Source organism: Polaribacter sp. 20A6 (genome assembly GCF_011378915.1).
In the GTDB taxonomy this organism is placed as follows: Bacteria; Bacteroidota; Bacteroidia; order Flavobacteriales; family Flavobacteriaceae; genus Polaribacter; species Polaribacter sejongensis.
In genome coordinates this window covers 519,045-576,715 of record NZ_WTPZ01000001.1, presented here as the reverse complement: position 1 = coordinate 576,715, position 57,671 = coordinate 519,045, and the positions used below count along the sequence as shown (strand labels likewise).

General features: G+C 31.9%; 28 protein-coding genes (2 of these 28 cut by a window edge). All 28 read right to left on the bottom strand.

The features are described 5' to 3' along the window. Positions 1–1,091 carry the 5' portion of an arylsulfatase gene (locus tag GQS57_RS02280; RefSeq protein ID WP_165730796.1) on the bottom strand. The gene continues 709 nt to the left of window position 1, outside the view, so only the first 1,091 of its 1,800 coding nucleotides appear in the window; its start codon is at positions 1,089–1,091; its stop codon lies off the left edge, out of view. Between the two features lie 279 nt (positions 1,092–1,370). Then, positions 1,371–4,157 (bottom strand): hypothetical protein, encoded by a 2,787-nt coding sequence (locus GQS57_RS02275; protein WP_205860178.1) that lies wholly within the window; start codon positions 4,155–4,157, stop codon positions 1,371–1,373. Between the two features lie 450 nt (positions 4,158–4,607). After that, positions 4,608–7,367, bottom strand: a complete 2,760-nt coding sequence (locus GQS57_RS02270; RefSeq protein WP_165730793.1) for a carbohydrate-binding protein — start codon at positions 7,365–7,367, stop codon at positions 4,608–4,610. Between the two features lie 233 nt (positions 7,368–7,600). Then, entirely contained in the window at positions 7,601–9,397 is a 1,797-nt protein-coding gene (locus tag GQS57_RS02265) for a sulfatase-like hydrolase/transferase (RefSeq protein ID WP_165730791.1), read from the bottom strand. A gap of 171 nt (positions 9,398–9,568) precedes the next feature. Beyond that, a complete protein-coding gene (locus GQS57_RS02260; RefSeq protein ID WP_165730790.1) occupies positions 9,569–10,993 on the bottom strand; it encodes a hypothetical protein in 1,425 nt (474 codons plus the stop codon). Positions 10,994–11,004: 11 nt separating this feature from the next. Beyond that, on the bottom strand, positions 11,005–12,585 hold the full coding sequence (locus GQS57_RS02255; protein ID WP_205860177.1) for a sulfatase-like hydrolase/transferase: 1,581 nt from the start codon (positions 12,583–12,585) through the stop codon (positions 11,005–11,007). A gap of 293 nt (positions 12,586–12,878) precedes the next feature. After that, entirely contained in the window at positions 12,879–14,312 is a 1,434-nt protein-coding gene (locus GQS57_RS02250) for a hypothetical protein (protein WP_165730788.1), read from the bottom strand. Positions 14,313–14,388: 76 nt separating this feature from the next. Then, positions 14,389–16,023, bottom strand: coding sequence for a glycoside hydrolase (locus GQS57_RS02245; RefSeq protein WP_165730786.1), 1,635 nt, complete (start codon positions 16,021–16,023; stop codon positions 14,389–14,391). A 40-nt stretch (positions 16,024–16,063) separates the two neighbouring features. Continuing rightward, positions 16,064–17,422 (bottom strand): family 43 glycosylhydrolase, encoded by a 1,359-nt coding sequence (locus tag GQS57_RS02240; protein WP_165730784.1) that lies wholly within the window; start codon positions 17,420–17,422, stop codon positions 16,064–16,066. A gap of 177 nt (positions 17,423–17,599) precedes the next feature. After that, positions 17,600–20,239 carry a TIM-barrel domain-containing protein gene (locus GQS57_RS02235; protein WP_165730782.1) on the bottom strand — a complete coding sequence of 880 codons (2,640 nt, stop codon included), beginning with the start codon at positions 20,237–20,239 and terminating at the stop codon, positions 17,600–17,602. Between the two features lie 63 nt (positions 20,240–20,302). Then, a complete protein-coding gene (locus tag GQS57_RS02230) occupies positions 20,303–20,449 on the bottom strand; it encodes a hypothetical protein (RefSeq protein ID WP_165730780.1) in 147 nt (48 codons plus the stop codon). Between the two features lie 84 nt (positions 20,450–20,533). Beyond that, positions 20,534–23,215 carry a carbohydrate-binding protein gene (locus GQS57_RS02225; protein ID WP_165730779.1) on the bottom strand — a complete coding sequence of 894 codons (2,682 nt, stop codon included), beginning with the start codon at positions 23,213–23,215 and terminating at the stop codon, positions 20,534–20,536. Positions 23,216–23,327: 112 nt separating this feature from the next. Next, positions 23,328–24,962 (bottom strand): sialate O-acetylesterase, encoded by a 1,635-nt coding sequence (locus GQS57_RS02220; protein WP_205860176.1) that lies wholly within the window; start codon positions 24,960–24,962, stop codon positions 23,328–23,330. 11 nt (positions 24,963–24,973) lie between these two features. Beyond that, positions 24,974–27,814: a discoidin domain-containing protein gene (locus GQS57_RS02215; RefSeq protein ID WP_165730777.1), complete on the bottom strand. Its 2,841-nt coding sequence runs from the start codon at positions 27,812–27,814 to the stop codon at positions 24,974–24,976. A gap of 95 nt (positions 27,815–27,909) precedes the next feature. Further along, on the bottom strand, positions 27,910–29,982 hold the full coding sequence (locus GQS57_RS02210; protein ID WP_165730775.1) for a carbohydrate-binding protein: 2,073 nt from the start codon (positions 29,980–29,982) through the stop codon (positions 27,910–27,912). Positions 29,983–30,691: 709 nt separating this feature from the next. After that, positions 30,692–32,362, bottom strand: a complete 1,671-nt coding sequence (locus GQS57_RS02205) for a hypothetical protein (protein ID WP_205860175.1) — start codon at positions 32,360–32,362, stop codon at positions 30,692–30,694. Between the two features lie 110 nt (positions 32,363–32,472). Beyond that, a complete protein-coding gene (locus tag GQS57_RS02200) occupies positions 32,473–34,974 on the bottom strand; it encodes a glycoside hydrolase N-terminal domain-containing protein (protein ID WP_165730773.1) in 2,502 nt (833 codons plus the stop codon). An 11-nt stretch (positions 34,975–34,985) separates the two neighbouring features. Next, positions 34,986–36,944 (bottom strand): hypothetical protein, encoded by a 1,959-nt coding sequence (locus GQS57_RS02195; protein WP_165730771.1) that lies wholly within the window; start codon positions 36,942–36,944, stop codon positions 34,986–34,988. A 240-nt stretch (positions 36,945–37,184) separates the two neighbouring features. Further along, positions 37,185–38,015, bottom strand: coding sequence for a DUF1080 domain-containing protein (locus GQS57_RS02190; protein WP_165730769.1), 831 nt, complete (start codon positions 38,013–38,015; stop codon positions 37,185–37,187). 21 nt (positions 38,016–38,036) lie between these two features. Further along, on the bottom strand, positions 38,037–40,589 hold the full coding sequence (locus tag GQS57_RS02185) for a glycoside hydrolase family 3 protein (RefSeq protein ID WP_165730767.1): 2,553 nt from the start codon (positions 40,587–40,589) through the stop codon (positions 38,037–38,039). Positions 40,590–40,620: 31 nt separating this feature from the next. Further along, positions 40,621–42,924, bottom strand: coding sequence for a heparinase II/III family protein (locus tag GQS57_RS02180; protein ID WP_165730765.1), 2,304 nt, complete (start codon positions 42,922–42,924; stop codon positions 40,621–40,623). A gap of 480 nt (positions 42,925–43,404) precedes the next feature. Then, on the bottom strand, positions 43,405–47,310 hold the full coding sequence (locus GQS57_RS02175; RefSeq protein ID WP_165730764.1) for a carbohydrate-binding protein: 3,906 nt from the start codon (positions 47,308–47,310) through the stop codon (positions 43,405–43,407). 283 nt (positions 47,311–47,593) lie between these two features. Beyond that, on the bottom strand, positions 47,594–48,619 hold the full coding sequence (locus GQS57_RS02170) for a GDSL-type esterase/lipase family protein (protein ID WP_165730762.1): 1,026 nt from the start codon (positions 48,617–48,619) through the stop codon (positions 47,594–47,596). Between the two features lie 164 nt (positions 48,620–48,783). After that, positions 48,784–50,145 carry an alpha-L-fucosidase gene (locus tag GQS57_RS02165; RefSeq protein WP_165730760.1) on the bottom strand — a complete coding sequence of 454 codons (1,362 nt, stop codon included), beginning with the start codon at positions 50,143–50,145 and terminating at the stop codon, positions 48,784–48,786. 269 nt (positions 50,146–50,414) lie between these two features. Then, positions 50,415–52,778, bottom strand: coding sequence for a PDZ domain-containing protein (locus tag GQS57_RS02160; RefSeq protein WP_165730758.1), 2,364 nt, complete (start codon positions 52,776–52,778; stop codon positions 50,415–50,417). 15 nt (positions 52,779–52,793) lie between these two features. Beyond that, a complete protein-coding gene (locus GQS57_RS02155) occupies positions 52,794–53,657 on the bottom strand; it encodes an alpha/beta hydrolase (RefSeq protein ID WP_165730756.1) in 864 nt (287 codons plus the stop codon). Positions 53,658–53,670: 13 nt separating this feature from the next. After that, positions 53,671–56,472 (bottom strand): heparinase II/III family protein, encoded by a 2,802-nt coding sequence (locus GQS57_RS02150; RefSeq protein WP_205860174.1) that lies wholly within the window; start codon positions 56,470–56,472, stop codon positions 53,671–53,673. Between the two features lie 5 nt (positions 56,473–56,477). Continuing rightward, positions 56,478–57,671 carry the 3' end of a hypothetical protein gene (locus GQS57_RS02145; RefSeq protein WP_165730754.1) on the bottom strand. Its footprint extends 1,482 nt past the window's final position, so only the last 1,194 of its 2,676 coding nucleotides appear in the window; the start codon falls outside the window, past its right edge; it ends in the stop codon at positions 56,478–56,480.

Below are 57,671 nucleotides of genomic sequence, written 5' to 3'. Positions count from 1 at the left end.
CCTTTCATTAAAGGCACTAAACTAGAACCATCAAACTTTAAATCTTCTTTTACTTCTAACTTACATAAATCTATCAAAGTTGGTAAAATATCATAATGAGCCGTTAATGCATTTATATCTTTTCCTACATTTATTTTTCCGTCTTTCCAATGGATAAAGAAAGGGACACGGTGTCCGCCTTCATACATACTTGCTTTTACACCACGCATTCCTGCATTGTTTCCTTTTTCTATAAACCCATCTAATCTGTCTTCTCCTTTTCCCATTTTACTTCCTGCTGAAGAACCATTATCCGCAGTAAAAATTAAAATAGTATTGTCCATTAAATCAATTTCTTTTAAATAAGTTACTAGCTTACCAAGATTTTCATCAATATTAGCAATCATACCGTAAAAGGCAGGATTGGGAATATTTTCATTGTTTTTATATGGATCTGAATATTTATCATCTACCCAATATGGAGAATGTGCAGCATTTGTAGATAAATAACAAAAGAAAGGTTTGTCTTTTTGATTACCTATGTATTTCTTAGCGTTTTCGAACCAAACATCTGTACAGTAACCTTCAAATTGTTCTGGTTTACCATTATGAATATAAGTATCATTAAAATAATCATTATTCCAATAATCCATTGTTTGGCCAACTCCACCTCCGTTATTCATTAAAACCTCATCAAAACCATTGTCTTGCGGACGGAAAGGATAATTATCACCTAAATGCCATTTACCAAACATAGCTGTATTATATCCATTTTCTTTAAAAATTTCGGCCATAGTTTTTTCTCTTTCGAGTAGTAATGAACGTCCTTTTATGGTAAAAAACACACCAGTTCTATAATTATGATGCCCCGTCATCATTGCTGCTCTTGTTGGCGCACAAGTAGGACTTACGTGATAATCTGTAAGTCGTGTACTTTTACTTTGTAAAGCATCTATATTTGGAGTTTTAATTTCTTTATTACCCAAGGCAGCAATATCTCCGTAACCAATATCATCTACCATAATTAAAATTACATTTGGTTTTTTACTCTTTTTTTCTTGTACTTTTTCTTTAGTTGAACAAGATAGAAAAGACAAAATAAAACAATACATTATAATACAATATGAAATATTTTTTATCGGTTTTGAACACGTCATTATTAACAATTTTTATTTAAAATTAAAAATACTAATTCGCTAAAATAAAAGCTTACCACAAATTTAAAAATACTCTTTTTTAATCTTTATATACTATACTCAATATTGTTAACTTATAGCCCATTTTGGGTTTTAAGCCTTGTATATAATATAAAAAACAAAAAGACTGTCTATGTCAAGACAGTCTTTTTTCTTATTCAGTTTTCACTGAATTCCCAACAAATAACTAATACTTTATTTTAAATTTATAACTCTAAAATCTCCTGCACTAAATTTCTTTTCTATGTTATTTTGAGTAATTACTACAGGTACTTCATTGTGCAAAAATACTTGTCCGTTTTTCACTTCTAAAACAACATTACCTAAAGTACTTGTACTAATTGTGTAACCTTTTGCTTTTAAAATATTTCCTTTTCCCATAAAAAGGATTACATCTCCGTTTTTTTCTTCTCCAACCAAAGCATAAGAAGCATCAGAAACCATCCCTTTATAGTTTGCTTTATATTGATTTTTAGATGAAAAAATAAAATCTTCTCTTTCTGATTTACTAGTGATATGTAAACCTACAAATTCTTTATTATTCTTTTCGTCCTCAAAACTTTCAATACTTTTAATACTTTTTCCTTCCGTTGATGTAAATGGTTCGTAAACAGACACAAAAGGATGTTCCCAAGCTTCTCCATATTGACGAGCAGTTAACGTTAAATAAGGAGCATTACTTACATCATAAGGTAAATTGTGCTTCTTAAACGCTTTGTTTGGTGGCGATTTTAATGAGAAAATCTCGCGGCCTTCTGTGCCTTTCATCCAAAGATTCATAAATACATCTTCTTGTCCTTCTGGTCTATCAATTTTCCATTGCGCTTGATAATCCTTATCACTTTTAATTGATTTTTTATCCCACTGATAATCAAACGCATATAAATATCCGCCGGCAAAAGCCATTTCTTCACTAGGTGTAAGATCTAAAGGTTTTCCTAAAGCATCCATAACTTGCATACTTTGTCCTAAATTATGATAAAAATAATCGTGAAATTTATCTCCTTTACGTTGTTTTTTAGAACGGAAAATATCAATATAATATCCTGTTGTTTCTCCTGATTTAATAGTACTTACTATTCTATTTTGGTCGCTACGTGTTTCTGGTTCTAAAAAATAAACATCAGAAAAAGTAATGTTTTTGTAGTAACCTTCTTTCTTTTCTGATTTTGGGTACTCTGCCATTAAATCAAAAGCATGATTACTAAACATTTCTGTGTACGACGAAACTCCGTCTACCATAACCGTATTATGTGCCGGAAACTGAGAGTAAAACTCTAAATAAATTGGTTGTAAATAACCTGCTCCTTTACCAGGATCTGCACCTTGCACAAAGCCTTTACCATACAACTCTAAGTTAATTCCGTTTGCATGCATGTGGTTACCCAACGAAGCATTTAAAGAAGCCATCATTCCGTTTTTACCACTTCCCATACGCTGTACATGCCAACTTACATTTGGCGCATAAAATGTTTGTGTTATATAATCTTTTATATCTGCAGTTTTATATTTCTTATTTAATTCTAAAGGTTTAGCAGCAAAAAAAGAAGAAATATTAGCTTTAGGTTTCCTTTTGCTTTTCGTTTTTTCTGAAGTATCTTCGAACAAACGATACATTCCTGTAAATTCTTCTTCTAATTCTTTATCACCATTTTTCTGAGCAATACGAATCATATTACTTATTGCTTCTGTGTAAATTGGTCCATAAGTTGTATCTCCAAAAGCAACTATTTGTCCGTTAGGAAATAAATATTGAGGCAACATTTTTACCGCTTTATTTATGGTTGGTGTGTATGGTAAAATATTATGATCGAAAGTGTTATCAAAATCATTAATAAAAGTAGTTAGATCTTTCGTCACACCTTGAGAATATCCCGGGCATTCTGCCCAAACACCTGTTTCTTTATCATAACCAAAATCCATAAACTTGTTAAGAGACCATTGGCGTGCAGACGTAACATTTAAAATATAATTGATGTAATATTCTCGTCCTTTTTTGTCTTCATAGTTTTTATCATCTTGTAAAACCATGGCAGCTTTTAAAATGGTTTTTGCTTGATGAAGGTTCCAGTTATTTTGTGGTACTCCGTTTTTTATAATTTGATCTGTCCACCTTTTAATAGTCTTATCATACATTGCAATATCTTCTGGATGGTTTTCTTCTATATATTGATGTAAAAAATCATACAATTCTGCAATATTTTTCAGCGTTCCTTCATGAATTACTTGAAAATTTGTAAAACCTACTAATGTTTGAATATGACCATTCATTAAATCGATTGGCTCACTTCTGTAAGACATTCCTTCCATATAGGTATGAAAAACATCGTAAGAAAACTTAGCAAATCGCTTATCATTTTCCAACCAATATAAAAATGCTGCATCACGAGATAAGCTAATAATATTGTCGTTAATAGTATAAATTGCTCTACCAGTTTTAGAAATTTCGGCCCATTCAAACGGATTTCCTTCTTTACTTCTATTAGGTAAATACAAACCACGAGGATCATCCATATATGGTAAAATATCTCCTAATTTTGGTACACCATAATTTGATGTATAATCCCTAGAACCTACAAAGCGTACTGTTGGTACTGGTGCTTCTCCGTCTGCGTGAGAATAATTAATTCCGTTAACATAAACGTTGGTAGATTTCGTTTTCCAATACATTTGCAAACGAGAAACAATCCATTCCGGATCATTTACATGACGTTCTACATGCTCATCTATTCGATTATGAATTCCTGCTAAAACATCAGTTGCCCAACCTTCTTTTTTTATCGTCTTTTTCAAATCTTTTTTACCAGATTCTGTAACATACAACCTCGGATATCCTTGTTCTAAATTTGTTGGAACCGGTATTGTATTATTTGTTTGTGCATGTAGTTTAACTACAAAAACGATACATATAAACAAAACTAGATTCTTTACTATTTTACTTCTCTTTTTATTTACACTTATTTTCCTTGAAAAATTATTCATATTATATGCTCTCTTATGTTTTGATTTTAACAAAAGTATAAATTACTTTAATTTAAATGCAATATCGTTTAAAAGACCTACTTGATATATAAACTATTGCTCAATAAGTATAAATTATGTATTATTTTAAAACAGTTAATTCTTAGAATTAAAATATTGCTATTAATTATCTAATAATTAAGTTTAATTTTTCAGATATAAGATATCTCATTATTTATAAGTATTTATCTAACTATGTGTCAAAAACAACAGCTATTCAATTACTATATAATCTTATATGTTTAAGTACTTAAAATAAGAACTCCTAATACCAAAATATGGATTAGGAGTTCTAAAATAAAAAAAACAAGATTTTTATTATTTCTTTAAACCCTAGTAATGTGAAACTGGGCTATTAAAAATACTTTAACGATTATTAACGGTTGAACTTTTTATCTTAATTTTAAATAATTATTTTTTAATAATTTTCTTAGTAATAAAAATATTGTTATTAGTGAATCTTATTAAATAAAGACCTGCCTTTAATTTATTTATGTTGATAGACTCGTAATTGTTTAAAACTTCTTTTTTTAATAGTAATTCACCTAACACATTTACAATTTCCATTCTTAAACCTTCCCCATTTGATATGTGTAATACATCAGATACAGGTAAAGGATATAAATTAATATTATTACCTAATTGAGAATTGGTGCCTATTGATAATGTGTTTTTGGGGCTTAATCTAAACCAATCAATATTCCAACCTGGAGCATCAATATCAAGTCGCATAACCTGTTCTCCTTCTTTTAATTCAATTCCAGTAGCTGAAGAAACGATATCCCATGTTTCCCATCCTCCTGTTAAAGGAAAACTTAAATTATCGACTTTAACTCCATCTACCTGTAAACTAAGACTACCTCCTTCTGAATTGCTGGCTATTCTATAATCAACTAAATAGGTTCCCGTAGTAGGAACATTAACGGTATATAATAGATAATTACCCGTAGTAGTGTTTCCCATATATGTATCACCACCTCCTGTATATTGTTTTAAACCTGAATTTGTAGTGTTATCTTCTGCTTGAACAACAAGTGCTGATCCTGCCGAATTTACTTGAAAAATTTGTGTTTCGATCACTGCATTATACAACTCATTTCCTTCTTGGGTTGCCGTAATAGTAGTTGTTCCAACTCCGTTTATTTGTAAAGTTCCATCAACTATACTTGCTACATTAATATCTGAACTACTAAAAGAAACACTTAATCCAGAACTTGCAGTTGCTACTACTGGAACATTATCACCTCCTATTTCACCAACAGGAAATGGATTAAAAGTTATCGTTTGATCAAACTTTTCAGCTAAAGTTACACTAATGTTGTTTAAATTAAATGAATTACTAACTCCTCCAACAAGTATTTTCATACTTTGAACACCTTTATTAAGAGCAACACTACTGGCAATAGCTAAATCAGCCCACGTTTGAGCTCCACCTGTTGAAGGTAAAATAACATTTCCAGTTTTATCAACTCCTCCAAAAAGTACACTTATTTCTCCATCCCCACTTATTCCTGCATAGTTAACTCCAATATTGTATTCACCATCTGCTGGAACATTAACTGTATATGTTAAATACTCACCTGTTTCCATGTTCTTAATATTATATCCACCTGTAGAACAAGCTTCTATATCAACATTATCTTCTATTCTGTATTCACTCTCTGAATTATTAGAACTTAAATCACTATAAATTCTTCCTTCACCAATAATAGGCGAATAATCAAAATTTTCTACCTCGATAGTCATAGGTAATACATTCATAGCATAATTTGGCAAGCCATTATTTAAAAATCCAACAATAGGATCTCCAAAACAACCATCAGGACGACGGAAATTTAAACCTCCAAAGCCTAAATATGCTTGACCATTTGGTGCACTTTCAAATCCACCTGTTTCCTCTATAATATAATCTCTAGTTCTAACAATCCATTTTGCATCTGTGTCTGCATCTTTTAAACCTCTACCAACATAGTGAGCTATTGGTAACTCCCACATATGTTCGTTTAAAAACTCTCCTCTTGTCAACCTATCATAATTCTGATCATTATTTGGATTGATTTTTAATGACTTGGTAAGTCCACTAGAAGATATACGTTGAGCAAATTGAAACTCTCCTTCTCCAATTTCTGGTTCCCAAGGACTTGTTTGATCAGGATAAGATTGACGATATGATAAATTATACCTTTGTGTATATTCAAGTCCTAATAACAAACGTGAGTCTAAAAGTCCCCAAACATCATCTCCTTGATTCCATGCCATTTCTGCAGTAGCACATAACAAACCAATACCAAAAAATGTGTGTACTTGATCTCTAGAACTTTCTTCACACTGCCCAGTATTCCATATATAATTTCCTAAATACGCATCATAGTGATAATCTTCATCAGTAACATTATCAAAATTTCGGTTATATTTAATTCTATATTCCCACTGATCATCTATGGTAGTAGTTGTTGGAGGACCAGGGTTGTGAGGTAAATCATTAGAATTATGAGGAGCTCCTGTTACATAACTTAATGCACGATTATACATCGTTTCATTATCAAGAAATATCCCCATTGCCATAACTGCACGAATACCTGCTATTTCTTGGTTTCCCGCTGAGCCACCTGTACCAAACATATAAGCACTCCAATACCAAGTAGATGTTCCAGAAGAAGGAGCAACTGTTGTACTATAACCAGGGTATACTAACATTGCTTTAAACATATCCATATCAGTAGTTGACCATCCTGAATATGTACTCTTAATTATCTCTGCAGCTTCAAGCATAATGTATATAGCCGAAGTATGCAATGCACGATCCTCAACATCCGTTAGTCCGGTCCAAGCCATCATAGCTTCTATAGATTTTTCAGCATGCCGTGAGTCACCTGTAAAGTACCATTGTAAGGCATTGTAGTATGCTGCTCTACTATCATTATCAAAAGCAGAGTTTTTAAATTCATATTTTGTTATAGATGTATCTCCCTGAACTTTATAATTATAACTTGCTCTAGCATTTTTCGCCATTTCTTGATATGTTGAATACCAAGGATCTAATTTAGCTGCCACTTGATATTTCATCCTTTCTAAATCGGATATTTTATGGGATAACCCAGGATGTACAAATTGAGCATTTGCAAAAAAACAAAACCCAATAGCAACAAATGATAATAATACTTTTTTCATGTCTATAGTTTTTTTAATTAGATAATACCATTACTTCAATATTTTAATGATACTAATGTTCTTTCAAAAATATATTTTTTCACAGCAGAACCACATAAAACATAGCTCATTACCAATAACTTATAGTTTATTTAAAACAAAACATCATGAAACTCTTGACTTTATATAAATAAAAACCAGAATAGCGAACTACTCTGGTTTTAATTAATCATTACATCTTTATAAAACTTTTTTTATATATCCTTCTTAACATAATTATAGTAGACAGCTCCAACCATTTGTCCAGATGAGTCATAAAACCAAGTCTGAATAAATGCAGGACCTTTTGGTAGGTCTTTAATCGCAAACTTTACTCCATCTGCACTTGAATTTGCTTTTTTAGTTTCATCAACATAAACAGTATCTCCATTCCAAATTTTAATACGTGCACTTACTATTGGCAAAGCAATTCCTGCTCCTGCAGATGTTATTGTAGTTTCCTTTTCAATCTCTTTTGGCCAACGACGAAGGTCAAAATTATAAGTTCCAGATTTTTCAAATTCAACAGCTATAAAACCACTTCCAGTTGCTCCTTTTTTAACAGCATCTTGGTCCCAAATTACGGTTCCATGAAAATCCATTGCATGTAAATCTGATTTTGGCTCCGCATCACTTCCTAGAATGATTCTTGTATATTCAGCTGACCTCTCATCTACAAGTTGCCACCATTGTTCATATTCTTCTTTTAATTCTGATATTATAACCTTATTTGCAGGATTTTTAATAACATCTATTTTCTGTTTTTCATCAACCAAAACATCATATAATTCCCAATCTACATCAGCACTATTTCTTATTAGACGCCATTTATGAGTGATAACGTTTCCACTCCAAATATCTTTTTTAACGGATAGTTTTTTATACTTTTCGGGAAACTCTGTCCACATATCATTAATTATAACAGCTCTATTTTTATATTCAACAGGATCATTTGACGGATCTGTATCTAAAAATGATTTAAAACTTTTCCCTCTAATTTTTAACTTTTCGGGTCTGTTTGGTACATCTTTTAAATCTAAAATATCCATAAATGTTGGCAACCAATCTATATGCGCTGTAAGTGCCGTTACTTCTCTAGCTTTTCCTACTCCACCTAGTCCACCTTTTTCCCATCTTACAAAAGAAGGCACACGAGTTCCACCGTCATAATTAGAACCTTTTCCTCCTCTTAAAAAAGTACCGCCACCATTATCTGTCGTAAAAATTAAAATGGTATTATCTGCAATTCCTTTATCGTCTAAATATTGCATTAATCGTCCCATATTTTTATCAATATTTTCAATAGTAGCTGTTTTAGCACCAATACCTTCTCTGGCGTCTGGAGGTGTTACGTGAGGTGCATGTGCCGTACCTAAAGGAAGGTATACAAAAAAAGGTTTTTTCTTTTCAATATTAGCATCCATAAACTCCATAGCACGATTAAAAAAGAAATTATTAGTAAATGCACCTTTAATTCCATCATCTTCATCTGTCATTTTAACCAATTCATCATTTACCCAAATACTCGCATGATTGTTGGTGTTGTTCCAATAATCTGGTTGTTGTCCTGTACCTCCTCCTTTTATCCAGGCCACATACTCAAAACCACGATCTTTAGGTCTAAAAGGATAATTGTCTCCTAAATGCCATTTAAAAAACAAACCTGTAGCATATCCATTTGCTTTAAAGATATCTGCCATGGTAATTTCATCTGCACGCATCATATTTCTACCATTAATGGTATGCCAAACCCCAACAACATCACTTGGTCTTCCTGTTAAAAGAGCTGCTCTTGTTGGCGAACAACTTGGTGAAACATGAAAATCTGTTAAACGTACACTTTCTTTTGCAAGGCCATCAATATTAGGGGTTCTGGGTCCATTATTTTTATAAAATGAAAAAGCATTGTGGCTAATATCATCTGGCATTACAAAAATAACATTAGGTCTATCTTGTGCAAAAGTTGTAGCAATTGCCATCAATAATAAAGTGAATGTTGTTATTATTTTCATGTTCTTAATATTTAATAATTTTCTTAATTATTTTAAATGATTGATTATTTGATAAGGAATAACTTTTTATACTTAAATATTTTTTAATACTATTTGTTCTCTAGTTTTTTAATTATAAACTAAGAATTGAAATACAATAACTTTTTTTTAATAACCTATTTTTAAAACTCGTTATTTATTGTTTTTAAAAACGAAAGCACATAAACTTTCTGCTGGTAGATCTACAGCATACGTTTTTCCTTTTAACTCAATGTTTTGAGTAGTTGCAGCAGTTTCATTATTTTCTAAAAACACCACCACTCTATCTTTATTTTTTACAGCAATTGCTTTCTTATTTTCGGGTGTATTTACAATCAAACTTTTATCTCCTGGACGTATGTATTGGCTTAATAAAGAAATTGGTGCATAATCTGCATTATAGGTTATTACATCTTTTTCTCTGTCAATATTTATCAAACTATTTTGTTTCCAACCCCAACCGCTTGTGCTAGTTTCATTTAAGATAATGTTCCAATAGCAGTAGTTTTCGCTTCCATAGTTTAACCAAGTTGCAATTTCAGAAAATCTATTTCGAGCCTGCTTCATAGAGTTATCTCCATTTTCACATCGCCCTTCTGTGTGCATTATCTTAATATCTGGATGGTTTTCTTTCAACGTTTTCAAAGTTGAAGATGGAGCATATTGTAAACCTACTCCTACTACATCACTAGCTTTTTCTAAAGACATAAATTTTTGAGCATCTTTACGTTTTCCTCTAAAACTTCCTGCCCAAATTTCTGTATCTATATTTGATTCTTTAAATTGAGGAATGATATAATTTGACACTAAATTTGCCATTTCTTCTGGTTGCATATCATTACCAGGATATGTAGGGTTCATATCCGTTTCGTTCTGAATAATCAACCTATCTAAGTTAATACCGTTTTCTTTATATGCTTTAATATACTTTGCAAAATACAAAGCATACGCTTCATAAATTTTCGGATCTTTTCTTAAAGTATTTTTCTCAAGATTGGTATTTCCACCATCCATTGTTCCTGATTCTTTCATCCAACCTGGAGGACTCCAAGGTGAAGCAAACATTTTTAAATCAGGGTTTACGTTATATGCTGCTTGTAAAAATGGAATTACCGACGACTTTTCTCTTTCAATAGAAAAGTTTTCCATTTTATAATCTTCAGGAATTTCACTATAACTATAAGCACTCAATCCAAAATCAGACGAACCAACAGCTGTTCTACAATTAGATAAACCAGAACCTTCTCTTATATTAAAAAGTGCATTTGATAATTCTTTTTGGTTTTCTAAAGACAAACTTATGTAAGCCTCTCCGCCCATTTCATTAAACGCACCACCGATTCCACTCAAGTTTTGATGAATAACACTATCCAGCTCAACCTTAAAACTAAGGCTTCCTTCTTTTTTAGAAATTAAGTCTATATTTTTACTTTTTACAGGTTGTGGACTAACGATTGTTCCGTTTGCTAATGTTACGTAGTTTAATTCTAATTGATAATCTTCTTGTTTTTTACAACTAGTTGCTATTAAACTAACAACTAATAAGAGACTAGAAAATCTTAATATGTTTTTTTTCATGCTTTAAATTTTTAGTTCAACGCGTTTAAATATAACTCTTCAGTCTTTTTTCTTAACTTTTTAAGAGTTGTTATATATTCTTTATTATTTGCTAAATTATTTTGTTCTAACGGATCTTTTTCTAAATCGTATAATTCTTCAATTTTAGGAGAATGTTCATAGTAAACAAAATATTTATATCGATCTGTTCTAACTCCATGACTGCGATAAGATTTATTTTGGTTGATTAAATTTTGATTAATTTCATCTACATTTTCTTTATAACGATGGTTAAACATTTCCACCAAAAAAAGATCTTCCATAAATACGGCATCTCGCCATTGAGACATGTCTTGTGTTTTATTCAAAATTCTACTAAAATCTTTCCCTTGCATACTTTTTGGTGCATTAATTCCTGCAAATGATAAAATGGTAGGTGCGATATCTACTGATGAAATAAGTGCATTTTCCCTATAACTTTCTTTCTCTTTAGATACTCGTCCGTCATAAATAATTAAAGGTGCTTTTACAGATTCTTCATATAACAAACATTTATCAAAAAGTCCGTGAGAACCTTGAAATCGTCCGTTATCACTCGTATAAATAATAATAGTGTTTTCCAACATTCCTTTTTCTTTCAATTTTTTCATCAAAAGACCAACTTGATCATCAACACTATAACCTTGTGTTGCGAAACGTTGTACTAATTTCTGATACAATTCTGGAGTTGAAGATCTTTCTTTATGTAAACGAACACCACGTGCATTTTCTTTAACAACTGTTGGTAGTTTTTCATTTTCTCCTTCTTGCCAGTTTTCTGGCACCGATACTTCTTTTCCTTTAAATAAATTATAATGTGGCATGTACACATCTTTATCGCTATCGTGTTTTACAGCATAAAAACTAACCGAAAGACAAAATGGTTTATTTTTAGGTTGTGTTTCTATAAAACGTAACATTGCCTCTCCAGTTCTTAAAGTTCTTCCAGAGTTTTGTCTCCCTTTCTTATAAATTTCTTTTAAGCCTTTATCATTTTCTGGCCAAGTGACAACACCATTTCTATCGTGCGTTTCACTACCTGCAAAAAAGTCAAAAACGTTTCCCATCTCCTTTTTGTAATAATGTTCTTTTTGAGTGCTGGGGCGAATCGTTTCTTCTGTTACTGTAAAACCAACCTTACCAATAAAACCTGTACGATATCCTGCTTTTTTAAGTATTGATGGATATCCATTTGCAAAATCAGCTTGAGATAAAGTATAATCTGTAGGTGCAACAAATCCTACTTTATGGTTTGAATTGTAACGCCCAGTCATCATTGTAACACGACTAGGCATACAGATTGCAACGGCATAATAAGCTTTATCAAAGACAACACCTTCATTTGCCAACTTATCAATATTTGGTGTGTTAAATTCAGGTTTTCCATAAGCGCCCATATTATCCCAACGTTGATCATCTGTCATCAAAAAAATAATATTCGGTTTGTCTTGAAAAAATGCAAATAAGTCTATTGATTGTGTGAATAATAAACAGGAAATCACCAATAATCGCATATACTTTTTTATTTTTTTAAATACTCCATTATTATTTAGTTTTAGAAATTTATTCATCATAAACATAACCTATAATTTATTTTACTTTTTCTAAAACTGAACTTATACCTCTATACATTAGTGTCCGATTAATATTTTTTTAATTTTACAAACCTTTTAAAATGAGATATTTACGTGTTTTTTTTTTTAATATAATACCCCTTGCTTTTTTAAAATAAATTTATTTAGAAAAGGCAGACTAACTTTAATTTAAGTTACATCTCTTTGTTACGCAGTTAGAGTCAAGTCTTGGTTCTCGATTCTAAAAGCGAAGCGGTCTTATGTCTTTTATCGGACAATATTGATCTCTATATTTATTTTTCTGATTTATGAAGCTCTAAAATGTGATTAGTTTCTCCTTCATCCGTTACTTCTCCTACCGATACTCCTGTATTATTTTTACTATTATCATCTAAAACAACAGGATAATTAGTAAAGTTATGTAACACAATGTTTGATGCAGAATAATTTTCATCTTTCCCTAAAAGCCCAATTGTTTTATTATCTCCTCCTAAATTAATTTTAAGATTTTGATCTGCATTTTCAATAGCATTTCTCAAAATAATTTTATGATTTTTTCCTATAATAATAGCAGCATGCCCACTCCCATTATAAGATTTCCCCTTGTAAGGCAGTAATGTAATTTCAGCATTCATACCTTCGTCATTAGGGTAATCTACCCCCAATGCAGGACCATATTGAGTATCTGCATAAGAATCAACAATATCTCCCGTACCAATACAAAAACCTCTTTGACAACCAATAGCTGTAGTTCCTGAAACATATTTTTTTCCAGTGGCATGTGTTAAGGTTACTCCAGCCCTCATATTCTTTATTGTGCAATTAATAACCGTAGGGTTTGATGTACCTCGCCTATACTGAACACCATCAATAACCGTTTCGCCACCATTGTATGCTCTAATCCCTTCTTCTCCCAAACACAACATATATCCAGTAGGCAATTTATAGTCAAAAGCAGTTTTAAAGTCTACTTTATCTGCATCAGATCCAGTTCCTTTTTCTGTTAACATATCATCCGTAGAGCGCATAACTCCCTCAATATAACAACCTTCTATAAGAGGCCAATCTGCTGCTTGCATAAACATAGCATGCCCATAAGAACGATGGATTATAGTACAGTTTTTTGCATGATTTTTATAACCTCTTACTAAAAAAGAAGAGTGTTTTCTGTGGTTAATTACACTTTTTCCTCCTTTTCCAAAAACTTCTCCATAACCATAAGGATAAGAACCTTTTGTGGTAATATGAAACCCTTCTATTCTATTACTTGCACCATCCATAACAATGTTGGTTGCTCGTCTTGTTGGAGCATCATTTACAGATCCAACATCGGCAATGGTAAGATTTTTTAAAACGTTTTTATTACCTATAATTTGTATTTCGTATAACTCTTCATTTTTACTAGGAAAAGCACTTAATACTGCTGTTTTTACATTAATAGTGACATCAGTAAAATCATAAATACTATTATTCCCTGAAAAGAGAAAAAGTACATTTGCATGATTTTTTACAATAGAGCTATCTGAGAAATCACCATTTTTAATATCCTGCGCAGTAATTGTATAAACACCTGGTTTTAAAACTACTTTTACATTACTTTGTTTTAAATATGGAAGCAACTCTTTAAGAGAATTCACCACCGTTTGTGCTTGCGATTTTAAACTTGGAAAAACTAATAGCAATGCAATAAACAGGCTTTTTCTTAAAATATTTTTATTATTTAGCATTTATCTTTTTTTAGGTTTAGATTTTAGAAATAAACATCCTATAAATTAGAACTCATTAAATTGATTATAAAGATGATTAATTTACCTGCTCTATTAAAACCAAACTCCAAGGAGTTAATTCACGTTTAATTACAACCTTACCATCTTTATCAGCTGTATATAAATCTTTTTTTAAATTTTCAGCATATTGTTTCATTACTTTAATTTGTTCTCTTGTAGGTGGCTCAGGTTTCCCCATAGCCTCCCAATATTTGTAAATATTTCCACTTTCTGCATCTAAAACTTCTACTTTAAACATTATTCCTGGCTTTAAGTCTGAAATTGTAAAATCTAATTGTCGTGACTCTCCATTTTCATACTGATCTATTTTCTTTATACTTGATGGTACGGCTTTGTAATGATCTTCAGGGTAATTATAAGCCAACGCTACAACTTTACCATCTGTAGATTTTTTACTAACAAACATATAATCATTTTTATAAAGTTCTTGATCTCCTAACTGATGTAACATACGGTATGCATGAAAAGAAGGCTTTACCAAGCCTTGGTAATTAATCATTCCAAAACCACCATGAAAAATACTTTCGGCTCCTCCTTTTTCTTCAAAAATATCTGTAAATGTCCAGAATGCTAAAGAATTTGTCAATCCAATACAATCTAAATTCACTTTTGTAATATAAGCCGCAGGAGGTAAAAAATCGTGCATAGCATCTCTACTATTTGGACTTGTATTCCATTCCGTTAAATGAATTTCCGCATTAGGATAAGCACTTTTCTTTATGGTTCTATTCAACCATTCAATATCTGTTTTGGTTGAATTTACATTACGAGAAAAATCTTTTCCTTTCCCTGTTGTTGGGTTAAAAGGATAATCTGTAGGATATGGGTGCGTCGATACAAAGTCTACAGGAAGATTTTCTTTTTCACAATATTCTAAAAAGTCTACAATCCAAGCCCCTTTCCATTCTAAATCGTTAATATTATCTGCTGTAAATGTGATAAGATCACCATTTCTACTTTCTGTTTCACCGTCGTAACGTCCATCTGCTACAAAGTTACTGCTCGAAGGTCCGCCAACTTTTAAACGATTATCTACAGATCTTACTGCCAATACAGATTGTTTGTATAACTCAAAATATTGGGATTTTGTACCATCGAAAAAACCATAATACAAGTTAGGCTCGTTCCACACTTCAAAATACCAAGTCAACACTTCTTCAATACCATAACGCTCTACACAATGCTGTGTAAATGCTTGTACCAAATTATGCCATTCATCAAACTTAGACTCGTCTGGTGTAATATTAGCATTCCACCAAAATTGAGTTTTACTGTTTTCCGCAGCCAAAACTTTTGGAAAAAAGGCCAGCTCAACAAAAGGTTTTACCTTTAAATCCAACATTCTATCAAACAAATCATCAATATACTGCCAGTTGTAGGTGTATTTTCCATCTTTTTCAAAAATTGGAAACATATCATCATGGAATATCCCGTGAAATCTAACAAATTCGAATCCGCAGTTTTCTTGAACGGTTTCTAATTGTTCTAACCATCCGGCACGTAAACCTTCGTTAGCACGACCAGCACCTACACTTTTACTCCAAAAGTGTTCAAATTTTTCGCCATTGTCTTTTGCACTCACAGAAACATTCTGTGCTAAACCAACATTCACCTGTGTTAAGATAAGTAAGCCTAATAATATTTTTTTCATATCGTAATTTTTAATATTTTTTATTCTTTACTAAAATGATTTAATTCTCGTCCTCAAAAACTTGCTCTAACTTGATATAATCAACAGCAAATTGTCCTTTAGATGGTTTCCAATCTCTTTTTAAAATTCTAACCAAATTATCTCCAGCTTTCAAGTCAACAATACCAAAATCTATTTCTGTAAATCCTTTAGATTGAGGAAATTTAAACGCTCTATAAATACGGCTATTAATTAAGATATCATGATTAGATTCTCCATCTGGTGACGCATATCTTACTTTAAAACGAAATTTTGATGGTTTTGCTACTTGAGCCAACATAGAAACATGGTCATAAGGATTGTCAAAATTGGTTACATATCCTTTTCCACTATAATCTTTTATCCAAGTATCAACAAATACATTGTACAACTCACCTCCTGCTGCAAAACCATTTTCAGCTTCTAAAAGCAATGTTGTTCTAGTACGTTTTGCATTTCCTAAACCAGCTTTGGAAGGAATGATTGGAATAATATTATCGTCTTTATCATACTTAAGATAGTCTGCCATAACATTTCTAGTCTCGCTTAAACCACCAGACAACCATGCACTGTGATAAAACATCATATCTTTTCCTTTATAAGTCACTGTACCACCATGATTGGTTCCACTTTGCCCTTCAAAATCATCGATAAAAACACCTTTAAATTCATAAGGCCCTAACGGTTTGTCTGCTACGGCATAAAACATTTTTTCTGGCCATCTTCTTGGTGTTAAACCAGGATAGGTCAAATAATATTTTCCTTTACGTTTGTGTACCCAAGGCCCTTCAAACACGTGTGTTAATTGTTTGGTTAAGTCGACATAAGTTTCTTGTTTAATAGACATCAAATCTTCATTTAACTCTGCTGCAAAACATTTACGATCGTGTCCCCAAAATAAATATGGAATTCCATTATCAATAAACAATGCAGGGTCTTGACCAAACTCTACGCCTTTTACATAACCTAAATCTGTAAACGGGCCTCCAGGAGTATCGCTACGAGCAATTCCTGTTCTAAAAAGTCCAATTCCGGCTTCTTTCATACAATAAATTAGATAATATTGACCGCGATAAAAAGCAGCATCAATTGCCCAAGCATGGCTTTCTGCCCATTCTACATTTTCCAAATGTAAAATACGACCATGATCTGTCCAATTTACCATATCGGTCGTAGAGAACGCATGATACCCTGTCATTCCATAATGATTATTAGAACCAGGTTCATCATGACTTGTGTATACCCAAAGTTTATCCGGATTATCCGGCCACACATGTGGAGAAGGATCAGCCGTAAAAACGTGAGTAAAAAGTGGATTTTGTGCAGTTATGTTTAGTGCTATAACTCCTATAATCAAAAATAAAACGCTATTTAACTTCATCAAATTATATTATTTTCATTTAATTTATAAATTTAATTCAAGTTAAATTATTATGATATAAACTATAGTTCATTTCCTATAAAACAAAACCAAAAAAGGCAAATAACAAGTAAAAACTCGTTATTTACCTTTTAGTTTTAAAAGCTTTTCATTAAAATTTATATTCTGATTTTTAGATTATAATTCAATTATAACCTCTTCTCCTATGAATAAAACCCGTTCTCTTTTTTTACTTCCAATCATCTGAAAAGCAAATCCTAATGGTGTCATATCAAAATCATAATAATCACCCGCTCCTTTTTTAACTGTTATCGTCTTATCAGTTTCAGAATAAGTAAAAACAATTTCGGAATAGGTTCCTTTTTCATAATTATAAGAGGCACCATCATCTAAATACAACGTATAGCTAGCATCTTTTCCTGGATATATTTTTATGGCCGTAGGCTTATCTGTTCTTTCTATGGCATATTGCACTTTAGGTCCTATCGGCAAAATACTACCCGCTTTTACAAAAATTGGCATTTCATTTAAAGGAGCGTCAAATGTTTTGGTTGTATGACCTTCTACTTTTTCATCTGTCCAAAAATTAAACCAATCCCCTTTTGGTAAATAAACATCTTTAGTTCTTTGTTTGTATGCTGTTACATTGGCAACCATTATAGATTCTCCAAACAAAAATTGATCTTTAATACCCCAAGTATTTTTATCGTTTGGATATTGATACGCCAATGGCGCCATCATTAATTTTCCTTCGGTAGTTACTTTTCTAGCTTCAGAATATATGTACGGTATTAATTGATAACGAATATCGATAAAATCACGAGCCATAGTTTCAAACTCTTTTCCATATCTCCATATTTCAGTTTCAGAAACATAACCATGGATTCTAAAAATGGGGCTAAATGCTCCAAATTGAAACCAACGTGTTAATAATTCAATATATTCTGGGTTGGTGTATTGACTATCAAATTCGGGGTTTATAGATTTTGAATCTCTAAAAAAACCTCCAATATCATGTGTCCAATACGGGACTCCCGCCATAGTAAAATTTAAGCCAGCAGCAATCTGCTCTTCAAGCTGCTCCCAAGAAGCTTCGACATCTCCAGACCAAGAGGTTGCTCCATAACGTTGCTGACCAGCATAGGCAGAACGTGTTAAATTGAACACACGCTCCATAGGAAATTCTTTTCGTCTGCCTTCATACATCGCTTTTGTTACTAATAACGAATACGGATTTTGTACACTTTCATAAGGTCCAACAGCGGTATTTACTTTTGTATTATTTACACCTTCGGGTTCTGTACCATCTAACCAAATAGATTTCACGCCTTTATGAAACATAGAATCGCTTAAGGCTCTATAAAATTGTTCGCTAACCCGTTCATCATAAACATCAATATAGTTACTACCTTCAATCTTTGTAAGACCATATTTTTCTTCTAAAGGTTTGTTTTTTACCTCTGGCCAAACAGACACCATTAAATTAATATTTAAGCGTGTTAACTCATCCACCATAGCATCTGGGTCCGGATATTTTGCAGGATCCCACTCCGGTCCTTTTGTTCCTTTAGGCCAATAAAACCAGTCTTGTACTATATTGTCAAAAGGAATTTTTCTATCTCTCATTTCTCGCGCATTTTCCAATAACTCCTCTTGGTTATGGTAACGTTCTCTGCATTGCCAAAAACCATAAGCCGTTTTAGCAAACATTGGCGCTTTACCTGTTAAGTTTTGATATTGAGCAATAACCTTTTCTGGATTATCGCCTTGTACTAAATAATAATCTATTACATGTCCTTTAGTACTTGAAAAGACGGTTTTATTATAATCTGGTTCGTTATAATATAAATTACCAGGGATTTTAGCACCTGTATTTTGAAAAACAACCTCATAGGTTTTTCCGGCCTCCAACTGCTTTTTTCCAGAATAGCGTCTTGGCATCCAAATGGTAGAATAATTAATTATTGGATCACCATCAATTTTTACGCTAATTTCTCCTCGCATACGACCATCTGGACTACTGAATGCTAAAAAAGTGTATTCTCCTGTTTTACTAGGTGTAAACGTGGTTTTACGAATGTTTTTTTCTTTTGCTTCTTTAGCTGCATAAGCCGCTACGTTTTCTTTTTCATCACCTGCAGGTACTACTAGCTCTTCTTTTTCTTCTGAAATTATTGAAGTTTCTTTAAATTCAATTTCATTTTGAGGCAAGTTAAAATCTGTAAGACTATAATTATGCCAATAAATACCATAACCTTTAGTAGACACTAAAAAAGGAATCGCGATTTCTTGATTGTACTGTTGTAAACGAATAGGCACATTTTTCCAATTCATAATACCACTTTGATATTGTCCTAAACCGTACAAGCCTTCATCTCCTGCTACGAAGCCTTGAGACACTGTATGTTCTGCCTCTGGATCGGTACCAATAAAGGTTAGTTCTTTGGTTTCTGACAACAAGTTTTTATTATCTACGGTTTGATATTCAATAACACCTTCATCATCGATTGTTACGCGCAAAGCATCTGTAGAGAGGGTTAGCATATTTTCACTTTCTACTAGCTCCCAAGACACATTTTGAGGCTCTAAAATGGTAACGTAATCGGGAAGTTCTGAAACGTCACTTCCTTCTATCATTTTTTTAACATGAATGATAGACGCATTAACGACTTCAATATTAATAAGCGTACTATCCTGATGGATAGTTACTCCATTTTTATTTTTTTCTACTTTGTATTTATATTTTGAGTCACAGCTAAAAACTACTACGGCTAATATAAACAAATAGACAATCTTACTTAGTTTAGTGCTTATCATGCGTTTATTCTTGATTATTATATACTATAGAAAACAATTTTTTTTTTGAGAAATTTATTAATATTAATGTTCTTTATAATATGAAAAAGCACTATGGCTAATATCATCTGGCATTAAAAAAATAACATTCGATCTTTCTGATACTTGCGCAAAAGTACCTAGACTACTTAACCCTGTAAAAAACAATAAAAGTGTTTGTTTTAATTTCATTTTTAAAATTTTATTTACTTTTGCTCAAGAATATAAACAAATATTTATACTGACAAGAATAATTTTACTAAGTTATATAAATCACTATTTTTTTACCAATTTAAAGTTCTTAATGGAGCCATTTTCATTAGTAACTTTCACTATATAAATTCCTGGTTTCAATAGCTCAGTTGAAAAAGAATATTCATTAGCTGTTACTTTACTATTAATCATCAACTTACCCGATATATTAAATATTTCAACTTCTGAATTAATAGCGCTATTAATATTTAAATTATTAAAAACCGGATTAGGATATATTAAAGTGTTATCAGATTTACTCAAATTTAAATCAGTACTTAACGATGACTGCGAAGAATAATGCAACTGAAACCAATTGATATTTCCTACATAAGAATTTGTAGTTTTGAATACGAGATATACATCGTAAACCCCATCTGTACTTATAACATCAGAACTTGCTGTTTCCCAATCTTGCCAACCTCCTGTATTTAGCATATCTACAGTTGAAATAAGTGCCCCTGAACTTGACCCTAATCTAACCTCTATAGTACCACCAGAATTAGTATTAGCCAAACGCATATTAATAGCTTTAACATCACTTAAATCAATATCATTAAACATGATCCAATTCCCATTTCGTATAGATCCTACATTCTCACCACCATCATCATCTGAACAAGTTTCAGTTGATGTTCCTGAATTATTGTTATAATCCTCTGCCTCAATCCTATCAAAATAATCAGCTTCATTTCCAGGCGTAGTTTCCTCGAATTCCATCCAATTAACATTAAAAGATTCAGTAAATTCTAATCTAATAGTATGTTTTCCAGTGCTAATTTTCATATCAACACTAACAGATTGATAAATTTGCCAATTACCTGTATTAGGTACAGTAATAATTCCTTTTTGATTACCATCTACTAAAATCGTTATTTCTCCTCCATCATAAGGTGAAGCTACCCTAAATGTTGCTTTGTATGTTTTATCATCTAAAACATCTACATCATATTCTGCCCAATCACCAGTTCCTATATAGGCTAGGTTTTGTCCGCCTTCACTACAATTTTCTAATTGAGTACCATTTTGTCTATCATAATCTTCCGCTTCAATTTTATTGGGAATTGTAGCTAGAGTAAATGTACTTACATTTTCCAATAACAAATCACTGAATGGTATTAATTCCGACTCATTTACAGATACAATTTTTACAAAACTATCTGGGATGTAACTTACCTCCACGACATCTTCCGTGTAAATTCTACTTGACGGATAAACCTGTATGTCATTTACACCAACAATAGTTTTATCTGTAGTTATTATCTCATCGTTTATTTTAAAAATAAAACTCTCTGATTGATCGTGAATGGTTCCAATATCATTGTTGAGAATAAAAGTTACAAATTCACCATTAACATCAATACTTGCTGATATGAATTCAAAAGGTAAACCTGTTGTCATATCTACTTGGACATCTTCAAAACCAATTAATGCATTTCCATCATCTGTTTGAACATTCCCTGATTCAACATATGTTACGGTAACATTATCTCCTTCTGAAATATCATTAACAAGAGTAATATAAATGTAATTAGAATCAATTAAATTGATACTTGAAACAATAACAGAAGCATTATTAACTTCAACACTAAACCCTTCAAAAATAGTGTTATCTTCAATCTCTTTTGAGATTTCTAATACAATTTGCTTAGGATTTTCATTAGTAATTGCAGACATTAAATGAAGTTGATTATCCTCAATCAATGCATCAGCACATGATTGACTAAAATCGCTTGTATTACCTGATTGAAGAACTCCAGATCCTAAACTATAATCGGTATCATTATTATACACATTGTTGTCATACGCTACACCATCAGCACCACCCGTTATTCCTGTTTCGCATCCAGAGACACAATTTCGTCTAAAATCAACATTTGATGTCGTTATCCCATCTTCTGAATTGGCAATTATTCCGGCATCACCACAGTCTGTTATTATACAATCTTGAACAACAAAACCTTGTGAAGCAGCATTTCTGATTCCACGTCCTTCACTTCTTGTTACTTGACAATTCTTAAATAAAAGGTTTTTGGACCAAGAACAATTGATTCCGCTACCATTATATGAATCTTCAAATTTTGAATTCATTACCGTATAGTTATTAACTCTTCTTAAGTAACTATTATGTCCAGGCCAGAAAAAAATACCATTATGATGAAAAAATACATTATCCCAATAACCACCAGTTACCCCTTTTAAATGACAACCATCCACCGTATTATGTATTTCAACATTTTCTATAACTACATTTTGATGATATGTAGCTTCATTGTATGCATCAAAATAAATACCTAAACAATCTTGCTGAGGGTTGTCTGTATAATCAGGGTCGTGACTTACTGAACTCTCAGGAATATTACCATCTAACAACATATTACGTACAGTCATGTTTATACATGGCTCTGTACCATCATCTACAATCATTGCGTAGGTAGCATCTAAAGGTAACTCAAGACGTGTGCTAGTACCTTCTCCCTCTAAGGTTACATAACTAGACATCTTTATTGATGCGCTTAATATATATGTTCCTGCTGCAAGATAAACAGTACCTCCTCCAGAATTTGCTACCTCATCAATTGCTGCCTGTATATCATCTCCAGGAGACAAGTTTTTATCTAAAGCGTTTACGTTATTCGCAAAACACAAAAAAAATAGTATAATTAAATATTGATTGTTAAATAATCTTGTATTAAATGTATTCATTTTTATTAATTATTTTTATTAGATGATAATCCATTCATCATCTCATCTTTCTATTTTTAGAATATCTGTTTACTTATTCTTTTTCAATCTTCTCTAAAAAAATAATTAGCCATTAATCGCTAGTTTTAAATAACGATGCCGGCAACCCCTCTTTATTATATAAGTTTGCGCCTTCAGGGTTTGAAGACCATGCATAACGTACTTCCAATGGGTTAGAAATATCTTTGTTCCAAACCTCTATGCTATATTTATTTATAATTTTGCCTTCTGCCCATTTCCATTCGCCGTTTTCTCCACAAATTTGAAAGCGTTTTAACGGTTCATTGACTTCCACCGTTGGATCCATTAAATGTTTTTTACCTACCATTAATCCAGACCCCACATGACTAAATTCTACTATTATTTTATTGTTCTTTATTTCGGAACTTTTATACAAGGGGCCACTAAAAACAATATCTTTATGATACGCTTGTTTAAAAGCCCAAAGAGAAAGTCTTTTGCCTGCATCAATTTTATTTTTGGGATGAATATCTTTCGCCTCTCCAATGTCATTAAGCACTGCCAACCCTGTATTTGGAAGGTCTAGAGTTTGGCTTTGCCCATAAGAAACTAAAGCCCAGCCATCATCATCACCAACAGGCCTTTCGTTTGGTTTTCTGTAGTTTGCCAATTGGCTGGTATAAAAGAACAAAGTGTCCTGCCCCCATGCAGTTCTCCAATTTTTAATCATGGCTTTAAGCCGTGAACCATATTCCTCTGGTAACCGACTAGAATTACTCTCCCCTTGACTCCAAATAGCTCCTTTAATAGCAAACGGAATTAGTGGATGTATCATGGCGTTATAAAGGGTTGCAGGTATTTGTTTATTCCGACTTGGATGCTCTGTTTTTTTTGGTTTCTGAGGTTCTTTCGCCCCTTGTAACCTAGCTTGTTTTACTTTTAATTCCCACGATTCCAATAAAGCCTTGTACTTTTCATCTTCTCTAACATCGTCCCAAGATTCTAGTTTTTTTTGATATATAGCGATGTCTTTATCATAGTATTCCTTAAATGACGGACTTGTATTAACCGCAGAAATTGGCATCCATGGTTCTATTTTAGTACCTCCTAAATTACAACTTATTATTGCTACAGGAACATGGAGTTTACGTCGTAATTCTCGTCCAAAAAAATAGGCTGTTCCAGAGAATTCATTTACTTCTACAGGAACTGCTTTAGACCAATTCCCTCTTCCTATAGTCATTTCTTCAAATACACTAAAATCTTTTCCTACCTTAAATTGTCTAAAAAGTGGATCATTTGCAGTTGCAGCTTCATGCCTTAAATACTCGGTAATAGGTTCGTATTTTAAATCTACAGCTTCTCCCATTAACATTCTAAAAGGACGATACATATTAGATTGCCCACTACATAACCAAACTTCACCAACTAAAACATCTAAAAATTTTAATTGAGAATGTTCATTATTAAATGTTGAAGTAACGGTAAGTTTTTTGGGTTCGCTTGAAGCTTTTAATGCATTAAGGTTAACTAACCAATTCCCTTTTCCATCGGCCTTAATGGTTTTAATTTGTTCTGCAAACTCAACTTGAATAAAAGCATTTGGCACTGTTGTTCCCCAAACGGGTACTTTCTGACCTTGCTGTAAAACCATGTGGTCTGCAAAAATGCTTGGCATAGCGATATCCAAAGCCATAATATGGCTTGCTACTAAAAACGAAAACAGCGTTAATATATTTCTTATCATAAATCGGTTTATTATTTTTTTGAAGACACACAGGTCCCATAAAAAGAAAGTTCTCCTACCGAAGCCGCTTTACGCGTATAACCCGATAATCCTTCAAATTTAAAATAACGTACTTTTATTTTATTGATTAAAAACTCTTGGAGGTCTTCTGAATCTTTTAAAACACCTTCTAAAACTGGTTTATTCCATTTTTTTCCATCTACTGAAACAAACAGTTTAAAATCTTTAATACGTGGATGCGATGATCCTTGGCGTGCCAAATATTCAAATGAATTTAAAATATGTTCTTCACCCATATCAACAATAATGTTATGCGGAAAAGGCAATTCTTTAGGCTCAAACTCTGTATGCCAGAATGTATTTATATCATTATCGAAAGCCTTTTTTGCTGTATAATCTGGAGCTGCTTCGCTAGATGTAGAAACCAGTTTCCACTTGCTTTTATCAATTTCTAAAGGAATATTACAATCTGCAGGATCTGGCAAATTGATAACAATCATTTTTTGAAACCTCCAAACACTCATGGTTTTATCCGTTTTATCATCAGCAATGCTGCTCATAAAATCTTCAATATTTGTAATTTCCTTGTTGTCTATTTTTAAAACCACATCATCATCTTGCAACTTCACCACAGAAAAAATGCCTTTAGTAAGTCCTTTTACAATTTTAGCTCCTTTATAATCAGGTAAACCTGCAGCCGATTTTTCGCCATCGTTTACAATGTTTTTAATAACACCTCCCATGTAATCAATACCCTCAATCACCTCATCAGCAGTAAGCGTTATTTCTGGGATTTCAGGGGTTTTGGCAATCGCTTTTAATGCTGGTTTTTGTACTCCAAATTCATCCATTGGAAAATTCACCCAACCTATTTTTTCTGCTAATTCCGTATTGGTTACTGTAAAATCTCCATTTTTAGCATCCGCAAACATAGGATCTCCGTAAACACTGTTTTCATCGGTTCCATAAGATGTTTGAGCCTTGTCTAACGATTCTTTTTGAAAGAACAAGTTAGAATCTACCAAAGACCCCCAATTGCGCATTCCGATAGGAATATAACCGTGTGTATTAATATTACTTTGAATAGTATCTCCACTATTTTTAAGCCATACGTGTAAATTCATGGAATTGTTAATAGACACGTTGTTATACACGGTTCTTAACATGCCGTCTCGTAATTTAATACCACCACTTAAACATACATTATTGTAAACGTCGTACCAAGCAGAACCATCATCTAAATCGATATCCCAACCATTATCGCAACGAAAACGATTGTTACGAATAACGTTTTTAGCAACCATATCTAGTTTTACCAAATCATACCCATGTTTAGCAACACGTTCTCCTGCTGCACCACGATTTTTGGTATAATAACGATCACGTCCCCAACTATTAAAAGCACCATGATCATGCGTTTCTTGAACCGTTAAAAACACATCATTATATTCTAAAATGTGTCCACCCCATTTTCCTTCACTAATATTAATTCCTGATCTCGGAACATCGTAAATACTATTTCTACTTACGGTAATATACGCCGATAAACTCATGTGCACACCAGCCGTTTGCTTTTCAACCGTACCAATATTATGAATCAAATTATTATCAACTTGACAATGTTGCGGATAGTTATTCGTTTTTGGTCCTCTTGTAAAATCAAGTTCATCAAGTTCGGGAGCATTTCCTATATTATAGTTTTCATGCCATACTGTATTAATATCACCTACAAAAGCAACACCGCTACCACCAACATTATAAATATGACAGCCTTCTACCGAACTATTTTTATTATAATCATTAAAGAACACAGCGTTTCCACCAAGATCTGTTAATTTACAATCTCTAAGTACGCAATTTTCTGTACCTTCAAAATGGACTACACCACCGCGATAAATAGTCCAATCACTTCTTAACAAACGATCTGCAGTTTTCATAAACGTACGGATGGTACGCTTTAAAGTAAGTCCTTCTATAGAAATATGTTTTACAGGATTTTCTAAACTGCCATCAAAAACAAATAATTGTTCGAGTGCTGCCACTTCAATTTCAGCATGATTTAGATCTAAACCTTTTTTAGGGTAAAAGAACAATTCGGATGTTTTACGATTTAAATACCACTCATTAACCGTATCCAATTCTTCGAAAATATTTTCTACAAAACGATATTCTGCATGTTTACTACTTCCTCTATTATTTTGAGTACCTCCAACAAGGGTGACTTCATTATTATTTTTCTTACCAGTAATTCTATAATGAACACCGCCCCATAAGGCTTTGTGCATGGCATGAAAATACCCGTCGGTTGGATCTTCCCAAGTTGCCACGCGTTCTTTAGATAAACAGTCTGCTGCAATACCATTAAAAGCCGGAGCATCTTCGGTATAATTCGGGTAACGTGCTAGAGTTTGTTGATTATCATTCACAAATAAAGTTTCGAAAATGAGGCCTTCTGGCACTTTGGTTTTATAAATATTATCATTGTGCTTTTCCCATTTTAACCCGTTTAGTTTTATACCTCCTAAAACTAAAGGGATTTCATTATTATAGGCTTTATATGTAATGGGGTATTTCTCTGAACCACTATCTTCTGCTTTAAAAACAACAGGTGTAGTTAAGTAATATTTACCACCACGGAGATAAACGTTTATTTCTTCGGAAGGGTTTAACGCTTTATATTCCCTTACTTTAAACTGTGCATGAGCAATAGTTGCAAATGGCTTTTTTAAAGTTCCTTTATTTTTATCTTTTCCCGATGGAGAGACATAAAAATCTTTGGCATAACTTGAACTAGCTAAAAAAACTATTAGTAGAATTGAAATACAAAACCTTGACTGCTTTAATTTGTTCATGATCTGTTTTAATTTAATTTGAAATTTCTATTTAATAACTAAAAGCTGTACTGAAATGTACTATTTAGAGTTCTTAAATGGTTTTTTAATGGTTTTTAAATTTTGATTATTTTTTTTGTGATTATTTTAGATGAATTATTAATTTTTAAAATATAAATACCTCTATTTAATTCAGAAAAATTAAGTTCTGTTTGCTTATTGTTCAGTTGTATTTTCATTACTTCTTGTCCATTTATCGTATATAAAACAATAGTTGTATTTGCCACATCTAAATTAGTATCTTCTAAAGAAATAGAAAGTTTATCTAATACAGGATTTGGAAAGATCTCTATTCCGTGATCCAACGAATATGTGTTTACCGTCAATGATCCTGAAGAAAACCCTAACCAATTTACATTAAATACAGAACCCGTTAATGGACTTTTAAAAACAAAAAAGACATCATGAATACCATTTACAGAGTTATCTAAATCTATAGCATCCGTTATCCAATTTTGCCAACCTTTTGTATAGCTTACAGGTATTGTAGCTATTAAATCTCCTTTTAAATCATCTAAATATACTTCTATAGAAGCCCCTTCTGTTTTCCCAGAGTTTCTTGCGCTCACAGATTTCATTCCCGTTAAGTTTATATCTTCAAATTTAACCCAATCATCGTTATCAATATAAGATACATTTGTACCTCCTCCGGTATCTTTGGTATCTTCTGTTCTAATACCATTCATACTATCATAGCATTCAGCCTCCATTAACGCTGCTGTTTTGGGACATGCATTATCAATATACTCATCAACTTCTTCACAGCTATCAAATTCTATCACCATATTACCTGTGCCATTGTCGGTGATTAATCCACCTCCACATGTATATATCGTATTTCCACTAGTACTAGCATCTAAAACAATAGCGTATTCTGTTTCATTTGTAATAGTTGAATTATTTCCTGTAACTACAATAGCACGATCTTCATCACTATCTACTGGTTCTCCCTCTGATCTATGAAAAATAATGTTATGATTATTTCCTTGAACATCTGCTAAATTATGAGGTCCAGTTGCATTGGGAGATGGAAGTATTGTCCATTCAATATCCATACCACTTCTACCTAACCTGAAATCTGACAAAGGAGCATAAGCAAAATTACCTGATGAATTAGTGATTATACCATTTGAAGGCATATTAAAATTGGTGCTACCACAGTCAATAGCAGTAGTGTTGGTTACCATAGCTGATGCACCTAAATACAATCGAATACCACCTCTCATTTTTTTGACTGTACAATTCTCGACCGTAACACTTCCTGTACCTGTGTATGCTCTTATACCGTCTTCACTAAGAGAAAACACTTCATCTATAGGAATTGGAAGTACACTTGAACTAAAAGGGAGGTCATAGTCAGTTCCAGAAGTTTCTGGCAATTTATAGTCTGATCTATAAGGAAAAGAATTAGGGTCGGTTTCGTTATATAATTCAGCATAAGCTCTGACTCTGCCTTCAACCAAACAGTTCTTTATTACTGTTTCATCAGCATCTCCTTGCATATATATTCCGTGTCCAAAAGATCTCATTTGTACTTCTACATTATTTAACGTGTTTTTAGCACCATTAATCAATAAACCACACCGTTTATTCATACCAAATGTATTGTATTGATTAATTCCATACATACTTCCGTAGCCATAAAGATGAGAACCTCTTGGAGTTAGCTTTAGTCCATCTATTAAATTTTCTTCTCCAGAAACCGTCATAACAGCTGCGCCTTTTAGTCCATAAGCTAAATTACTTGCATCTTGATGGTAGGCTACAAAATCCGTTATTTCGGTTAAACCATTTCTATATACATCTTCAATTTCTCCACCTTTTATGGTGTTATTACTACCTTGAACTAAGATGTAAGATTCACGAATAATACCAACAGGAACGTCTATATGAACTCCTGTTAGATCGATTGTATTATTTGAACCTGAAAAACCAATAATTCTTGAATTACTAGGTAAGTCTTCAAGATTATAATTCCCCGATTCCATAATAATTTCTTGATTACTCAACTGTATTGCGGTGAGAAGGCCTGAAAGGCTATTAACTTTAACCGTTTGCGCATTAATATTTTGAGAAATAGTTAATAAAAACACTATTGAAAGTGTCTTAAATAAGTTTAATTGTTTCATAATTTATTTTTTAAGATCTCATTTCTATTAAGATCGTTTAAAGTTTGATGGTTTATTCTTAAAAAGTAGATACCTTTTTCACAAATTAGTTATAACCAATTTAATTGTTTTGAATACAGCTCTTCCTTTTACGTTATACAAACTAATTTGAATATTCATATTAGAGCTCCTAATATCATTATCAAATTGACTGTTTTTAAATTCATATTTTGTTGTCGATGTGTTCCCTTGGACCCCATAACTTTAACCTACTCTATAACCTGAACTCATCTCTTAGCATATCAAATACCAAGGTTCTAATTTAGCTTGTACTCGACACCTAACTCAATCTAAATCAAATGCCTTACACAAAATTCCTGGATACACAAGTTGAGCCATTGCTAAAAACGGTAATACTGTTGCGAAAATCAATAATGTAGATAATAATTTTTTCATAAATAAGTTTGGTTTAGTTTAAACATCAAAACAAATTTGAAGGCATGATAACATACCTTTCTTTCTATTTTGATTACAGTCAATTAATAATTAGTTAAAATTATTAGTTTATATATCAAAAAGATGTAACCTATAATTAATTCACTATAAACCATACCTCTTTATTTACTATTTCACATATAACCCCTATTTAAATTGATAAAAAACTAATTTATAAAGAACAAAAAAAATTAAGTTATAAAATCCTTATTCATGGTTATCCTTTATATCCCCTTTATTTTTTAGTTCGCAACTCGTCTACTTTCTTATTAGCGTTATCAGCAATATGACGGTTATAGTCTTGCGTATAAAGCGTGGCTAACAAAGGGTATTCTTTTGAAAGTTTATTGTAATGGATCCAAGCTTTATCATAAGCTTTAATCCATTTTTGAACAGCCTTTGTATCCCCTTTATTTTCAGCATCCTCCATATTAATAATGATGCGGTATATTTTATAAAGTCTTAATCCGTATTCCGCAGAACCTATAGCATGACTTTTAGTAGCCTTACTATCCCAATGAATTGATTTTGCCAGTTTAACAATCTCTTTCCATTTGTCAACAGATTCATCTTTTTGTTCTAAATTTCGTTTTTGACCTATTTCATCTTTTGCAGACTTTGGCCATCCAATTCCTTGATCACGCGTCCACCATACATCACTAATATCATTGTATGTCGTGTTTCTACCTCTTACTACCGCCTCCGCAGAAAGTAAACATAATTTTCTAAATTTAGAAACATCGTCACCTTCTAGATGCAAGCGTTCGGTGGCATATCTATTAAAAATATAGGCTTCACTTTTTTCGGTGTTTTGCGCCCATTGTGCCATAACCCATGAATTTAAATCGCACCACATTTCACTTTGAATATAAGGACCTTCCCATCCTCCTCCACGAGACCATGTCCAAATACCGCCATATAAATTCGGTTTTTTCTCAACAAATTCTCGAATACTATTAATCTCTTCTTCAGTGACTCTAGTATGCTCTTCAAATCCTTCAATAACACCATTTGCAATATAATTAGGGTAAGCCCCCTTCCCTTCGTATTCACGAGCAGATTGCACTTCTATTATTTGCTTATGACGCCCTTGCCCTATAACTTTACTAAAAGGACGTGCTCTATGAAAATCGCCTTCACAATGTTTAATGCTTATCGTTAAATTCTCGTGTGGAGCTACAGCATCACTAACTTGTGTATAAGATCCTGTATTTCTATCAAATGCATTCCAAGTACGAAAAATAAGTTGCTTATCTCGTTTTACACAAATCTCCTCTCTTAAAATTTTCATTAAAGGAATAATTGTTTTTTCAGGAGAGGTTTTGTTTTCAATAGCACCTTGATGGTAAGGAGCATCATGCAAATACGTTTCCCCTATGCGAACAACTAAACCATCTAAGTCTGGAAATTGATCGAACATTTCATTAATTTGAGCGCGAATAAATTTTTCGGTTAACGGATTATTTGGGTCTCCATAAGTTTCTTCAATATTATATTTTTCTATTAATCGTTTTGGGAATAAAACCAAATCGGACATTGCGAAGATCGCTATACCCTGCGCTTTACTCTCGGCATGCATGACTTTAATTTCTACAGCTTTAGCCTCTACCCAATCTCGCTCCTTAGAACCTTTTGGTAAAATGTCTGCATCAACAGACTCCCAGTTAATGGCTAATGCAGGAGATTCAAATAGAAAGTAAACCTTTCCGTTATATCCCATTTCTTTTATTACCGCAGGATCATTATACTTAGATTTATAAGGAGTCTCTCCTGGGTTATGATGCACCATGTCTAAAACTAAAGGTTTAGCTATATGATTTTGTGCAGAAACAGTATTTGTTGTTGCAAGACTTATCATTAAAAATAATACTGCAAAAACTTTTAGAAAGCTCAATTTATTCATCATTATAATAACTAATTTATTAAAACCAATACATGTATTCGACAGACTAAAATCTATAAACGTTATAAGTCTATCAATTTTTAATTCACTTATAAAATTTACTAGTTCTACTCTTATTTTTTTACTAAAACAATAGTTTGTCCTTTAGCTGTGGCTATATCATATAAGAAGCTTACCGGTGCTGTAAAATCTTTTAGAGTCGCTTTTTTTGAAATCAATGGTGTCTTAATTTCTGGTACCTGAAAAAATGCATTTGAATTTACACCGCTAGCGACAACCAAATTATTATTTTCAAGTTGAAGTTCGCCATAAGAACGAATACGTAAGTTTCCACTTAAATTAGATTTTATTACAGCTTTTACAACTTCTCCATTTTTCCATTCTAAATCTACTATTTCGAAACCTCCTCTAGCACGTAGTCCTTTTACTTTACCATCTTGCCAAACATCTGGTAAAGCCGGAATTAAATGAATAGCTCCATCATGACTTTGTACCAACATTTCTGTTAACCCAGATGTAAATCCGAAGTTACCATCAATTTGAAATGGTGGATGCGCATCTAACATATTTGCATACGTACCTCCTCCTCTTGGAGAATCTGGACGACCAACTAATTTAATTTGATCTCCCATTAACTTATACGCATGATTTCCATCTAATAATCTTGCCCATAAATTAATTTTCCAGTTCATAGACCATCCTGTTGATGGATCTCCTCTTTGGATTAAAGTGTTTTTTGAAGCTTCGAATAATTCAGAATTATGATAAGGTGAAATTAAATTAGATGGGTATAATCCATATAAATGAGAAACGTGACGGTGATCATCTTCGGGGTCATCTAAATCTTCCATCCATTCTTGAATTTGATTGTATTTTCCTATTTTAAAAGGTGCTAATTTCTCTAAAGTTGACTCCATTTTAATGACCAAATCATCATCAACATGTAATACTTTTGCAGCAGCAATTGTTTTGGTTAACATATCAAATACTAACTGCGTATCCATAGCAGCACTTTCTACAATATTTACACTTTTCGGACGACCTTTTGGTGCGTGTTCTGGTGAAATTGTTGGCGAAATAACCAAATATCCATTCGGATCTTCTGTTAAAAAACTGACACAAAACTCCGCTGCTCCTTTCATTGCTGGATACACCGTTTTTAAATATTCTACATCACCACTAAACATGTATTTTTCCCACAAATGTTGCGCTAACCAAGTTCCGCCTGTTGTCCACATTCCCCAAGTTGCGCCATCTACAGGACCTGCAATTCGCCAAAGATCTGTGTTGTGATGTGTAACCCAACCATCGGCACCGTACATTACTTTTGCCGTTTCTTTACCAGCAACAGAAAGTTCTTTTACAAGCTCAATTAAAGGATCGTGCATTTCAGATAAATTAGTTACCTCTGCTGGCCAATAATTCATTTCCGTATTAATATTAACCGTGTAAGCACTTTTCCAAGGAGGTGTTAAATCTTTGTTCCAAATTCCTTGTAAATTTGCGGCTTGTCCTCCTGGTTGCGAAGAAGAAATTAATAAATATCTTCCAAATTGAAAATATAAAGCTGCTAAACTAGGATCTGTTACCGAACCAAATTCTTTAATTCTAACATCCGTTGGTTTGTCTTCGTGTATCGATTTTCCTAAATTTAATGAAACTCTATTAAAATATTTTTGATAAAACGCAGCATGGTTTTTTAATAATTGATTGTACTCCTTTTTTTCTGCTTTTGTAATATAATCTGTTGCTTTTTGATGTGCATTTGCACTAACATCTTGATAGTTTACAAAATTAGTTGCAATAGAAATATATAATGTTACGCTATTTGCATTAGCTACTTCTAGCTTATTATTTACCGATGAAACACTCCCTCCTTCATTAACTATTTTAACTCTAGATTGAAATTCTACTTCTCCTTTTATTGGGGCTGCATTCCCTAATCGTTTATTTAAATTATCGCTACCAAAACCAATCATTTTTAAAACATTGTTTCCTTCTGTAGATACGGCCACTTTAGCAGGTTCTGGTCTATCCATATCTGCTGTAAAAGTCAATTTTCCTTTTTGATCTGCCGTTAAACGCATTACAATAACTTGATCTGTAAACGACGTAAATATTTCTCTTTTATAATTTACACCATCCGCAGTATAAGTAGTTGTATTTACAGCATTTTCAATATCTAAAACTCTATAATAATTAGAATATTTCCCCTGATTTAAAAAGTCTAATCTTAAATTACCGACAGTTTCATATGGCATTCCATGAGAAGTCTTAGAAATAATTTTGGCATTAGCTAAATTATGTGCTTCTTTATATTTACCATCAAATAACAACGTTCTAATTTCTGATAACACTTCCTTTGCATCTGGGTTATCATTTCTATGAGGTCCTCCAGCCCATAGTGTACTTTCATTTAACTGAATGTTTTCATGTTCTGGCAATCCATAAACCATGGCTCCTAATCGTCCATTTCCTAACGGTAAGGCTTCATTCCAATCTGCTGCAGGAGCATCATACCAAAGTTTTAAATTTTCTTTTTGTTGACCTAAAACACTTTCCATTGTTAATAGAAAAAGCATCATTACAGTAAGAATAATATTCTTTTGACTCATATTTTATTCTTTTATTTTGATGACAATATTGGCGTATAAATGATTGTTATGGTTCCTTTTTTAAGTTTTTTTTCAAAATCGATACCAATTCTCTTAGCATCCTTTCCTTCTCTTAAATGTTTGACAGGAACAGGTTCTGGATTAAAAGTAACTTTACCACCAGTACTTTTTATTTCTACTTTTACTTTTTGACTTTTTCCTGATAAAATTAATGTCGTTGCGTTTAGAATTTCGTAATTCGAATATGTCATAATTGCGGTTCCGAAATCAACATTTTTAGAAGCTACAAAATCATCTTTTATGCTTATAATTCCGTTTTCAGTTTTATCGTTAATCATCGTTCTTTTTAAAGAGTTTAACATCGATAATTCATAAGCAGGTTTTAAATCCATTACAACTTTATCCGAAGTTTCGCTAAAGACAGTTTCTATAATTTCTCCCTTAAATTGAAGCCCGTTAGATTGTAACTTTCCGTTAATTCTAGGTACTGGATGTCCCCAAGAACTTCTTGCTTTGTTATGCGGAGAAAAAGAACCTGCTCTGTATGAAGGAGCTCCAATATCTCCTGAGATTAAATCTTCATCTAACACCAAAATATACGTACCAACATCACTATGATTATGATTCTCTGCATTATGACCTGCTTTTACGGCTATTGAAAAAGGTGTTTTTTGTTTACCTCTAGAGATGATCATTCCAAAATCTTCAAAATAAGTATGATTTTCTAAGGTTTTAGTTTGATAAACTTCTGTATTTGGACTGAATAATTCTGGATTATTCCACGCAATAATTTGTTCTACCGCTTCTTCAAATCTAATTTCAGTTGGTTTTATTGCTCCATAATATTTTGAAGACAATACATTTGCAAAATTACTTCCTTTACTAGATGTGTGCGAAACGCCATCTGCAAAAGGTGCGCAAGTTCCGTTTTGAATTTCAAAATGCTCAGGAAAATTACCAACTCTTTTTAATTTTTCGAAATCTTCTCCTTCAAACATATTGACTTTTCCATCGGTATATTCATGTATAATTTGTGCTAAATATAAATAATGACTAAAACCATACCCCCAATATCCTAAACCTTCAGAACAATATCCATCAGCACCAAAACCACTTAAATAATATTTCATTCCGTTTATTGCAGCACCAACTGCTCCCAAACGTTCATCATAGCTTTTAGCATTGGTAATACTTACAAATACAGATCCACTTGTACATACAGAATTCCAGTTGCTTGTTCCGTCAATCCAAGTATTATTTTTGTCTAATCTTTTGGTACTTTTTAAATAAGAATCGGTAATTCTTCTTTGTAATTCTGTTGTTATTTGAGTTTGCATTTCTCTAGAAAAAACGTCTCCTAATAACGATTTTGCTAAAACCAGCACAGAACCAAATTTTCTTGCTCCTAAATCTATCGTCATTCTTTTTCCTTCTAAAACAGTGTTATTTCTATCGTCATGATTAGGGTGTAACCACGATTTCATATCCATAATAGCTTGTACATAGGTATTTATTTGAGGAATAAATTGCCCTTTGTTTTCGATACATTCAGCCAAAATAAAATGCTCTAAACGATCCATCGTTCTGTAATACCTCGGTTTATAAATTTGTCTATTTCCTTCTTTATTTGCTCTTCTGTAAATTTCGTCTGTAATAGGCACTTCTGGTGCTTTTGGTAATAAAGAAATTGCCTTTTCTAAATAAGATTTTCCAGATGGTGTTTTTGCTATTTTACCCCAATATTTTCTGTCTTTTATAGATGGAGCTGGTTGAAAAGCTTCTTTTGGCATTACAGCTTTCAATATTTCTATTTGTTTTTCTGATGGATAAATTTTATTTCCATCAGCATATTTTAAAAACGATGCTATGTCTAAAGAGACTTCTGGGTTCGTTGTTTTTTTATCACTATCACAAGCAGCAAATACAAGTACTAAAATTAACAGCCAAGTTATTTTTTTTTCAAATCTCATTTTTTATTGGACTTTATATATAACATCAATTTTAAAGAAAACTTTCTGATTTTTATATGAAATATGATTCGTTTGATTGTACATATTACCCTTTTAGAAGTTAAAACAACTGTAAACCCTACAGATATTAATTTTAGCAACAACTATATAAAAAAAGCCCAGAAATAATTCTGAGCTTTTTACGTTTATAAATAAATGTACTTTGTATTATAAAATAATTCTTATATTTTTCTATTTAAACTATTTTTCAATGAATTTTTCTAACGGAATAACTTTATCAAATTCTTTAATTTCTATATTCTTATAATATACTTCTGCAGTTTCTGATTGAAAACCTATGATTCCTTCTCCTGGAGTCAAGTTAAATGCCATGTTTACAATTTCTCCATTTAATTTATGAATAGCATAAGCATCTCCCATAACAATTATTTCGCACTTATTCCATTGATCATTTAAGGCATTATAATTTTGAGTTGGTTTCGCCAAATGCATCCAATCTTTTTTATCTTCAGGCACACCTCCATCTTTAGGTGCTAAAAAAGTTTTACCCTCTTTTGTCGAAAACCAATCATAATCGGCTCCACTAGGTCTAATTAAATCTCCCGTATGATTTTTATTTGTAGTTTGATTATATCTAATTTGATATTCAATACCAATTGGCCAAACTTTATCATCTGAAACATGATAGTAAACCCCTGCATCATATTGCCATTTATCAAAATTATTAGTAATTTTTGATCCCCATTTATACTCAAACCTTAAAATATATTTACTATATTTTTTATTCGTGTAAAAAAGTCCGTGTGTGGTATTTTTTCCAGTTCCAAGATTTAAACTATCTGGCATATTTTTAAAAACATGAACTTTACCATTTTCAATAGCAAATACTTCTTTTGCCATTTCTTCGTCTCCATTTCTTAATTTAAGATGCCAACCATCCCAATTTTCTTCATTAAAAATCTTCTTAAAACCTTTGTTTGATAAAGGATTTGATTGCGCATTTATAACTCCAGTAATTAAAGTTACTATTGCAACGAAGAATATTGATTTTAATCTTCTTTGTACCTGCATTTAGTTTAAATTTTGATGCAATTATTTTACAGTTATTATTTGTTTTGCTACAATTTCGTCAGAAGATTTTCCTATTTGAATTTCATATCGTCCAGAGTTTAAAACATATTTTTGTTTTTTAACATTCCACCATTTCATATCATCCATAGAAAAACTCAATGTAACTTTCTTTGTTTCACCCTTGGCGATAGCAATTCTTTTAAATGCTTTTAGTTGTCTTATAGGTTGATAAACATCAGAATCTAAATTGGTAACATATAACTGAACCACATCATCTCCATCCATAACTCCTGTATTTTTAACATCCAATACAGCCGTTACTTGTTTTTTATGCTTCGTAACCTTTAATCCTGAATAATCAAACGAAGTGTAACTCAATCCAAATCCAAATGGATACGTAATATTGTCTTTCATATACATATAGGTTCTCCCTTTACTAATTTCGTAATCTTCAAAATCTGGTAATTTATCTGGATCTGTATAAAATGTAATTGGAAGGTGCCCTGAAGGACTTACTTTCCCCGTAATTAATTCAGCCAAGGCATAACCTCCTTCTTGCCCAGGAAACCATTGCAACAAAATTGAAGGAACTACCTCATTTAACTTGGATAATTGCATTACCGTTCCGCCATTAAGGACTACTAACATGTTAGGATATATTGCTGCCAACGTTTTAATTTCTTTCATTTGATCTTCTGGCACAATAGAATTCATTCTGTCATGAGACTCTTTAGACATTCTCCAGGTAAGACCACCAACATAAATCAATAATTTATCTTCTGGATTTTCTACAATAACTTTTTCTTGTGGTTCAATCCACTTTAATAAAGCACGAGCAGGCTCCTTTTCATCATTGTAATACTCCATTTTTAAATCCACTAATTTTCCAGCTTCTAAATACACTCCTTTAGATTCTTTGTTATTAGGTGCTTTACTATGCCAATTATCAAGTATTTTTTCGTCATTTACCCAAACACGTGCTCCACTTAAAGCCGTAATTGAAAAATAATGAATTCCTGTACGATTTGGAGTTAATTGAGCCGACCAACGTACCGAAAAAGTAGGTTGAGGAATCTCTGGGTCTATATGTTCCAATGGTTTTGGTAAATCTAAATCTATAGAACGATCTGTTCTTACGGAAACAGGTTCACCTGCAAGTTTGGTTCCTGCAAAATACTCTCCTTTTACACCTTTTGTATTTGGTTTCCCTGGCACATTCAGATTTCCTTCAGGAATAAACAACCACTTACCACCTAACTGACTCTTAATATCAAATTTTTCTCCAGCCAATTCTTTCATTCCGAACATAGGTGTTGCAGCAATACCTGCAGCATTACCACTATAAGCACCAAAAGGAGCATCATTTACATAAGGTCCAGCAAAAAGAATCGATTTATATTTCTTTGGTGTGGCAGGAAGTACATTGTTTTTATTTTGTAATAAAACGGCACCTTCACGAGCTATTTGTCTGGCTATTTCTAAATGACTTTCTGCACCAACAACATCTGTTGATATTTTGGTATACGGATTCTCTTCATCCGAACGTAAAAGTCCCAATTTAATACGCGTTGCTAGATTACGAATAATCGCTTTATCTAAATCTGATTCTTTCAATAAACCTTGTTCTACAGCTTGTTTTGCCCACTCTCTCTCGTTCACCTCACCTTTTCTATCCGATCCTGAATACATATCTACACCAGCTTCTATCATCATTTTAGCTGCTTCTGGTCCATTTTTAGCATATTTATGTTTTTCAACCAAATGCCCTGGTACTCCAACATCCGTTACTACAGTTCCATTAAAGCCCCATTCTTTACGTAATACATCTGTTAACAGCCATTTATTGGCAGAAGCAGGCACTCCATTTAAACCGTTATAAGAGGTCATAATTGATTCTACATCATGTCTTGCAATTACATCTCGATACGCAGGAAAATAGTATTCTCGTAAGGCACGTTCTGATACATCCGGACGCACATACAAACGATTATGCTCTGTATTGTTTACCACAAAATGTTTAATAGTAGCCACTGCTTTTAAATAATTAGGATCATCGCCTTGCAAACCATCTACAAATGAACTCGCTAACTCACTTGTTAAAAACGGATCTTCTCCATAGGTTTCCTCCGTACGTCCCCAACGAGCATCACGTGCCATATTAATAACAGGACTCCATAATGTTAAACCATGATAACGTTTTGCTTTATCTTCTGCAGAATCTGCATTATTTAAAGCACGAGCTTCATCACTAATTGCCGTGGTCATCTGTTTAATTAAAGTAGGATTCCAACCAGAAGCCATAGAAAGTGGCACAGGAAATTGTGTAGCCTCACCACGACGTGCAACACCATGTAATGCTTCATTCCACCAATGATGCCCGGGAATACCTAAACGCTCAATAGGCAAACTGGTCATTTCAATTAACCTGACTTTTTCTTCTAAAGTCATCTGTTTTACTAACTTCTTTGCTTGCTTAGTTGCACTTTTATGTAGCGCTGCTCTATCTTGCCCTACAGCCGTTTTTACAACAAGCATAGCAACACAATAGACCGCTATTAAAATTATTTTTTTCATACTTATTTTATTGCTAATTTTAAATATTTATTTATTTATTATCTCTAATTAATAATCGAATTAATTTTTCTGAAACATTATAATCTCCATTTTTATCAATAGTATTTAGTTTTAAACTCCTGATATTTTTAGGACTATAAATATTTAAAGTGGCGTTGGGTTGTCCTTGAAATTTCACCTTTGGATTATCTCCAAAATCTTCTACCAACGCAGTGTATTTAGATAATGCATGTATTAAAACCTGCCCATCGCGACGCAAATAACTACCATGCCCAATAAACAATTCTCTAACAGCATTAATATCTGTTTTATCAACACCTTCATCAAATTTTAAAACGGTGATATACGCATCGGTTTCCCAGCCATTAATATTTATTAAACTATTACGATGTTTTAAACGACCGTCTGCTAATAAATTAAAATAAACTTCCGTAGTTTCTCCTTTTTGAGTAATAGAAACTTTTAAATAATCTTTAGTTTCATCTCTTGTGATAACTGGCAAATTATTTTCATTTTCATCATTTTCTAAAATAATGGCTGAAATAAATTTAGTTCGTGTCTTTTCTTCAAAATGACTGATTGACCAAAATGATTTTTCTCCTTCCGGATGATGATCTTCATGCCCTATTTTTTCCGTTAAGGTCATGTGCTCAGGAAAATCGTGAGGACGCTCGCCTCCCGGAGGAAAGGTTTTTGGAAACAATGGACGTACGCGAACTTTAGCATCTTCATCTTGAATTGTTAAATCGATACCGCCTTTTAATTCAGATTTGCCATTATAATGCAAATACCATTCAAACTTACCAGGTTCAAAAGCCAATAAATCATCTATCACTAATATGACATCGTCTACCCAAATAAAGTTACGATAGTTACGAGCCAAAATATGAGAATAAGGCCCCGTAGCATTCGCTAATAAATATTTAAAATTATCCCCTTCAATAAGGTTATGCAAAGATCCTGGGTTCACATTTCCAAAATAGGGATCGTTTCTATTTTGTCCTTGTCCATCAAACATGACCACATTATGGGCTTCACTTTGGCAGTAATATGCAGAAAACAATGGATTCAAATAACTTCCCGTTCCAGAATCTATAATTAAGTTTTTTCCATTATGAAATAAAATATACGACCCCGCATCTGCATGTGCATGATTCCAAGTAAAGCCAGATTTCACAGCCAACATGGTCGCGTTGTCATCCCAAGAATTTCGCATAGTAGCCCATCCCATATCTTTATATAAATGAGATTTTGGTCTATCTATTTGAAAACTTAAAGTCTCAGAATTAAAATCTGGATTTAAAATTAAAGCTTCAGCTGAACTCGAATCTTTATTTTCTCCATTAGACACATGATTCATATAATACTGATAGTCTTCATTTTGATAACCTAAAGTCCACAACAACCTAACAATTCTATCTCCAGTAGCAATAAGTCCCGAATCTCCAAAATTAACCGCTAAATCTTTACCGTCTTCAACATAATACGTTGTGTTAATAAAAAAATCGCCAATTTCATCAAGTATAGGAGATTTGTATATAGACTCATTTGGTAAAACATTTTTGTAAGCATTTAAAAACAATAAATATTGAGATGAAGCATATGATGCATAATTGATACTTTCATAAAATCCACCATCTTGATCGAATGTAGCTGGTTTATTTTGCAATACACTCCCTGTATAATTAATCCATTCTATGGCAGATTCCTGAATATCTTTTGCCCATTGTATCGCTTCTGGGATTTCATTTCTAACAGACAACGATGTTAATCCGGCCATATATACGCAAGCACTCCACCAATTGTGTCCCATGGTATCATAAGTATGCATGTTTTTTGCAGGATTGAACCAATCGTCTTGTGCTGGAGTAATCCCTAAGCGTACAATAGCTTTAGCTAAATCTTGACGTTCTTTTTCGGATAAATACTCATAAACACTATCATAGCTCATTGCAATATCATAACTGGTATGCGATGTCCCTAAACCCGCTTTCCATGCAGGTGTTCTTTTTAATAAAGTTGCTCCTTCCCAAGTTTTCTTTGCTGCATAATTAAAAAGTATTTCTTTTATTTTTTTAGCAAACTTTTCTTCACCAGTCATTCTATAAACTAATCCTAAAAGGAGACCATCCTTCGCTTTTAACTTATCTTTTTTAAGTAAACCTTTCGCCTTTTTATATTGCGCATTCCAATTATCATTAACAGACCTATCATTAGAAATTTGATTTTTTAATTTTGAAATATTAGCATCTGTGTATAATAAATAATTTCTTTCTTGAGCCACTAATCCGAAAGCAAAAAGAAAACAAGCAATAGATAAAATTTTTTTTTTCATATACTTTTTAATTTTAATTAATTTTAATTCTTCCAAAAAAAAGAATAAAACAAAACATCTAAGACTATAACAATGTTATTTATTTTTACTTAAAACCTTTTTAAACTATGATTCAAATACTATAAAACATGACCTTTTAAAACGACAATACTTTCTTTATAGCTTGTTTTACAAAGTATACATAATATCATAACCTGTTTAATTATAGTATATACCTAACTATAATTTGATTTTACTAGGTAACTTTCTATTTAAATATATCTTATTAAATTGTTAAAATTTAATAAGATATACAAATGATTTTTAATCTAAAAGAAAACCTATACTCATAACATGTAAACTATTCCTTTTTATTGTAAAAAAGAGAAAAAGATTAAGATAGCATACCCATGCTATCTTAATCTCTTTAAAATTCTAATATATAAGAACATATTAAGTACTCTATCTTCCTATTTAATACTTTTATATTTTTTTAAAATATTATTTTTTTATAAACTTAACAACCTTAGAATTTTTAGAATCTTTAATTACTAATATATATATACCTTTGTTTAAAGCGCTTACATCAATTTTTTGTTCATTATAATTTTCAATACTTGTCTTTTTCAGTATCTGACGACCGTTAACGTCATAGATTTCCAAAGTAGTGTTAGCAGAAAAACAACTTTCCCCACTAATTACCAGGTAATTACTTACGGGATTTGGAAAAATATTAAGACCTCTAATTAAATTAGATTCAGTACTAAGTAGTGATGTATTTTTTCTAAACCAATTAGTATTAAACCCATTTCCAACAACAACAAAATAAAGATCATATTCTCCTATAACTTCATCAATACCTGTAGTCACAGTTTCCCAATTTTGATCCCCATTAGTATTAGGAACATTTATAGTACCAATTAAAGTACCATCTACAGCATCCAACCTAATCTCTATACTAGCATCATTATTATTCCCGGATAACCTTGCATCAATAGATTTTATACCAGTAAGATCTTGATTTTTGAACATATACCAATCTCCACTAGTAATCCATCCTACATTTAATCCTCCGTTTTCATCACTTGTAGATTCAGTTCTTGGCTTATCATCACCACTATCATTTTTTGCATATGCTGCATCATAGTCTTCAACCTCAAGTCTACCATCTTCAAATGGGGATTCTAAAACATCTTTAGAAAGTTCAAACCAATTAAGATTGTATGACCCCGTTATAACAAAATATACGTCATGAATACCAACCTGAGCATCTATATTAGCATTTATTGTTTCCCAAACTTGATAACCTCCAGTAACAGGTACATTTAATTCTGCTATTAAAGGACCGTCCACAGCATCTATTCTAACCTGTAAACTATATGATTCTACTGAAGCTATTCTTGCATTAACACTTTTTACTTCTGTTAAATCTAAATTACTAAATTTATACCAATCACCAGAGCTAGTCCAACCTGCGTTAAGGCCTCCACCTACATCTGATGTTTCTTCTGTTCTTAAAAAACCAGCGTCATCAGCATCTTCTATCTCCAATCTAGCAAAAGGATCTATTATATTTAAAATACTAATATTAGATATCTTGTAATAATTTTGCTCATTTTCTGAGTTAGATTCAATAATTAATTCTAAAAAATCACCCGTTATACCCCCTTCTACTTTTGCTACCACGGCATCTAATGCACCCGTTTGTTCTAATATATAAACCTTTTCACCACCATCTAATTTATAGTAAATATTAAGATAATCTGTTGCTTTTAAATCTCCCATACCTTCTACAGTAAAGAAAATACTTAAATCAGACTCACAAGAAATATCTACAATACTAGACCAATTGACTGTAGTGTTTTGAATATTAAACCCAGCGCTATTTAATGGTAAATCACAGGGTCTTACTAATTCATTTACATTTAATTTTAACCAATTTATATTCCAGCCTGCAGAATTAGCAACAATTTGAAGTGTTTGTGCCCCTTCTTTTAAATAAACTTGAGATGAAGAACTTGTTGTTGTCCATGTTTGACTTCCTCCTGTTGCGTCAAAAGAAATTTGTTCTAATTCTTTAGAATTAATATTTATAGTAAAGCTCCCTGCAGTTGTACTTGCTACACGATAATCTATAGTGTAATTACCTGTAAAAGGAACATCAATTTCATACTCTAATATGTCTCCACGATCAATTGAGGTAATATTATTCCTCCCTATTGTATCGCTTGTTGTTTCTACAGTTACACCAGTCATAGCAGTATAATCTTCTGCTTCTATTAATAATTCTGTTTGAACAGAAATATTAAAGTCTTCTGTACTTAATTGACCACAATCATTCGTATGTGTTACTTGATAAATCCCTGCTTGATGCTCTTTAAAATCTGATAAGGTAACCTTTCTTGTACCTGATATATAGCCATTTGGTCCTATCCAACTCCAAGTTCCACCAATAGAAGGTTCTGGATCTAGAACTACCGTATTACCTAGAAACAAAGTTAAATCAGTCGTTTCTTTTTTCCCTAAGGACTCACTTAAATTATTAAACTCTTCAATATAAGGTATAATAGGTACCACTGCACATTCTAACAATAGATCCATATAATTAATATTCCAATCTGAAGCATTTGAGATTAACGTAATTGTCTGTACTCCTTTTTCTAAGGTAAATGGAGTAGTAGAAACTACAGTTGTCCAAGTTTGAGTACCACCAGTATTAAAACTTACTTGCTCTAATTGACTACTTCCATTAAGACTAACTGTAAAATCGCCATTAGTTGATGCACTTGCTACACGATACCCCATAGTATACGTTCCTGCAAGAGGAACATCAATTTCATATTCTAATACATCTCCAGTATCTATATCCGTTACATTATTACCTCCCTCCATATCACTTGTTTTTTCGGTAGTAATAGTTGTATTTGGAGTTATAAACTCTTCTGCTTCTATTCTTAAAATCGAAACAGCAGAATGATTAAAAATATTATTCGTTCCATAATCGGTAACCACACCTCCCGAAACACCATTATTGTTGGCTGCTTTAGAACTTAAAATTAAAGGATAATTTGTGTAATTATTCAATGTAATATCACTTGCTTCAAATACATCAACTACATCCAAGTTTCCTATGTCGGTAAAATCTCCAGATAGTTTTATTTTTAAATCCTGATCTGGATTTGTATTTGATGCTGCATTCCTTATTGTTAGATTATGATCTTTTCCTGATAAGAATACCAATGTTTTGCTTCCGTTCATTTCCTCTCCTTCATAAGGTAGAATTGTAAGATCACCAGTAATACCATTATTTGAATCACAACTAAGTGCGGCTCCGTATTTAGCGTCTGCACTACAATTAGTTAATTCACCATCTGCTAAAGCAAAGCCTCTTTCATTACTTAATGCAATACAATCTATAATCGATTCCTTACCTGATGCCTGAGAAAGGGTTACTGCAGCCCTAGACCCAGAAATTGTACAACCTTTAACGACAGGTGTAACAGTATTTCTATCAATTACTTCTCCATTAATTATAGTTACACCAGATCCATATGCACGTATACCTGCTTCATTTAAACTTTTATAATATCCTTTAGGTAGTTGATACCCCCATACTGATAAAAAATCAAGTTCAGTTGCAACTTTATGAGCTCGTTTATATCCAACAGAGTTAAATTCTTCATCAGTTAAATCATCACCTGTAAACATATTATCTGTTGATCTCATCTCACCTTCTATGATACAGTTTTCTATAAGACCATCAATGGCTCCTTGAAAAAACATAATATGTCCATATGCACGTGAAACTATTTTTGAATTTTTAACAGTATTTCTAGTACCTCTAATCAACACACCAGAATGTTTATTATGTTTGATAAGTGCACCAGACCCTTTTCCAAAAGTATCACCGAACCCATAAGGATAAGATGCTTTAACTAACATATTGAAGTTGTTTATTGTATTATCTTCACCATCAAGTACAAGATTAACACCACCATGATTAGGCATATCAAACTTAGAACCATCATCGACCATGGTTAAGTCATTCAATATATTATTATTACCATAAGTCTGTATTTGAAAAACTTCTCCTGAAAAAGCTTTTGTATGTATATCTGTATCAAAATTGATCGTAACACCTGTAAAGTTATATATATTATTATTTCCCTCAAACGCCAAAAGGACATTAGTTCCCCCCGTAAGTTCATAAAGACGTGAATTAGCATAATTTTCACTAGTAATTATGCTGGCATCAATAGTATAAGTACCAGGAGATAGTGTAACCTCATAGTTATCAACATCCAAATAGTTCCGAAGTTCTAATAAGGAGTTTACAGTTACCTGCGTTTGAGAATTCACAATAATAGGAATCACAAACAATAAAGCAATAAATAATTTTTTAATCATATTTATGGTTTAGTTTTATATTTAAAAGAATAAATTTATATCGAATTATTTTCGAATTTTATAAATTACCATTCTATTTAGTTAAAATATTCCCCATTTACTTAGTATAAACTAAACCTCCACTTGAAAACAACTTTTAAATAAAAAAAAACGCTATATCACTGATAATATACATTTTATATTTTTGTTGAATACAAATATTTTACTTTTAATTTATTTCAAAAAAAACAATCTTTTATTACTCCCAAAAGTCTACTTAACTATAATTAAAATAAATACGTTTTTATTTTAAAACTGTCATAATTGCCTTCTTTACCAAAGGTTCCATAATATCATAACCAGCAGCATTTGGATGCACGGTATCTCTACCAAGATTTTTTATTAATCCTTTGTCTGCATTAACCATTGGTGTATAATAATCTAAATAAACTACCTTATTTTTCTTTGCATAAGCCTTCACTAATTTATTCAATTCGATAATTTTATCGGCAGGCTCTACAGACGGACTCCATGAATAACTAGATGCAGGTAGTACTGAGGCTAAAACAACCTTAATATTATTTGCTTTAGCTAACTCTGCCATAGAAAATATATTTCCAGCAATTTCATTAATACCAATAGCACCTCTATTACCTGCAATATCATTTGTTCCAGCAGAAATCACAACCACTTTTGGTTGTAGTTTAATTACATCTGTTCTAAATCGTAACAACATTTGGGCACTTGTTTGTCCGCTAATTCCTCTATTTACATATGATGGATTAGCCTCAAAAAACGATCCGTGATCTCTTGTCCAATTATCTGTTATAGAATTACCAATAAACACCACTCTTTTTTCATTTTTAGCAGGCTTTTTTAACTCAGTATTTGCTTTTCTGTAACGTTTAAAATTTGCCCAATCTTCTGTAGGTGTTAATTGAATTTTAATAACTGTAGCAATAGTGCTTGGTGCTTCTTTGGGTAAGAAAACAGTTAAGTTACCATCAACCAATTTGGTTTTTAATTTTTTATCACCATAATTTAAATAAGATGTTCTTACTTTTATTTCTCTATCAATAATTAATTTCCCATCTTCTGGCCAATGATAAACATGTGCATAAACTACATCATTTTTTTTTGTATAAAATCCCCAATCTGGTTTTTTAAACGGATTTTCAGTTACATTATAAATCGCTTCTTTATTTTCTTTGGTCCATGCTACCGTTTCTTTAAGCTTTTCAATATTTGAAATATCTTTCTGAGCAAAAGCAGTACTAAAACTTACAATTGCAAGTATGATAAGTAGTATCGATTTTTTAATTAATTCCATATTTTATTATTTTTAGTTCTCTAATTTATTTTATTAAAACGGTTATTTTTAAAACAAAAAAATAACATTGTAGTCAACTTATAAAGTCTTTACAATGTTATTCTTTTTAAATATTTTTTCTTTTAAATTATAGTTCAATCTATATAAACTATAACTTATATTGCTTATTTTAATTCTATTTTTATTACCGTTACAGTAGCATCTGGAGCTAACATTGGCACATCTACTAGTACTTCTCTAGAAGTTGCTATTGAACTTAATTTAGTCTTAGGATCTGTTAAAACTGTGGCTTTTTTAACTTTAATTTCTTTGTTCAGTTTTAATAATCCATCTTTTGGCCAATCAAAAACATGTGCATAAAGTACATTATCTTTAATCGTATAACGTCCCCATTTAGGTTTTTCATAAGGACTCGCTTTTGCTCCGTAAATAGCTTCACCATTTTTCTTTGTCCACTCTCCCATCGCTTTTAAACGTCTAATACTTTCAGCTGGAAAACGTCCAAAACCATCAGGACCAATATTTAATAAAAAGTTACCTCCTTTAGATACAATATCTACTAAATTTTCAATTAAATCCTCACTACTTTTCCATTTGTTATCCGATGGTTTGTAACCCCACGTTCCATTCATAGTCATACATGCTTCCCAATCAGTATCAATTCCTGTATCTGGAATTTCTTGTTCTGGTGTACCAAAATCTCCTGCAAATTCTCCTGGATGATTATTCATTCCGTCCATACCAGTTCTTCCTTTATCAACTCTATTATTGACTATTGTGTTCGGTTGAATCTCACGAATGTATTTGTACAAATCTTTCCCCATTTCGGTTGTGTAATCAGAAATCCAATCACCATCAAACCAAACAACACCAATATCTCCGTAATTTTTTAATAATTCACCAACTTGAGGCTTCATATATTTCTCGTAATATTCTGGGAATTCTGGATTTACAACCGATGGATCATCATGTTGAGAAATGTTATAATTTGGATATAAATTCCCTTGTGCTTGTGGATGATGCCAATCTACAATTGAGTAGTAAAAACAAAATACAATGCCTTGTTTTTTACAAGCTTCAGATAATTCTTTTATTATATCACGTTTAAAAGGAGACGTATCCATTACATCATAATCAGACACTTTAGAGTCCCATAGTCCAAAACCTTCGTGATGTTTAGAGGTAAGTACAATATATTTCATCCCTGCGTCTTTTGCCATTGTTACCCAAGCATCTGCATCAAATAAGGTTGGATTAAACATTTCTGGAAATTTCTCATAATCTTCAATCGTATAATCCAATTTATCCATTGCCCATTCTGCACCACCACCAGCAATTTTAGTTCCTCTTTCTCCACCAATTATAGAGTATGCTCCCCAGTGAATAAACATTCCGAATTTAGAATCTCTCCACCATTCCATTCTTTCATCGTCAGATAATTTCTTGACTTTTGATTTTTTTTGTGCGTTTACATTTCCTAAACAGAAAATGGCAACAAATAGTACTAATAATGATTTTTTAAACATTCTTATTCAGTTTTAATTTGGTTTTCATTTTTGCATCATTATAAATAATATTACAACTCATTTATCATGATGCTACAATGTTATTCATTTTAACTTTTATTCTCTTTAAATAATGGTTCATCTTCTATAAATTATGGCTTATAACTTGTATTTATTAGCTTAAAAATCATTAATTGATGGTTTTTAAGCTAATAAAACTGTAATCTATAACTACTTTAACTGTTTCTTCTATCCTTTTAAAATGATATCAAAAAAATTCTAATGCTATCTTATTTTACCCTAATTCTAATTTCTTTTTCAGCTTGATTTCTCATCACCACAAGATCTAACATATCTGTTTTATTTTCTACATTTATTTTGAAAAAATCCTGAATATTTTTTACTTTTTTTCCACCTGCTTTTAAAATTACATCTCCTTTTTTAATTCCGTTATTTTGTACTGCTGGACTCGGTTTCCATATAGTTAAAATAATAACTCCTTCCGCCGAATTTAGTCCGTAAGCAGACTGTTCTTGTTCTGAATCTACACTTTTAATATTGTTACGTAACCAAGCTACAACTGGACTACTTTTGTTTTCTGATAAATCTTTAATAATAGGAACTTCTGGAGTTTTAGCAATCTTTTTTAAACTTTCTTTTTGAACTCCGAATTCATCCATAGAAAAATTCTTAAAACCTATTTTTAATGCTGGTGAATTTTCTGAAACCGTAAAATCTAATTCAGACGGGTTTTTAAACATCGGATCTCCATAAGTACTATGCATATCTCTATTATAAATTTGAGATTTCATCATCGATTCTTCATTCGGAAATAAATTATAATCTAATTCTTTTCCCCATCCTAACAAGCCAACATCTTGGTACGTATCTGCAACAATATTATGTTTAAAAACATCTTGACTATTGGCAAACCAAACATGCGGATGCAAAGAATTATTAACCATAATGTTGTTTTCTGCTACGCGATTAAAGCCTTCTCGCAGTTTCAATCCGCTATTTAGCAGTAAATTATTATAAATATGATAGTTAGAAGAACCATCATCTAAATCAATATCCCAACCATGGTCACAACGAAAACGATTGTTTCTAATAATGGTAGTTTTAACAGCATCCCATGTATACATATCCGGAATTCCCATCGTTAAACTGTCCATCACATTACGTTTTGGTAACCAAAAACGATCTCTTCCCCAAGAATTAAAAGAACCATGATCACTGGTTTCTAAAACTGTATTAAAAACATCGTTAAATTCTAAAATATGACCTCCCCAAGTTCCATCTCCAATATTAATCCCTGCTCTTGGCACATCATAAATACTGTTATGACGTACGGTAATATCCATTGCCATAGAAATCTGTACACCTGCTGTTTGTTTTTCTACACGACCAATTCTATGAATTAAATTATTTTCTACCAAACATTCTCGTGGATACAATTCATTTTTAGGTCCGGCAACGGTATCTAATTTATTTGCATCAATATATTGTCCGTAATTAAATGATGGAGAACGCACTGCAGAAGCATCACCTATAAAAGAAATAGCACTTGCGCCAGCATCGTGAATGTGATTTCCTGTAATTTGCAATCCCTTATTGTATTTGCTAGCCATAATAACGTTTCCGCCAAGATTGGTAAATTCATTATCTTCTACTTTACAGTTTTCTGTTCCTTCAAAAAACAGAACAGCTCCTCTATAGATTGTCCAATCGCTTCGTAATAAAGGTTCAAATTCTTCCATAAAAGTACGTTGCGTATTCTGGAAAGAAATGTTAGAAATAGTAATATTTTTTACAGGATTTTCTAAAGTACCCACAACCTGAATTAAATCTTTAAGCACAGAAACCTCTACTTTTGCCGTTTTTAAATTGGTGTTTGCTAAAGGCCAATAATACAATTTGTTCTTTTTTTTGTCTAAAAACCATTCTCCAGCACTATCTAACTCTTCCAAAACATTCTCCACCATTCGGTATTCTTCGTGTGGTTTAGACCCTCTGTTATTTTGTTGACCTCCTTTTAAAATTGCAGTTCCGTCTTCGTTAACACCTGTTATTACATAATGAAAACCGCCCCATTTACCACCATGTAAAGCATTAAAATAAGCTCCTTTAGGATTTTTCCATGTGGCAATTCTTTCTTTAGAAATAGCATCTGCTGCAAAACCTTGCCAATAATGAGCAGTTTCATCATAATTAGGGTAACGTGCTAAAATTTGTGGTTTATTATTGATGACTAATTGATCAAAATCTAATCCTTCTTTAACATCGGCTACAAAAATAGTATCATTCAATTTACTCCAATCTAAGTTTAACGGAACAGATCCTTTTAAAGTAACATCAGAAGTATTTCCTGTAATCGTTAATCCGCTTAATTTCGGAGTAATTTCTATCGCTTTTTTTAAGTAATAATCTCCAGAACCTATTTTTATTTCAATAGAAATATTTTTATTTTTTTGTTTTAATTCTGATGCCTTTTTTACTGCATATTCTAGACTAGAAAATGGATTTTCTTTACTTCCATCAGCTTTTTCTACAACATTTTTAGAAACATATATTTCTTTAACCTCAACTGTTGAAGTAAAAGAAAAACAGCATAAAACTATCAATGTAATTATTAAAATAGAACTTTTTTTCATATTTATTAAATGCTTTTAAAGTGTTGCTTTCCCTTTTAAATAGCCTAAAGATTGTAAAAACAAATCGGTTTCAAGCAATGTTATTTTAAAGTATTTTGGACCTTCTTTTTTCCATTGATTAAAAAAACCATGTTCTTGTCCTTCATAAATTTTTACATCACATCTTCTATTAACTTTTTCCATTTTTTCTTTATATAAATAGGCTGTAGAAACCGGAATATGTTTGTCTTTACTACCTAATAAAAATAAAGTTGGTGGTGCTCCTTTTGTGATATTATGCATTGGCGAAATTTCTAAATACCGTTCTCCAACACGCTTGTACCCATACCCTTCTTTACTATTATCAATTACGGGGTTAAACAAAACCAACGCACTTGCTTTAGAACTTACCGATACATCATCTGTAATTTCATTTAAACCAGAAAGTAAAGATGTTGCCGCAGCTAAATGACCACCAGCAGAACCTCCTGATGCAACCATTTTTTTAGTATTAATTCCAAATTCTTTTGCATGAATTTTTAAATATCGCATTGCAGATTTAGCATCTTTTACAGACTCAAAAGGTGTTGTATTTTGTCTATTTTTAACTCGATAATCTACAACCACAGAAACCATACCTCTAGATGCAAAATATTTTGATTGATCTTCAAACTGGCTAATACTTCCACCATTCCATCCGCCTCCAAAAAAGAAAACGATGGTTGGATATTTTTTTCGCTTTTTAAAATTATCTGGAAAATAAAGACGAAGCATTAAAGAGTCTTTATTAACCACTTTATAAATTACATCTTTAGTTAGTCGTTCTTGCTTTTCTTGACTATAAGAAGAAGCAAAAATAAATAACCCCAATATTGTTAGAATAATTTTTCTAAACTCCATATTACATGTGTATTTATTTTTTATCAAATATAATTTCTGCTTTATCATACCCTTTTGCGATTTTAAATATAAGCTGATTTGCATTATTCCTATTAGTTGTTCCTTTTCTACTCGCTACAATTTTTCCGTTTTCATAAAGTTTTAAAGTTGCCGATTTTTCACTTTTTAAAACAGGCATATTTATAGTGATTGGTTCATCTGTTTGAAACCTAAAACCTCTTTTTATTTTTTCTATTGAAAACGTAAAAGGATTACCTGAGGATATGATATTCCATCCAAAATTTTCATATTTATACATTCCAGAAAGAAAGAGAAAATCTAATTCTTCATCTAATTGACGTGTAATAGAAACCAATCCTTTTTGGTAAAATGATTTTTCTACTGTTACATCATTTTCTGATGCATTTAATACAATTCTATCCTTGGTAAGATTATTATTTAATAAAACATTTATAATTTGAGAATTTGGATATTTCTCTATGGAAGCATAAGAAACATTCTTAATAGGGTTTTCTTCTCCTTTTATAAAAGGATTAAAGACCAACGCAAATGGATTTTTCCAAGAAGCATATTCTCTTTTTAAAATTAAGGTTGGAAGTTGTTTTTTTAAAACTTCTTTAGGAGCAGTTCCTTTACTAATTGCATTAGATTTTGGTGATTTAACGCTGTATATCGTTTGGTTTTCTGCGCCTTTAACCCATAATTTCATTAAATTATCTGGCTTATTTTCACTTTTTAAAGTAAACAATGCCGTAATATCTTTTGATGATTGTGTTTTAAGTTTATCTGTAAAATAATCATACCCTTTTAGATCTCCTTTTTCAGCGCTTAAATCATCAGTTACAGATAGTTTTAATGGATGTTCTTTATCATCATAAATATCTAAAGATTGACCTAAATTATGATAAATATACTCATGCTTTTGTGTTCCTTCTTGCTGCTTTTTAGATCTAAAAACATCAATAATATAACTCTTTGCTGAGTTCGATTTTACAATAGCTGTAAAACGTTGTTGGTCGGAAACTGTTGCTGGTTCAAAAAAGGATACTTTAGAAAATGTAACTTTATCAAAAGCTGGTTTTTCGCCAGAATTAGGATATGCATTGTCTAATCTAAAAGGATTGTAAGAACGCATAGCGCCATAGTCTGATTTTCCATCTACAACAACCGTATTGTGTGCCGGAAACTTAGAATAGAATTCTTTAAAATCACTATGCCAATAACTAGATCCTTTTCCCATATCTGGCCCAAGTGCATAATTATTTGCAAAAAGCTCTATAGAAAGACCATTTGCATGTGCATGATTACCAAAAGAACCAACCGTAGAAACCATTACTGCATTTTCTTTATCTCCCATTCTTTGGTTAAACATACTTACGTTTGAAGCATAAAATGTTTGAGATGTAAGATTTTTAATACTTGATAAATTTTGTTTTTTATTCGATTTTAATATGTCAGCATAAAAGAAAAGTTGAAAGAAGTCATCTGCTTTTCGTGTATATAAATCATCAGAAATCATTTTAGAAAGGATGTCAGAGATTAAAGTTTCTTTTGTTGTTTTATCATATTTTTGATAATTAGAAATTAGAAGTTCAAAATTTTCTGGCGGCAATATTTTATGATTTGCATCTCCAAAACCTATTGTATATCCGTTTGGAAATAAGTATTGAAATGATGCCAAAGCCGCTTTTTCAACTATCGGATAATTTAAAAATTCGTCTTTATTTGTAGCATGATCTAAAAGAGTAAAAATGCGTAAAAGTGTGGTAATTACGTGTACAGAATATGATGGAGATTCTGGCCAAATACCATTTTTATGATCGTAAACTAATAAAGATTCTTTTATAGATAATTGTCTATCTGTTGAGGTATCAAAAGTATGCTCTAAATAATATTCACTTCCTTTTCCATTTTTGTAGGTAGCATTATTTTCTAAAACCAAACCTATATACGTTAAAAAACGTGCTTGAAATAAGTTCCAATTATTATCCGGAATTCCGTTTTTTATAATTTGATCTCCCCATTTCTGAAACACCGCAACACTTGTGTCTAAATTAGTTTTATTGGTTTTAAAATAATCGTATAAAAAATCATAAGTAGTTACTAAGGAAACTACAATGCCTTCATGTATAACTTCAAATGTAGCCAAACCCGAAATATATTGTTGATTCGATTTTTCTAAATCAACCGGAGCTTCTCTATAATACATTCCGTTTATGTATTTAGAATACACAGGTGCTGCAAATTTTGCATATTTTTCATCATCAGTTAACCAATACAAAAAAGCAGCATCTTCTACTAAAGACATTATTTGTTCGTTCAGTTTCTCTATTCCTGTACCTGCTTTAGAAGGATGAATCCATTCTTTTTTACTTGTTTTCTTATGTTCCCAAAAAAGTCCTCTTTTATCATCAGAATAAGGTTCTATATTTTCTATTTTTGGTCGTTTATAATCTGTAGCCCAATCTCTAGAACCTGCAAATCTAACAGTTGCTACCGGAGCAGCATCTTTAGAATACGCAAAATCTCCTCCTTTTAAAAAGACTTTTTTATGCTTGGTGTTCCAGTTCATTTGTAATCTTGAAACTAACCAATTTGGATCTTTTTCTACATATTTAAGATATTTTTCAAGATTTTTCTTTTTCTTTTCTACTAAACTTTTCTTCCAAGAAACACTTTCTAACGTTTTAATAAATGCTTCTTTAGATTCGTTATTGGTATAAATTCTAGGATGTTTTTCTACTTGACCAAAAACAGTAAATGACAGCATCAAAAAAATAAACGAAATATAAAATTTTGAAAAATATTTTTTCATATTAATTATTTTATTTCAACATTATAACCTGCTGGGTATTCATTTAGTTTTCCTTTTTTAAGCTGAATTAAAACAGGTTTATCTGATGAATAATAATATTTACCATTTTTGTATTTTAACTCTGCTGAAACAGCTTCTTTTACGGCTGCTATTTTAAAATCATCTTTTTGTAAACTTTTCCCTTTTCCTAAATACAAGTATTCAAACTCTCCGTTTTTCTCTGAAGCAATTCCAAAAATCCCTTTAAAAGTTATATTCTTATCAACTTTATAAAAGACATCATCAATAGCGTTGCATATATATTGTTTGCTGTTTTTTGAAGTAACTAAAAGACTTATAAAATTTTCTGACGTTTTTAATTTAGATATATTTTTAATGGATTTCTCACCAGTTTCATACGTTTCAAAAACAGCTACAAACGGATGTTTTTTTCCATTGATATCATTTTGTCTTACAATTAAAGTAGGCGTACTTTCTGGACTTTTATTTACTTGACCTGGTGTAATATCGCTTCGTAATGTGGTTGGTGGTGCATCAACTACATACAAATCACGATTATTTTGTCCCATCATCCACATGTTTGTAATTAATGCAGGTAAAACCGCTGTTGTAGTCCAAGTTGCATTAAAATCATCTGCGTATTTTATCTTTTTCTGATTTTTGAAAAAAGCATAATTTTTATCATACTTTGTTCCTAAATCACTTACATTTTTTAAACTCAATGTTTTATTCACATCATTTTTTAAATCCATAGAATTCCCTAAATTGTGATGTATATAATCGTTATCTAATTGATCTGACCTAAAAACGTCTACATAATAACCTGTAATTTTAGAAGTACGAATCATGGCTACCAAACGACGTTTTTCATCTGCAGAAACATCAGTAAAAGACACTTTGTCTGATGTTTTTGTTGTGTTGTAAAAACCTGTTGCAGTATCTACAAACGGATTCATAGCATTTATAGTAATGTCTCCACTTTTATAACCTGGTAAAATGGTGTTAGAACCTGTAATTCCTCTATGATAACCTGCATCTTTAGACCAATACGATTCGTATGCTGAAGCATCAGGAGACATTGCCCAACCTTTTCCGTAAAACTGTGCTGCTAAACCGTTTTTAGTTAAATGAGACTTGTGTTTTCCTCCATATAAAGTAAACATCAATCCATTATTTTCATCGTTTCCATTTTTCATAAT

What these genes read in the sequence shown, in the direction of transcription:
- GQS57_RS02220 (WP_205860176.1), bottom strand. Translation starts at nt 24,962, where the DNA reads ATGATAAGAAATATATTAACGCTGTTTTCGTTTTTAGTAGCAAGCCAT.
- GQS57_RS02190 (WP_165730769.1), bottom strand. Translation starts at nt 38,015, where the DNA reads ATGCAGGTACAAAGAAGATTAAAATCAATATTCTTCGTTGCAATAGTA.
- GQS57_RS02155 (WP_165730756.1), bottom strand. Translation starts at nt 53,657, where the DNA reads ATGGAGTTTAGAAAAATTATTCTAACAATATTGGGGTTATTTATTTTT.
- GQS57_RS02200 (WP_165730773.1), bottom strand. Translation starts at nt 34,974, where the DNA reads ATGAGTCAAAAGAATATTATTCTTACTGTAATGATGCTTTTTCTATTA.
- GQS57_RS02245 (WP_165730786.1), bottom strand. Translation starts at nt 16,023, where the DNA reads ATGAAAAAAATATTATTAGGCTTACTTATCTTAACACAGGTGAATGTT.
- GQS57_RS02170 (WP_165730762.1), bottom strand. Translation starts at nt 48,619, where the DNA reads ATGGAATTAATTAAAAAATCGATACTACTTATCATACTTGCAATTGTA.
- GQS57_RS02230 (WP_165730780.1), bottom strand. Translation starts at nt 20,449, where the DNA reads ATGAAATTAAAACAAACACTTTTATTGTTTTTTACAGGGTTAAGTAGT.
- GQS57_RS02260 (WP_165730790.1), bottom strand. Translation starts at nt 10,993, where the DNA reads ATGAAAAAAAACATATTAAGATTTTCTAGTCTCTTATTAGTTGTTAGT.
- GQS57_RS02235 (WP_165730782.1), bottom strand. Translation starts at nt 20,239, where the DNA reads ATGATAAGCACTAAACTAAGTAAGATTGTCTATTTGTTTATATTAGCC.
- GQS57_RS02265 (WP_165730791.1), bottom strand. Translation starts at nt 9,397, where the DNA reads ATGAAAATAATAACAACATTCACTTTATTATTGATGGCAATTGCTACA.
- GQS57_RS02150 (WP_205860174.1), bottom strand. Translation starts at nt 56,472, where the DNA reads ATGAAAAAATATTTTTCAAAATTTTATATTTCGTTTATTTTTTTGATG.
- GQS57_RS02175 (WP_165730764.1), bottom strand. Translation starts at nt 47,310, where the DNA reads ATGATTAAAAAATTATTTATTGCTTTATTGTTTGTGATTCCTATTATT.
- GQS57_RS02215 (WP_165730777.1), bottom strand. Translation starts at nt 27,814, where the DNA reads ATGAACAAATTAAAGCAGTCAAGGTTTTGTATTTCAATTCTACTAATA.
- GQS57_RS02250 (WP_165730788.1), bottom strand. Translation starts at nt 14,312, where the DNA reads ATGCTAAATAATAAAAATATTTTAAGAAAAAGCCTGTTTATTGCATTG.
- GQS57_RS02275 (WP_205860178.1), bottom strand. Translation starts at nt 4,157, where the DNA reads ATGAATAATTTTTCAAGGAAAATAAGTGTAAATAAAAAGAGAAGTAAA.
- GQS57_RS02180 (WP_165730765.1), bottom strand. Translation starts at nt 42,924, where the DNA reads ATGAAAAAAAAAATTTTATCTATTGCTTGTTTTCTTTTTGCTTTCGGA.
- GQS57_RS02225 (WP_165730779.1), bottom strand. Translation starts at nt 23,215, where the DNA reads ATGAATACATTTAATACAAGATTATTTAACAATCAATATTTAATTATA.
- GQS57_RS02205 (WP_205860175.1), bottom strand. Translation starts at nt 32,362, where the DNA reads ATGATGAATAAATTGAGCTTTCTAAAAGTTTTTGCAGTATTATTTTTA.
- GQS57_RS02160 (WP_165730758.1), bottom strand. Translation starts at nt 52,778, where the DNA reads ATGAAAAAAAGTTCTATTTTAATAATTACATTGATAGTTTTATGCTGT.
- GQS57_RS02270 (WP_165730793.1), bottom strand. Translation starts at nt 7,367, where the DNA reads ATGAAAAAAGTATTATTATCATTTGTTGCTATTGGGTTTTGTTTTTTT.
- GQS57_RS02195 (WP_165730771.1), bottom strand. Translation starts at nt 36,944, where the DNA reads ATGAGATTTGAAAAAAAAATAACTTGGCTGTTAATTTTAGTACTTGTA.
- GQS57_RS02255 (WP_205860177.1), bottom strand. Translation starts at nt 12,585, where the DNA reads ATGATGAATAAATTTCTAAAACTAAATAATAATGGAGTATTTAAAAAA.
- GQS57_RS02185 (WP_165730767.1), bottom strand. Translation starts at nt 40,589, where the DNA reads ATGAAAAAAATAATTTTAATAGCGGTCTATTGTGTTGCTATGCTTGTT.
- GQS57_RS02240 (WP_165730784.1), bottom strand. Translation starts at nt 17,422, where the DNA reads ATGAAGTTAAATAGCGTTTTATTTTTGATTATAGGAGTTATAGCACTA.
- GQS57_RS02165 (WP_165730760.1), bottom strand. Translation starts at nt 50,145, where the DNA reads ATGTTTAAAAAATCATTATTAGTACTATTTGTTGCCATTTTCTGTTTA.
- GQS57_RS02210 (WP_165730775.1), bottom strand. Translation starts at nt 29,982, where the DNA reads ATGAAACAATTAAACTTATTTAAGACACTTTCAATAGTGTTTTTATTA.